Raw genomic sequence first — 55,106 nt, 5'->3', positions numbered from 1 at the left:
CGCGCCACAGGCCCTGGGCCTTGCAGTAGGCCTCCACCAGTTGCACTGTGGCTTCCGGGCGGCCGGACAGGCGCAGGTAGCCGAGGGTGATGGCGTCGACCGGGAAGAAGCCGCAGGTGGCGCCGTATTCCGGGGCCATATTGGCGATGGTGGCGCGGTCGGCCAGCGGTAGGTCGGCCAGGCCGTCGCCGTAGAATTCGACGAACTTGCCCACCACGCCCTTGCTGCGCAGCATCTGGGTGACGGTGAGCACTAGGTCGGTGGCGGTGATGCCTTCCTTGAGCCTGCCGCTGAGCTTGAAGCCGATCACCTCGGGGATCAGCATCGACACCGGCTGGCCGAGCATGGCCGCTTCCGCCTCGATGCCGCCGACGCCCCAGCCGAGCACGCCGAGGCCGTTGATCATGGTGGTGTGCGAGTCGGTGCCGACCAGGGTATCGGGGTAGGCGAGGGTGGCGCCGTCCTCCTCCTTGGTCCACACGGTGCGCGCCAGGTATTCCAGGTTGACCTGGTGGCAGATGCCGGTGCCTGGCGGCACCACGCTGAAGTTGGCGAAGGCGTGCTGGCCCCAGCGCAGGAAGGCGTAGCGCTCGCCGTTGCGCTGCATTTCCAGCTCGACGTTGTCGTGGAAGGCGCTGGAGGAGGCGTAGCGGTCGACCATCACCGAGTGGTCGATGACCAGGTCCACCGGCGACAGCGGGTTGATCCGCTGCGGGTCGCCGCCGGCCTTGGCCATGGCGTCGCGCATGGCGGCGAGGTCGACCACCGCCGGCACCCCGGTGAAGTCCTGCATCAAGACCCGCGCCGGGCGGAACTGGATCTCCCGCTCGGAGCCGCGCTTGTCCAGCCAGTCGGCCATGGCCTGCAGGTCGGCAGCGCTGACGGTGTGGCCGTCTTCGCAGCGCAGCAGGTTTTCCAGCAGCACCTTGAGCGACTTGGGCAGACGGTCGATGTTGCCGAGGCGCTGGGCCGCCTCGGGCAGGCTGAAGTAGTGGTAGGTGGCGTCGCCGATCTTCAGTTCGCGGCGGCAGTTCAGGCTGTCGAGGGAGGGCATTGCACTTCTCCTTGAGGCCCGTACGGTCGGGCCGTTTCTGATGACTGCAGAGCGTTCAAGCTAGTTGCCTATGAGCGGTCTGGCCAGCGTTCATTTGGGATTCGCTGCTGGCAATCTGCCTAGCACTGGACAGGAAGGTGGCGTCCGCGGTTCCCGCCTCGGGTATCATGCGCGGCCCAAGGAGAAGTCTCGATGAATACCCTGTTTTTCCATTGCCGCCCCGGTTTCGAAGGCGAGGTCTGCGCCGAGATCGCCGAGCTGGCCGCGCGTCTGGACGTGGCCGGCTACTCCAAGGCCAAGCCCGGCGGCGCCTGCGCCGAGTTCATCTGCAGCGAGGCCGGCGATAGCGCGCGGCTGATGCGCGGCGTGCGGTTCAACAGCCTGATCTTCCCGCGCCAGTGGGCGCGCGGCGCCTTCGTCAGCCTGCCGGAGAGCGAGCGCATCGGCGTGCTGCTCGAGGCTTTAGCCGACTACCCGCAGTGCGGCAGCCTGTGGCTGGAAGTGGTGGACACCAACGAGGGCAAGGAGCTGTCGACCTTCTGCAAGAAGTTCGAGGCGCCGCTGCGCAAGGCCCTGCGGGGGGCCGGCAAGCTGGTGGACGACGCCAGCGAGCCGCGTCTGCTGCTGACTTTCAAGAGCGGCCGCGAGGTGTTCGCCGGCATCGCCGAGGCGGACAACCAGGCGATGTGGCCGATGGGCATTCCGCGGCTGAAGTTCCCCCGCGAGGCGCCGAGCCGCTCGACGCTCAAGCTGGAGGAGGCCTGGCACCACTTCATCCCGCGCCAGCAGTGGGATCAGCGCCTGGCCCCGGGCATGACCGCGGTGGATCTGGGCGCGGCGCCCGGCGGCTGGACCTGGCAGCTGGTCAACCGGGAAATCCGCGTCACCGCCGTGGACAACGGGCCGATGGCCGAGAGCCTGATGTATTCGGGTTTCGTCGTGCACCAGCGTGCCGATGGTTTCCTGTTCCGCCCGCGCCATCCGGTGCACTGGATGGTCTGCGACATAGTCGAGAAGCCGGCGCGCACCGCTGCGCTGATCGAGACCTGGCTGGGCGAGGGGCTGTGCCGCGAGGCGGTGGTCAACCTCAAGCTGCCGATGAAGCAGCGCTACGCCGAGGTGCGCCGCCTGCTCGAGCGCATCGAGGCGGGCTTCGCCGCGCGCGGGGTGAAGGTGGCGCTGGCCTGCAAGCAGCTGTATCACGACCGCGAGGAAGTCACCTGCCATCTGCGCCGGCTGGGCAAGTAGCGGCGATATCCGGCGGGGCCTCGCAGGCTGCGCCGGGCGCACCAGGGGCAGCCGACGGGTGCGCATGACCCGGGCGACGCCGCGGCATCCATCACTCGGCTTCTGGGCGCTTTTCGGCCCCCGGCCCTTGCACCCTGATCCAGTAGCTCTGCTTGTGCCCGCGCGCCTCGAAGGTTCGCGCCAGCGCCTCGGCGGCGGCGCGGTCGAGGCCGTCGCGGACGACGAACTCGTTGCCGTTGTCGTCCAGGCGGACCAGGCACCAGAGTTGCGGCGGTTGGCGATCGGGCATGGGCGGGGCCTCGGCTGCTTCCCCACAGATTAGCCCGGCGCCGCAGCGTCGGGCTGGCATTCAACCGAGCCCGGGCAAACGCCCGGCCCGGGCTCCCGCTGCGCCCCGGGCTCCGCCCGGAACTGGCGTGCAGGCTGTCCCTAACCCGCCGGAGCGCAGGCACTGTGCCGTAGATGTCGGGCGGGCGCCGCCCATCCAAGGTTGTGCGGGCAAGGTGACCTGGAGGTCAGCTTTGCGCGACAATGCCCGCCTGCCAGTGGAGCCCCCTTATGTCCGATGCCCTGACCCTGTCCCACGACGATCTGCTCGATGCCAGCGGCTTGAACTGCCCCGAGCCGGTGATGATGCTGCACAACAAGGTGCGCGACCTGCAGCCCGGCGGCCTGCTCAAGGTGGTGGCCACCGACCCCTCGACCCGCCGCGACATTCCCAAGTTCTGCGTGTTCCTCGGCCACGAGCTGCTCGGCCAGGCCGAGGAGGACGGCACCTACCTGTACTGGATCCGCAAGAAGGCGGAATAGGCCGGAGGTCCGCAGACCGTCGCTACGCATCGCCCGGGACGCCGCTCCAGCCCGCTTGCCCCGGCGCCAGTCCGCAGCTGTTCAGCAGCGCCTGCCAGGCCTTGACGTGACGCGCGGTGGCGGCGCGGAAATCCATCCACAGCGAGTCCCGTTCGCCGGCCAGGCGCTCCAGATAGGTGCCTGTCGCCGGCGGTATGCCTTCGATGCCCCGCAACTGTCGCAGCGCCGCCTGCCATTGCTGGCCGCGCTGGTCGACGGCAGCCAGGTAGGGCTGCAGGCCGCCGGCGTAGAACTTGACGAAGATGTTCTGCAGGATGCGCCCGCGCGGCGTCGCCTGGCCCAGCGGGCACAGCGGCCGGCGTTGCTGGCGTTGTTCGAGCAGCTCGCTGGCGGCGTCGAGGCTGTGGCGCAGGCTGGCCAGGCTGGTGATCAGCTGGCCGCCCTGGTCGCTGGCGTAGAGCGCGAAGAACAGCGGCTCCAGCCGTTCGGCAGGCGGCGGCAGGCGCTGCGGCAGGCCGGCGCCGATGGCCGCCAGTTGCTCCAGGGCGTCCAGCGCGGCACCGTCCTCGGCGAAGGCGACGGGCAGCGCCTGGTCGGCGAAGCGCAGGTAGCGTTCGACCTCGCGGCTGCCGTTGAGGGCATTCCAGAACACCGCCGGCAGTTGGCCGCGCTTGTCGGCGGCCAGGCGCTGCAGGGTGGTCTTCAGGCCTGCGTCGTCCTGCAGGTGCGGCAGGCAGGCGTCGATGGCGCGCAGCAGGTCACCCTCGTAACCCAGGCGCTGGCTGGGCACCAGCTGCTTGCCCAGGCTGCTGTTGCGCTGGCTGATCAGCTGCTGCAGGTGCGGGCAGCGCCGCGCGTCGATCACCAGATCGAGCAGGCCGATACGCAGTTCGGGCAGCGCCAGCAGGCGTTCGCGTCGCGGCGGCAGGCGGTACTGGCTGGCGCTGCGGCTGTCGAAGGCGACGAAACCATCGCTCTCCAGCGCCCGATCCAGGCGCTGGAGGTAGTCGGCCTGCAGCGCCAGGCCGTTATCGGCCGGGCCGCAGGCGGCGAGCAGCAGTGGGCAGAGGAGCAGGGCGAGTCGCTTCATGCCGCCAGTGTATGGCCTCGGCGCGCCGGGTTCGACTCAGGCCGTCGCACGAATCCGTTTGCGCGCGCTGCGTGCCAGGCGCACCGCCAGCATCAGCGCGGCGCAGGTCAGGCCGACCACCAGGCCCTGCCACAGCCCGCTGGGGCCGCTGGGTTCGCCCAGCCAGTCGGAGAGCCCCAGCGCATAGCCCACCGGCAGGCCGATGCCCCAGTAGGCGAACAGCGTCAGCAGCATGGTGATGCGCGTGTCCTGATAGCCGCGCAGGGCGCCGGCGGCGGTGACTTGAATGGCGTCGGAGAACTGGAACAGCGCCGAATAGACGATCAGCGTCGCCGCCACCGCGATCACCGCCTTGTCTGGGGTGTAGATCTGCGCGATCTGCTCGCGCAGTAGGAGCATCAGGCTGGCCGACAGGCAGGCGTAGCCCAGCGCCGCGCCCATGCTCACCCCGGCGGCGAAGCGCGCCTCGCGCGGCTGGCCACGGCCCAGGGCCTGGCCGACCCGCACGGTGGCGGCCATGCCCAGCGAGTAGGGGATCATGAACACCATGGAGCTGAAGTTCAGGGCGATCTGGTGGCCGGCGACCACGGTGGCGCCAAGGCCGCCGATCAGCAGGGCGATCACCGCGAAGATGCTCGATTCGGCGAACACCGCCACGCCGATCGGCACGCCGATGGCCAGCAGGCGCTTGATCACCGCCCACTGCGGCCGCTCGAAGCGGGCGAACAGGGCACTGGGGCGGTAGTAGGGCGCCCACTTCACCCAGATCAGCATGCCGATCAGCATGAACCCCATCACCAGCGCCGTGGCCCAGCCGCAGCCGACGCCGCCCATGGCCGGCAGGCCGAACTTGCCGTAGATGAAGATGTAGTTGGCCGGGATGTTCAGCAGCAGGCCGAGGATGCCCAGCACCATGCTCGGCCGGGTGTGGCCGAGGCCGTCGCTGAAGCAGCGCAGCACGTGGTACAGCGCCACCGCCGGGAAACCGCAGGCCACCGCGCGCAGGTAGCCCATGGCCGGGGTGATCAGCGCCGGCTCGATGCCCATGTAGCGCAGGATGAACTCGGCGTTCCACAACAGTGCCGCGGCGCCGCCGCCGACCGCCAGGGCCAGCCACAGTGCCTGGCGCACCAGCGGGCCGATGGCCGCCTCCTCGCCGGCGCCGAAGCGCTGCGCCACCTTGGGCGTGGTGGCCAGGAGGATGCCGGTCATCAGCAGGAACACCGGCACCCAGATGGAGTTGCCCAACGCCACGGCGGCCAGGTCCCGCGGGCTGACCCGCCCGGCCATCAGGGTGTCGACGAAGCCCATGGCGGTGTGCGCCAGCTGGGCGATGATGATCGGCGTGGCCAGGACGAGTAGGCTGCGCAGTTCCGTGCGCACGCGCCCCAGGCGGTTCTCGGCAGACATGAGGGTTCTTCGGTTGGGCGGAAAACCGCGTAGTCTACGCCCTGACGCCTTGGTCAGGAAAGCGCGCCGTGCCGCTCTGCGCGGCGGCATGCGGGGCGACGCTGGCGCCGCGCTGGCATAGAATGGCGGCCTGATCCGCGGAGCCCGCCATGCATATAGTCGCCGACGAAAACATTCCCCTGCTCGACGAGTTCTTCGCCGCCTTCGGCAGCATCCGCCGGCTGCCCGGCCGGGCCATCGCGGCGGCCGATGTGCGCGACGCCGATCTCCTGCTGGTGCGCTCGGTGACCCGCGTCGACCGCGCGCTGCTGGAAGGCAGCCGCGTGCGTTTCGTCGGCACCTGCACCATCGGCACCGATCACCTGGATCTCGACTACTTCGCCGAGGCCGGCATCGCCTGGAGCAGCGCGCCGGGCTGCAACGCCCGCGGCGTGGTGGACTACGTGCTGGGCAGCGTGCTGACCCTGGCCGAGCGCGAAGGCGTCGACCCGGCCACGCGGGTCTATGGCGTGGTCGGGGCAGGGCAGGTCGGCGGGCGCCTGGTCGAGCTGCTGCGCGGCCTGGGCTGGCAGGTGTGGGTGTGCGACCCGCCGCGGCAGGCGGCCGAAGGCGGCGATTTCGTCGACCTCGAGCGGATAGTCGCCGAGTGCGAGGTGATCAGCCTGCATACGCCGCTGGACGCCGGCACCCGCTATCTGTTCGATGCCGCGCGTCTGGCGGCGCTCAAGCCCGGCGCCTGGCTGATCAACGCCAGCCGCGGCGCGGTGGTGGACAACGCCGCGCTGCGTCAGCTGCTGCCGCAGCGGCCGGATCTCAAGGCGGTGCTCGACGTCTGGGAAGGCGAGCCGCAGGCCGACGTCGAACTGGCCGCGCTGTGTCAGCTGGCCACCCCGCATATCGCCGGCTACAGCCTGGACGGCAAGCTGCGCGGCACGGCGCAGATCTACCAGGCCTGCTGCCGGGCCCTCGGCCTGCCCGAACAGGTGCGCCTGGCCGACTTGCTGCCGGCGCCCTGGCTGAGCGAGGTGGCGCTGGACGGCACTGCCGACCCGGCCTGGGCGCTGGCTGCCCTGTGCCGCGCGGTGTACGACCCGCGCCGCGACGATGCGGATTTCCGCCGCAGCCTTATCGGCGACGCCGAGGCGCGCCGCGCCGGCTTCGACCGTCTGCGCAAGCACTACCCGATGCGCCGCGAACTCGACGGCCTGCGCGTGCGCCTGCAGGGCGAGGCGCCCGAGCTGGCGGCGCTGGTACGGGCGTTGGGGGCTACCCTCGCATAGGGAACCGCAGGGCCGCCCGGGCCGCGCGCACCGATTGTCGAGGGCAAAGGCAGGTGGGGCCGCATGACGCACTATCCATGCGCCTTATCGTTGAGCAATTAAATTGCACGCAATCTAATTGCTCGCTATTTTGTTCGGCACATCCAGCCCACTTCAGGACGACTCCCATGAGCAACGCACTTTTCGATATCCCGGTCACCACCATCAAGGGCGAGCAGAAGACCCTCGCCGATTTCGGCGGCAAGGCCGTGCTGGTGGTCAACACCGCCAGCAAGTGCGGCTTTACCCCGCAGTACAAGGGCCTGGAAAGCATCTGGCAGCAGTACAAGGACAAGGGCCTGGTGGTGCTGGGCTTTCCCTGCAACCAGTTCGGCAAGCAGGAGCCGGGCGACGAGGGGGCGATTTCCGAGTTCTGCGAGCTGAACTTCGGCGTCAGCTTCCCGCTGTTCAAGAAGGTCGACGTCAATGGCGCCGATGCCCATCCGCTGTTCGTCCAGTTGAAGAAGCGCGCCCCCGGCCTGCTCGGCAGCCAGGGCATCAAGTGGAACTTCACCAAGTTCTTGATCGGCCAGGACGGTCAGGTGATCAAGCGCTTCGCCCCAACCACCAAGCCGGAGGAGCTCTCCAGCGAGATCGAAGCCCTGCTCAAATGACCGCTTTCGATAGCGCCCAACTGCAGCTGGACAACCAGCTGTGCTTCAAGCTCTACGCCGCCTCGCGTGCGGTGATCCGCGCCTACAAGCCGATGCTCGACGCGCTGGGCCTGACCTACCCGCAGTACCTGGCGATGCTGGTGCTCTGGGAATGGCAGGCGCAGACGCCCGAGCAGCCGACGCTGAAGGCCCTGGGTCAGCGCCTGCAGCTGGACTCCGGCACCCTCACGCCGCTGCTCAAGCGCCTGGAGCAGATGGGCCTGGTGCAACGCCGCCGCGCCGCCCACGACGAGCGCGAGGTGCACCTGGCCTTGAGTGAGGCGGGCAGGGCGTTGCAGGCGCGGGTGGCGCCGCTCAAGGCGCAGCTGCTGTGCCAGTTCGGCGGCGAGGAGCTGGCCGAGCTGGACGGCTTGCGTCAGCGCCTGGATCGCCTGCTGAGCCGGCTCGGCACCTAGGGTGCCGCGGGGCCGCCCAGGTCCTGCGCGCCAGCCGCAGCGCTCAACGCGTGACCGCGGCCGGCAGCCAGGTATCGAGCAGGGCGGCCAGCTCCTCGCGGCGGAAGGGCTTGGCCAGGTAGTCGCTCATGCCGGCGGCGCGGCAGCGTTCACGCTCGTCGGACAGCGCATTGGCGGTCAGTGCGACGATCGGCAGGTCCGGCCAGCGGCCGTTGCGGCGAATCCGCCGGCTGGCCTCATAGCCGTCCATCACCGGCATGTTGCAGTCCATCAGCACCAGGTCGACGGCCTCGCGCTCCAATAGGTCCAGGGCTTCGCCGCCATGCCCGGCGACCAGCACCTGGCAGCCCAGCTTGGCCAGCATGCCCTTGGCCACTAGCTGGTTGACCGGGTTGTCCTCCACCAGCAGCACCCGCGCCGAGCGCTCGCTCGGCGCCTGGGCGTGGGGTGTGCCGCCGGCGCTCGGCGCATCGCTGTGGAGGATATGGCGGAGCATCTGCAGCAGGCCGGCGCGCGCCAGCGGGCGGGCGATCTGCTGCAGCGGGGCGAGGCGCTGGGCTTGATCAAGGGGCAGGAAGTTGCCGTAGGCGGTGACCAGCAGCACCGGCGTGTTCAGCGTTGGTCGCAGGCCGAGCAGGCATTCCGGGCAGTCGCTGATCAGCAGGTCGGCGTCCACGCCGAGCAGGCTGGCGTCGGTGTCCAGGCGCCGGTAGTGCAGGCCCCAGGCCGGCAGCCACTGGCTGAGCACCTGGTGCAGGCCGCTACTGGCCGGGGTGAGGGCGACGATGCGGCCGTGCAGGGTCGGTTGCGCCGCCGCCTCGGCATGCGCCGGCAGCGGCAGCTCGGCGCAGAACTCGCTGCCGAAGCCTTCCTTCGATTGCAGGCCGAGGCTGCCGTGCATGGCCTCGCACAGGCGGCGGGTCAGCGCCAGGCCGAGGCCGGTACCGCCGTACTCGCGGGTGATGCCCACCTCGGCCTGGGCGAACGGCTGGAAGATGCGTGCCTGGGCGTCTTCGGCGATGCCAATGCCGGTGTCGCGCACGCGGATGCGCACGCCGTCCGCGCTGCGCGATACCTGCAGGTCGACGCGGCCGAAGCGGGTGAACTTCAGCGCATTGGACAAGAGGTTGCTGACGATCTGCCGCACCCGGGTCGGGTCGCCGACGACCTGGGCGGGCAGGTCGGGGGCGATCAGGCAGGTCAGCTCCACCGCGCCGGCGGCGTTCTGCGACAGCAGGCTGGCGGTTTCCTCGGCCAGCACGCCGAGGTCGAAGGGAATCTGCTCCAGCTCTAGCTGGCCGGCCTCGAACTTGGACAGGTCGAGGATGTCGTTGAGCAGCTCCACCAGTACCTTGCCGGAATCGTGGGCGATGCCCAGCTGCTGGCGTTGCTCGGCGCTGAGCGGGCCGTCCAGGGCCAGGGCGAGCATGCCCAGCAGGCCGTTGAGCGGGGTGCGGATCTCATGGCTCATGTTGGCGAGGAAGGCCGAGCGGGCCTGGGCCATGTTCAGCGCCGTGGTGCGCGCCACCTCCAGCTCGGCATTGGAGCGGCTGAGGCGGGCGTTGGTGGCCTTGAGTTCGGCGGTACGTGCCGAGACGATGTTTTCCAGCTCGGCCAGGTACTGGGTCAGGCGATCCTCGGCGTTGCGCCGCTGCTCGATTTCCTGGGCGATGCTCGACAGCTGGCGGTTGGTCACCTCGACCAGGGTGCCGATCTCGTCGCGTTCGTGGCCCTTGGGGCAGGGCACCGGGCGATGCTGCGGGTCCTGCGGGTTGCGCTCGCTGAGCGCGCGGATCACTCCCACCAGCGGCTTGGTCAGCATGAAGTAGAACAGCACCAGGAGGATCAGCGACAGCAGCAGGCTGCGGGCGAAGCCGGTCAGCAGGGTCAGCAGCGAGCGGCGCAGGAAGTGGCTGCCGAAGGCGTAGGTGTCCACCTCCAGGCGCAGCTCGCCGAGCGCTTCGTTGGGCGCGTGGGCGACGTAGAGCGGATCCTGGAACTGGCGCTGGGCGCCGAACAGGCTGTCGCTGAACACCCGGTAGCGGCTCTCGCTGCGCGGCCGGCTGACGCTGGCCAGCACCAGGCCGCTGTTGTCGATCAGTTCGGCGCGGGTCACCGCCGGCGAACGCAGCAGGCCGAGCACCAGTTCCTGGGCCAGTTCGGCGTCGATGTTGTAGGCGATACGGGCGGCGGGGTTGTGGCTGATTTCCAGCAGCGCGCGAATCTCGCGGTTGATGGAGGCCTCTTCGCTGGCATAATCGATCGCCACCTGGGTGACGCTGAGCAGCGTGCCGAGGATGAACGCCACCAGCACGGTCAGGCCGGCCTGTCGGAACGACAGGCGATGGGTGAGCGATATATCCATGGCGGCGGGCGTGGTCTCTGATCCGTGGCGCCTGCCAAGCATAGCCGATAGCGGCGCCGGACCGGCAGAGCCCGCAGCGTGCGGCCCTGCGCAAAAGGAGTAGAGCGTGGATTCCCGATTGCAGAGCTTTCTGGCGCGTGCCGAGCAGGTGCTGGCGCGCCTCGAACCCCTGTTGCCCGCAGTGCGGGCGGAACTGGACTGGAACCGGAGCCTGGCCGCGCGCTGGCAGCGCGACGGCCGCAGCGGTTTCCTGCAGCCCCTGGCGGTCAGCCTCGACCTCGGGCTGCACGACCTGCTCGGCATCGACGCCCAGCGCGAGCAGCTGGCGCGCAACACCCGCCAGTTCGTCGCCGGCCTGCCGGCCAACCACGCGCTGCTGTGGGGCGCGCGCGGCACCGGCAAGTCGTCGCTGGTGCGCGCGCTGCTGGCCGAGCACGCGGCGGCCGGTCTGCGCCTGATCGAGATCGAGCGCGATCACCTGGCCGACCTGCCGCGGGTGGTGGAGCAGCTGGCGCGCCTGCCGCAGCGTTTCGTGCTGTTCTGCGACGACCTCTCGTTCGAGGCCGGTGAGGGCGATTACCGGGTGCTCAAGAGCGTGCTCGACGGCTCGCTGGAGCGCGCGCCGGACAACGTGCTGCTGTACGCCACCTCCAACCGCCGGCACCTGATGCCGGAGAAGCAGAGCGACAACGAGAACTGGCAGATGGTCGACGGCGAGCTGCACCCCAACGAGGCGGTGGAGGACAAGATCGCCCTGTCCGACCGTTTCGGCCTGTGGCTGTCGTTCTACCCCTTCAGCCAGGAACACTACCTCGACGTGGTGCGCCACTGGGTCGAGGTGCAGGCGGCGTCGGCCGGCCTGCGCTGGCAATGGAGCGAGGCGCTGGAGAAGGCCGCGATCCGCTGGGCCCTGGGTCGCGGCAACCGCAACGGCCGCTGCGCCTTTCAATTCGCCCGGCATTGGGTCGGGCTGCAACTCTTGGAGCAAGACGCATGATCGACCTTTCCCAGGCCGGCTCCGGACTGGACGGCTACCCGCTGCTGGCGGCGCAGCTCGAGGCGCTGCTCGCCGGCGAGCGCGACTTCATCGCCAACGCCGCGCAGTTTTCCGCCTTTCTCTTCCACGAACTGGTCGACCTGAACTGGGCCGGGTTCTACCTGGCCCGGGGCGAGCAACTGGTGCTTGGCCCGTTCCAGGGCAAGGTGGCCTGCGTGCGCATTCCCTTCGGTCGTGGCGTGTGCGGTGCGGCGGCAGCGAGCCGGCAGACCCAGCGGGTAGAGGACGTACACGCCTTCGCCGGGCATATCGCCTGCGACAGCGCCTCCAATAGCGAACTGGTGGTGCCGCTGCTCAAGGACGGCCGGCTGATCGGCGTGCTGGATCTGGACAGTCCGCTGAGCGGGCGTTTCAGCGAGGTCGATCAGGCCGGCATCGAGGCGCTGGCGGCGATCTTTCTGGCGGCGAGCGATTGCTGAGTGCGGGTATTAGTGGTGCGCATGGCGCGCCCTACGGCTGCGCGCACCGGCAAACCGGCGATGCCCCGGATGCTCGCGATGTGCCTGGTGGGGCCGATCAACGCGCGCCGATCTTCTCCAGGGTGCGCAATTCGCGCGGCAGCAGCTGCTGCACCGAGGCGCGCGCCCTGATCCGTGCGTAGTGCGCCGCCAGGTGCGGCCAGCGCGCGGCATCCAGCATCTCGCCGCCGTGCTGCATATTGATCAGCTGGCAGGCGAGGGCGAGGTCGGCCATCGACAGGCGCTCGCCGACGAAGAACTCGGCCTTGCCCAGAACCCCTTCCAGGTAGTCGAAATGCCCCGGCAACCTGTCGTGCAGCGCGGCCTGCACCTTGGCCTCGTCGCAGGGCTGGCCCAGGCTGGGTTTCAGCGTGCGGTTGCGGAACACGCCGAAGGTGCACAGCGGGGCGAGTTCGTAGTCGGCGTACTTTTCCAGCCAGCGCACCTGGGCACGCTGCGCCGCGCCTTCGCCGTATAGAGCCAGGCGTTCGGGGTAACGCTCCTCCAGGTACTGGCAGATCACGCTGGAGTCGGCCAGGGTCAGCTCGCCATCGCGAAACGCCGGAATGCGCCCCAGCGGATTGAGCTCGCGGTACCAGTCGGGCTGGCCGAACGGGGTGACGACCTCCAGCTGGTAGTCCAGGCCCTTTTCCAGCAGGCACAGGCAGAGTTTGCGGACGAAGGGGGAGAGCGGCGCCCCGTAGACGGTCAGGCTCATCGAAACTCCTAGTCGTAGATATTCTTCTTCTTCCAGTCGTCGTCATCCAGGTTCTTCAGCCCTTCGGTCAGTTCGCTGGGTGCGTCCGCCAGGGGTTGCGCCTTGTCCAGCACCAGCGCATTGGCGCGCGCCAGCTGTTCTTCGAAATGCTTGAGTTGCGCCTGGTAGAGCCCCGGCTCCGGTTGTTTGCGTAGGTACTGTGCGCCGCGCTCGAAGGCCAGGCGCGCCTGGCCGGGCTGGTTCTGTTGCAGGGCCTGCTGGCCGAGGTTGCCGAAGAACTCGATATGCAGCTGCACCAGCATCTGGCGGATCTGCTTGAGCCAGTGCTTGCCTTCATTGGCCGGCAGCAGGCCGATCTGCGCCGAGCCGGTGATCAGGGCGTGCAGGTTTTCCAGCAGGAAACGCACATCCTTGGCCTTGGCTTCGTTGAGGATGGGTTGCGGGGCGTTGTTCACCGGGATCGACTCGCCCTGGACCACCATCGCCTTGAGTTCGTCGATGCGATCCTTGAGGCCGGCGTTACCCTTGTCCAGCGGCAGCAGGCGTTCGCTCAGTTGCAGTTGCAGGCGGCTGAGCAGCAGTTTCAGTGCTGCGCTCATCAACTGGCCGGGCATCTTTTCCGAGACGTCCAGGCAGCGGCGGATGCGGTCGTTGAGGTCGGCTTTCTGCCGGGCTTTTTCCAGCTTGCTGTTTTCGACCATGTGATTGACGTAGGCGATCACGATCAGCAGCGCGATGCCTCCGACTATCAGCAGGGTAATCACGAGTGGGGACACTGCTTGAACCTCTCGAGTGCTGGTTTTTCGCCCGAGTGTAGTGGCTTGGCTGCGAGGCTCCTAGTGCCACGTCAATTTATGACCTGAAGTCTTTGATTTTAAAAATTTTTTAGAGAGAGGTTGACGGCCTCCCAAAGCCTCCCTAGAATGCGCGCCACTTCCAGCGCAATGCTTGAAACAGAGCGAGGGAAGCCGGAAAAGCTGTTGTAGGCTCCGGGCTGCGTCCCCTTCGTCTAGTGGCCTAGGACACCGCCCTTTCACGGCGGTAACAGGGGTTCGAGTCCCCTAGGGGACGCCACTTTCCATTGGGAAGTGAGTTGTATATGCGGGAATAGCTCAGTTGGTAGAGCACGACCTTGCCAAGGTCGGGGTCGCGAGTTCGAGTCTCGTTTCCCGCTCCAGATTTTGAAGTGCCGCTCAGGCGGCGTTTCGCAAAGTTCCAAGGTCCCCTTCGTCTAGTGGCCTAGGACACCGCCCTTTCACGGCGGTAACAGGGGTTCGAGTCCCCTAGGGGACGCCATTTTCAGTACCAAGTTGTATTGCGGGAATAGCTCAGTTGGTAGAGCACGACCTTGCCAAGGTCGGGGTCGCGAGTTCGAGTCTCGTTTCCCGCTCCAAATAAACGAAAACGCCGCTCGATCGAGCGGCGTTTTCGTTTCTGTCGTTCTCCGTCTGTAAAAGGCCCGCCGGTCATGCCGTGCGGGCCTTTTGCGTTGTGCTGGGGGGTTAGTGCTTGGCGCCGTCGGTGGGCAGGGCCAGCAACTGTTTTTCCCGGTTCCAGTCGAACGGCTCGTCGTTCTGCTCGGCCTCGAAGCGGCGCTCGTCGAGGGCCTGGTACAGGGCGATTTCCTCGTCGGGCATGAAGTGCAGGCAGTCGCCGCCGAAGAACCACAGCAGGTCGCGCGGCACCAGGTGGGCGATCTGCGGGTAGCGGTGGAAGACCTGGCTGATCAGGTCCTGGCCCAGGTACTGGCTGGATACCGGGTCGCGCGGCAGCTCGGCGAGCAACTCGTCGTAGCGCTCGATGAACAGCGCGTGGCTGTCGTCCAGTACCTGCTCGGCTTCGCCCAGGGCGACCAGGATGCCGCGCAGGTGGTTGAGCAGGGCGAGGTGATGTTCGAGGTGGCTGGCCATGGTGCGATTCCTGTTGGGTAAAACGGGCGCAGGAGTATAGAGAGCCTGGCGCCCGCTGTCCCGTTTGGGCTTGGGCAACCGTGGGAGGCGCTTCAGCGGCGATGAAGCCTCTCCCACGGTTCGCCTGGCTTAGCGCACCTTGCCGCGGCCGAGTTTGAGTTCCTCCTTGGCGAAGTCGTCGACATCTATCACCCGCCGCCGTGCGGCCTCGGCGGCCTGCAGGCGTTCGCCCATCTCGCTGTCGAGCAGGCCGGTGGCGATGGCCGCCTCGATGGCGTCCTGGCCGGGGGCGGGCTGCAGGCTGCCGTCCTTGAGCGCCTGTTGCAGACGCTTGCGTGCATCGCGGCTGGCGTCGATCAGTTGCAGCGCATGTTGCAGGGCGCCGACCGCATCCTGCTCGGCCTGCGGCCGGTAGCAGCCATCCAGCAGCGCCTCCAGTGCCGGATCGCCGGCCGGGCGGCCGAGAATCGCGGCCACTTCGGCGTCCAGCGCATCGCTCGGGCCGCGATGACGGCGGCCGAGAGGGAACACCAGGGCCTTGAGCAGGCAGCCGAAGGCGCGATTGGGGAAGTTGGCCAGCAGCTCGGCCAGGGCCCGTTCGGCGTGGAACAGGTTTTCCTCCATGGCCCAGCGCACCAGCGGCTGCACGCTGTCCGGGTAGTCCAGGTCGTGGTAGCGCTTGAGTGCCGCCGAGCCCAGGTAGAGGTGGCTGAGCACATCACCCAGGCGCGCCGACAGGCGTTCGCGGCGCTTCAGCTCGCCGCCCAGCAGCATCATGCTGCTGTCGGCGCACAGGGCGAAGGACGCGGCCAGGCGATTCAATGCGCGGAAGTAGGGCTGGCTCAGGCTGTCGCCGGGGGCCTGGCCGAAGCGCCCCAGGCTCAGGCCGAGCAGCAGGCTGCTGGCGGCGTTGCCGACGGCGAAGCCGATATGGCGCAGCAGCAGGGCGTCGAACTCGGCCAGCGCCTGCTGCTTGTCGTCGCACCCGGCCAGGGCCATTTCCTTGAGCACGTAGGGATGGCTGCGGATGGCGCCCTGGCCGAAGATCATCAGGTTGCGCGAGAGGATGTTGGCGCCCTCCACGGTGATGGAGATCGGCGCGCCTTGCCAGGCGCGGCCCAGGTAGTTGCTCGGGCCCATGATGATGGCCTTGCCGCCGTGCAGGTCCATGGCATGGCTGACGCACTCGCGGCCGCGCTCGGTGAGGTGGTACTTGAGGATGGCCGAGAGCACCGAGGGCTTCTCGCCGAGGTCGACGGCATGGGCGGTGAGGATACGCGCGCTGTCCATCAGCCAGGTGTTGCCGCCGATGCGCGCCAGCGCCTCCTGAATGCCTTCGAAGGCGGCCAGCGGCACGCCGAACTGCTCGCGGATCTGGCTGTACTGGCCGCTGACCAGGCTGGCGAGCTTGGCGGCGCCGGTGCCGCCGGCGGGCAGGGAGATGGAGCGGCCCACCGACAGGCAGTTCATCAGCATCATCCAGCCCTTGCCCAGGTACTCCTGGCCGCCGATCAGGTAGTCGAGCGGGATGAACACGTCCTTGCCCGAGTTCGGCCCGTTCATAAAGGCAGCGCCCAGCGGCAGGTGGCGCCGGCCGATTTCCACGCCGGGGGTGTCGGTGGGCACCAGTGCCAGGCTGATGCCGAGGTCTTCCTCCTCGCCCAGCAGGTGCTCCGGGTCATAGGCCTTGAACGCCAGGCCGAGCAGGGTGGCCACCGGGGCCAGGGTGATGTAGCGCTTTTCCCAGTTCAGGCGCAGGCCGATGACTTCTTCGCCGTTCCACTGGCCCTTGCAGACGATGCCGGTGTCCGGCATGGCGCCGGCGTCAGAGCCGGCCAGCGGGCCGGTGAGGGCGAAGCAGGGGATGTCCTCGCCGCTGGCCAGGCGCGGCAGATAGTGCTGGCGTTGCGTGTCGGTGCCGTAGTGCAGCAGTAGCTCGGAGGGGCCCAGGGAGTTGGGCACCATCACCGTGGAGGCCAGGTCGCCGCAGCGGGTGGCCAGTTTCATCGCCACCTGCGAGTGGGCGTAGGCGGAGAAGCCCTTGCCGCCGTAGTCTTTGGGGATGATCAGGGCGAAGAAACCGTGCTGCTTGATGTGTTGCCAGGCCTTTTCCGGCAGGTCCAGCTGCTGGCCGACCTGCCAGTCGTTGACCAGGGCGCAGAGCTCCTCGGTGGGGCCGTCGAGAAAGGCCTGTTCCTCGTCCGTCAGTTGCGCCTTGGGGTAGGCCAGCAGCTTGTCCCAGTCCGGGCGGCCGCTGAACAGTTCGCCGTCCCACCACACGCTACCGGCCTCGATGGCGTCGCGCTCGGTATCCGACATCGGCGGCAGCACGCGTTGGAACCAGGCGAACAGCGGGCCGCTGAACAGCCGGCGACGCAGATCGACCAGCAGCACGAAGGCCGCCACGGCACCGGTGAGCGCCCACAGCAGCAGTTGCAGCCAGCCTGGCACCGGGCTCAGCAGCGCCATGGCCAGCAGGTAGGCGGCGGTGATGCCCAGTGCGGGCAGGGCGGCACTGCGGCTGTGGGCCAGGTAGGCCACTCCCAGTATCAGAACCAGTAACCAGATAACGAGCATGTGTGTTCCTCCATGAGTGACAGCGGACGACGCCACGAGCTTAGTCGCGAATTGGCGGCAAGGCGGGGCAGCTTGGCCGGATCGCCGTTTTTATGGCGCGATCGGCGCGCTTAGACTGGGGCAAACCCTTGGGAGCACGACCCATGCAGACCTACCTGCAACCCGGCCGCTTCATTGACAGTGACCACCCTGCGCTAATCGAGTTCGCCGAGCGTTGGCGCGGCGCCGGGCGCGATCCGCGCGACCAGGCCGTGGCGCTGTACCGCGCGGTGCGCGACCGGGTCCGCTACAACCCCTATGTGTTCAGCCGCGAGCCGCAGACGCTGAAGGCCAGCCACGCGCTGCTCGCCGGCGAGTCCTACTGCGTGCCCAAGGCCAACCTGCTGGCGGCATGCGCGCGGCATTGCGGTATCCCGGCGCGCATCGGCCTGGCCGACGTGCGCAATCACCTGTCGACGCCGCGCCTGCTGCAGTTGCTGCGCAGCGAGGTGTTCGCCATGCACGGCTACACCGAGCTGTTTCTCGACGGGCGCTGGGTCAAGGCCACGCCGGCCTTCAACGAGGCGCTGTGCCGGGTGTTCAAGGTGGCGCCGCTGGAGTTCGACGGTGTTCACGACAGCGTCTTCCATCCCTATAACGACAAGGGTGAGCGCTATATGGAGTACCTGGTCGATCACGGCCAGTTCGCCGACTTGCCCGAGCAGCTGTTCTTCGACCACCTGCAGCGCTGCTATCCGCATCTGTTCGCCGCCGATGCGGCATTCATGAGCGGCGACATGCAGGCCGAGGCGGCTGCTATCGACTGAATCGATAGTCAAGATCGCCAGGGCGGGCTTTTCTCCGCGCGTCGGCCTGGGTAGGGTGCAGGTCGGCATGCGCCGATGGCTGCAACAACCGGTTGCAAATTGTCGCCCCTACCCCCATCTATGCTGACTCCACCCTAGCGCGGGAAACCCCATTTTCATGAGCTCCGCCCTGACCATCCGCCAGTTGACCAAGACCTATGGCAACGGCTTCCAGGCTCTGCACGGCATCGACCTGGACGTCGCCGAAGGCGACTTCTTCGCCTTGCTCGGCCCCAACGGCGCCGGCAAGTCCACCACCATCGGCATCCTCTCCACCCTGGTGAACAAGAGCGGCGGCACGGTCGAGGTGTTCGGCCACGACCTCGACCGCGAGCCGTCGGCGCTCAAGCGCTGCCTGGGCGTGGTGCCGCAGGAATTCAACTTCAACCAGTTCGAGAAGGTGTTCGACATCGTCGTCACCCAGGCCGGCTACTACGGCATTCCGCGCAGCATCGCCAAGGCACGCGCCGAGCAGTACCTGACCCAGCTGGGCCTGTGGGACAAGCGCAACGTCGCTTCGCGCGAGCTGTCCGGTGGCATGAAGCGCCGCCTGATGATCGCCCGCGCGCTGGTGCACCAGCCGCGCCTGCTGATCCTCGACGAGCCCACCGCCGGGGTGGACATCGAGCTGCGCCGCTCGATGTGGAGCTTTCTCACCGAGCTGAACCAGCAGGGCATCACCATCATCCTCACCACCCACTACCTGGAGGAGGCCGAGCAGCTGTGCCGCCACATCGGCATCATCGACCACGGCCGCATCGTCGAACACAGCAGCATGAAGGACCTGCTGAAGAAGCTGCACGTCGAGACCTTCCTGCTCGACCTCAAGGACACCCACGCGGTGGCGCCGCAGCTGCAGGGCTACCCGGCGCGGCTGCTCGACGACCACACCCTGGAGGTGCAGGTGGAGAAGAGCCAGGGCCTCAATGCGCTGTTCCAGCAGCTGGCGCAGCAGCAGGTGGAGGTGCTCAGCCTGCGCAACAAGACCAATCGCCTGGAGGAGCTGTTCGTCTCCCTGGTGGAAAAGAACCTGGCCAAGGTGGCGCCATGAATACCCAGTACCTCAACAGCGAATTCGCCGCCAACCTGGTGGCCCTGCGCACCATCGTCCACCGCGAGGTGCGCCGTTTTCTGCGCATTTGGCCGCAGACCCTGCTGCCGCCGGCGATCACCATGGTTCTGTACTTCGTCATCTTCGGCAACCTGATCGGCCGGCAGATCGGCGACATGGGCGGCTTCAGCTATATGGAGTACATAGTGCCAGGGCTGATCATGATGTCGGTGATCACCAACAGCTACGGCAACGTGGTGTCGAGCTTCTTCGGCAGCAAGTTCCAGCGCAACGTCGAGGAGCTGCTGGTGTCGCCGGTGTCGCCGCACACCATCCTCGTCGGCTTCGTCGTCGGCGGCGTGCTGCGCGGCCTGGCGGTGGGCTTCATCGTCACCCTGCTGTCGCTGTTCTTCACCCACCTGCAGGTGCACCACCTGGGCGTGACGGTGCTGGTGGTGCTGCTGACCGCGACCATCTTCTCCCTGGGCGGCTTCGTCAACGCGGTGTTCGCGCGCAACTTCGACGACATCTCGATCATCCCCACCTTCGTCCTCACGCCTTTGACCTACTTGGGCGGGGTGTTCTATTCGATCACCCTGTTGCCGCCGTTCTGGCAGGCGGTGTCGATGGGCAACCCGATCCTGCATATGGTCAACGCCTTCCGCTACGGCATCCTCGGCGTGTCGGACATCCGCATCGGCGTGGCCATCGGTTTCATGCTGCTGGCCACCGCGGTGCTGTACACCCTGTGCATTCGCCTGTTGGTCAGCGGCCGCGGCATGCGTCAGTAAGGATTTCGCCAGAAGCGCTGGGCCGCGCCTGGCGAGGCCTCAGGCCGCCCAGGGATGGCAGGCCACAAAAACATAGGGAAATATCTTGCCCCGCTGTCATTGAGGGAGCAGAAGGTTAGACTCGGCTTATACATACAAGAGGGGTTGTATATGGCCGTGCTGCTGCGTTCCCTGCCACTGCTGTTGTCGGCGCTGCTGGCCGGTCAGGTGCTGGCCGCCGATGGACCGGTGGTGGAAGTGGTGCCGGTCAAGCAGATGGCGGTGCGCGACGAGCTGATCACCTTCGGCTCGCTGCGCTCCGACGAGTCGGTGATGATCCGCCCGGAAATCGAAGGGCGTCTGGCCGGCCTGCATTTTCGCGAGGGCCAGGCGGTGACCGCCGGCGACCTGCTGGTCAGCCTCGACGATGCCATCGCCCGCGCCGAACTGGCCCAGGCGCGCGCCAACCTCGACCTCGCCGAGAAGAACCACCAGCGCGCGCAGATGCTGTTCCAGCGCGGCGCCAGCAATGCCCAGGCCCTCGACGAGGCGCAGAGCCAGTTGCAGGCCGCCCGCGCCAGCCAGGCGCTGGCCCAGGCGCGGCTCGACAAGACCCAGATCAAGGCGCCCTACGACGGCGTGCTCGGCCTGCGCCAGGCCAGCGTCGGCGACTACCTCAGCGCCGGGCAGAACATCGTCAACCTGGAAGTGCTCGACCCGCTGAAGGTCGACTTCCGCATCCCGCAGAAGGCCGTGGCCCAGGTACGCCTGGGGCAGACGGTGGAAATCAGCCTGGACACCTATCCGGGCGAGCGCTTCCAGGGCGAGATCTTCGCCATCAACCCGCGTCTGGACGAAGTCGGCCGCAGCCAGGCGATCCGCGCCCATATCGGCAACGACGACCGCCGTCTGCGCCCCGGCCAGTTCGTCCGCGTCTCGGTGATCCTCGCCGAGCGCCCCGAGGCGCTGGTGATTCCGGAGGAGGCGGTGATGCCGGTGGGCGAGCAGCTGCTGGTCAACCTGGTGGTGGACGGCAGCGTCGAGCAGCGCGAAGTGCGCCTGGGCAAGCGTTTCGACGGCCTGGTGGAGGTGCGCGAAGGCCTCGCGGGCGACGAGACGGTGATCAGCGCCGGCTGGCAGAAGGTGCGCCCGGGCCTGGCGGTGCGCAGCAAGAGCGGGGAGCGCCAGCGGTGATCCTCTCCGATATCTGCATCCGCCGGCCGGTGTTCGCCACCGTGCTGTCGCTGATCGTGGTGCTGCTCGGGCTGATGGCCTACGACCGCCTCAGCGTGCGCGAATACCCCAATATCGACGTGCCCATCGTCACGGTGAACGTGATCTACCCCGGCGCCAGCCCGGAGATCATGGAATCGCAGGTGGCGCAGCCGATCGAGGACGTGCTGTCCGGCATCGAGGGACTGGATTTCGTCAGCTCCATCAGCCGCTCGGAAAATACCCAGATCACTGCCCAGTTCCGCCTCGGCAGCAATGCCGACGAGGCGGCCAACGACGTACGCGACCGTCTCGGCCGGGTCCGCGGGCTGCTGCCCGACGAGATCGACGAACCCATAGTGCAAAAGGTCGAGGCCGACGCCCAGCCGGTGATCTGGATTGCCACCTACAGCGACCGCTACAACGCCATGGAGATCACCGACGTGCTGGAGCGGGTGATCAAGGATCGCCTGCAGACCATTCCCGGCGTCGCCGAGGTGCAGATTCGCGGCGCGCGCACCTTCGCCATGCGCATCTGGCTCGACCCGGAGAAGCTCGCCGCGCACAACCTCACGGTGCAGGACGTGGAGGATGCCCTGCGCCGGCAGAACGTGGAGATTCCCGCCGGGCGCATCGAATCGCGCGCGCGCGAGTTCACTGTGCTGTCGGAAACCGACCTGAGCACGCCCGAGCAGTTCAATGCACTGATTCTCGACGATTCGCAGGGCTATCTGCTGCGCCTGGCCGACGTCGGCCATGCCGAGATCGGCCCGCGCGACGAGCGCAGCGTGGTGCGCTTCAACGGCCGCCCGGCGGTGTCCATGGGCATGATCAAGCAGGCCACGGCCAACCCGCTGGACATCTCCGACGGCCTCGAGGCGGCGCTGCCGGAAATCCGCGCGTTGCTGCCCGAGGGCATGCACATGACGGTGGCCAACGACAACTCGCTGTTCATCCGCGAGTCCATCGACAACGTCTTCATTACCATCTGGGAAGCGGTGGGGCTGGTGATCCTGATCATCTTCATCTTCCTCCGCTCGTTGCGTGCCACCCTGATTCCGCTGGTGACCATCCCGGTGTCGCTGATCGGCGCCTTCGCCCTGATGTCGCTGATGGGCTTTTCCATCAACACCCTGACCCTGTTGGCGATGGTGCTGGCCATCGGCCTGGTGGTGGACGACGCCATCGTCATGCTGGAGAACATCCACCGCCATATCGAGGCGGGGATGAAACCCATGCAGGCGGCCTTCACTGGCAGTCGCGAGATCGCCTTCGCGGTGATCGCCATGACCCTGACCCTGGCCGCGGTGTTCGCGCCGATCGGCTTCATGCAGGGCACCACGGGCAAACTGTTCACCGAGTTCGCCTGGACCCTGGCCGGCGCCGTGCTGGTGTCCGGTTTCGTCGCCCTGAGCCTGACGCCGATGATGTGCGCGGTGCTGCTCAAGCCGCACCAGGCCGGCGAGCGCCACAGCCGGCTGTACAATCTGATCGAACGCTTCCTCAACGCTGTCACCTACAGCTACAAGCACAGCCTGGATCGCGCCCTGCGCGCCTGGCCGCTGGTGCTCGGCGTGTTGCTGCTGGCCTTCCTGCTCTGCGCCTGGCTGTTCAACGGGCTGCGTTCGGAGCTGGCGCCGACCGAGGACACCGGCACCATAGTCGGGGTGTTCAACGGCCCGGACGGCGCCACCATCGACTACACCGCGCGCTACGCGCGGGAGGTGGAGGCGGCCTACGCGAGCATCGCGGAAACCAACCGCTACATGGTCATCGCCGGCTTTCCCACGGTGGCCCAGGGCATTTCCTTCATGAAACTGGAGGACTGGGCCGAGCGCAGCCGCAGCCAGTTCGAGATACGCAACGAGCTGCTGCCCAAGCTGCAGGATATCGCCGGCATGCGCGTGTTCCCGGTCAACCGCCCGCCGCTGGGGCAGAGCGCGCGCAACCAGCCGATCAACTTCGTCATTCGCTCGTCCATGGAGTACGCCGAGCTGCAGGGCTATGTCGAGCAACTGCTTGCGCGGGTGCGCGACTATCCGGGGCTGGAAAGCCTGGACAGCGATCTGAAACTCAACGCGCCGCAGCTTAAGGTGGCGGTCAATCGAGAGCAGGCGGTGGCGGTGGGCACCGATGTCGCCACCATCGGGCGCAGCCTGGAAAGCCTGTTCGGCAGCCGCCAGGTGACCCGCTTCAAGCAGAGCGGCGAGCAGTACGACGTGCTGGTGCAGCTGCAGGACATCGACCGCAGCAACCCGCAGGATCTCGACCGAGTCTACGTGCGCGACCGCGAGGGCGGCATGGTGCAGCTGTCCAACCTGATCTCGGTGCGCGAGACCGTGGCGCCGCGCGAACTCAACCACTTCAACCAGCTGCGTGCGGTGACCATCAGCGCCAACGTCGGTAGCGGCTACACCCTGGGCGAGGCGCTGGAGCATCTGGAGGCCGCCGCGCGCGAGGTGTTCCCGCCGGATACCCAGTACGACTACACCGGCACCTCGCGCGACTTCAAGGAATCCAGCGCCGGCATCGCGCTGATCTTCGCCCTGGCCCTGGCGTTCATCTTCCTGGTGCTGGCAGCGCAGTTCGAGAGCTTCAGCGATCCCCTGATCATCCTCTTCAGCGTGCCGCTGTCGATGGCCGGCGCCTTGCTGGCGCTGACCCTGTTCGGCGGTACCCTGAACATCTACTCGCAGATCGGCCTGGTGACCCTGATCGGCCTGATCACCAAGCACGGCATCCTCATCGTCGAGTTCGCCAACCACCTGCTGCGCGAGGGCAAGGAGCTGCGCGCCTCGGTGATCGAGGCGGCGGTGCAGCGCCTGCGGCCGATCCTGATGACCACCGGGGCCATGGTCCTCGGCTCGCTGCCGCTGGCCATCGCCACCGGCGCCGGCGCCGAGAGCCGCCAGCAGATCGGCCTGGTGATAGTCGGCGGGTTGCTGGTGGGCACCTTCTTCACCTTCTACGTGATCCCCACCCTGTACCTGCTGCTGCGCCGCTGGCAGCCGCTGCGGATGATCGACGAGCAGCCGGCTGTTTCCTAGCCCGGCTGCAATCCCAGTGCCTTTCCTGCCGGGCTGTTCGGGGCCGGATACCAGGCGTTAGGACGTTCTGGCGCCGCGGATCAGCGGCGCAGATAGGCGGCGAAGTCGATATCGCCGGCGGAAAGGATGGCCTGTACGCGGTTGTGCACGCCCAGCTTGCGCAGGATGGCCGAGACGTGGGCCTTGACCGTGGTTTCGGCGATATCCAGGCTGTAGGCGATCTGCTTGTTCGACTCGCCCTTGGTCATGCGTTCGAGCACCAAGAGCTGCTTGCGCGTTAGCGCCTGCAGCAGCTCCGGCGGGATGCTGTGATGATCGGTGTGGTGGCGGTGGCCGCCGCTCTTCTGCGCGCGGATGATGTCCGGTGGCAGGTAGACGTTGCCGTCGAGTATCTGCGCGATGGCCTCGGTCATCTGCGTCCGCGGCGAGGACTTGGTGATGAAACCCACCGCGCCGTAGGTGATGGCCTGCAGCACGATCTGCTTGTCCTGCTCGGCGGAGACGATCACCACCGGGATGGTCGGCGCCTCGTTGCGCAGGTTCATCAGCCCGCCCAGGCCGTGCATGCCGGGCATGTTCAGGTCGAGCAGGATCAGGTCGAGATCGTCGTGCGCCTGGGTCAGCTCCAGGGCGCTGTCCAGGTCGGCGGTCTCCATGATCTCGCTGCCGGGGAAGCCGTCGGCGATGACATTGTGGATGGCTTCGCGAAACAGCGGGTGGTCGTCGGCAATCAGAATCTTGTACATGGCCTTTCACCTCGTTGTTGTGATTATGGTGCGGCGTTGGGGGTGAGGAAAGCGCCGGGCAGCTCGGCCGGCTGGGCGGGCACCAGCGGCAGGCCGGCCTGCTCCCAGGCATCGATGCCGTCACGGTACCAGTACAGCTGGCGATAGCCCAGGTGGTAGGCGCGGCGCGTGGCGTTCCAGCTCAGCCAGCAGTCGGAGCGGCAGTAGAACACCAGCGGCCAGTCCGGGTCGCCCTGGCTGATATTGCGCAGGTGGGTTTCGAAGTAGCGCTGCCAGCGCGGCTCGAGCTGGCCGTCGCCGGTATTGGCCAGCCACAGGCTGCCGGGCAGGTTGGCGTGGGCCTCGTCCTCGATGAAGCGGCCGTTCAACCAGGTGCGGCGGTAGACGTCGATCAGGCGGGTGTGCGGCTGTTCGTGCAGCAGGCGTTGCAGGGCCGCGGTGTCGAGGGTGCGTGCGCCTTCCAGGGCGGCCGGGGTGGGGCTGCGGTACTGCGTCTGGCGGTAGCCGTCGGCGGCGAACAGGGCGACCTCGGCCAGCGTCACCGGGGCTAGCAGGCTGGTGCCGAGTAGCAGCCCCGCGTGCAGGGCAAGGCAGTGTTTCATGAGCGTGGGCCTCTGTTCTTTTTATGGGGGTATTAGAGGCCCGGACTGCTGCGTTGGAAATTCTACGATGGAGAGCAAAAGCAGTACCAAAGTAGTAAGAGTCGTAATGGCGAACGGCCAGAACTCCTCTCAACCGGCCTTGCGCAACGCCGCGTGCTGCGGGTTGAAGCTGGCCACGGCGAGCACGGCGAACAGCAGGGTCAGGCCGCTGCAGATCAGCAGCGCATCGAGGTGCAGGCGCAGGTACAGGGCGTTGCGCACCAGCTCCACGGCATGGGTGAAGGGGTTGAGCGCGCACAGCCAGTACAGCCACTCGCTGGATTCGCGCATCTTCCACAGCGGGTAGAGCGCGGACGACAGGAAGAACAACGGGAAGATCACGAAATTCATCACCCCGGCGAAGTTCTCCAGCTGGCGGATGCCGTTGGACAGCAGCAGGCCCAGGGCGCTGAGCAGCAGCGCCACCAGCAGCAGCGCCGGTAGCGCGGCGAGCAGGCCCCAGGCCGGCGGCTGCACGCCGTAGACCCAGGCGATGGCGAGGAAGGCATAGACCTGCAGCAGCGAGATCAGCGCCGTGGCCAGCAACTTGGCGGCGAGCAGGAAGGCGCGCGGCAGCGGGCTGGCGAGCAGCACGCGCATGCTGCCCATCTCGCGGTCGTAGACCATCGACAGCGAGCCCTGCATGCCGTTGAACAGCAAAATCATGCAGGCCAGGCCAGGCACGATGTAGGTGTCGTAGGTGATGTAGGTGTCGTAGGGTTCGATGATGGCGATGCCCAGCGCCGCGCGGAAGCCGGCGGCGAATACCAGTAGCCACAGCAACGGGCGCACCAGGGCGCTGAGAAAGCGCGAGCGCTGCAGGACGAAACGCAGCCATTCGCGCAGCACGATACCGCGCAGGCAGTGCCAGTAGGCGGTCATGGTCGAGCCTCCTCGGCTGGGTGTTCGCGGCTGAAGCCGCTCCTACGGGCCCGGATGTCCAGGTTGGGACGAAGTGCCTCGCGCACATGGCCGCGGCCTAGGGCTTCGTCGCCGGTCAGGCGGGCGAAGCTGATGGCCAGGTCACCGAACTCGGCGGCCTTGCCGCGGGCCACGCGCTCGCCGCGATGGAGGATCAGCAGCTCGTCGGCGGGCTCGATCTCGTCCAGCAGATGGGTGGTCCACAGCACGCTCAGGCCCTGCTCGCGGCACAGGTTGCGCACGTGGCGGCCGAGGGCCTGGCGGCTGGCCGGATCGAGCCCGGCGCTGGCCTCGTCGAGCAGCAGCAGGCGCGGCTGATGCAGCAGGGCGCGGGCGATCTCCACGCGGCGGCGATGGCCGCCGTTGAGCGTACGCACCTTGTCATGGCGGCGCTCGCTCAGCTCCTGGCGCTCGAGCTCCTCGTCGATGCGGGCGTTGGCCTGGCGCCTGGGCATGCCGTGCAGGGCGGCGTGGTAGGCGAGGTTCTGCTGCACCGAGAGGTCGAGATCCAGGGTGCTCTGCTGGAACACCACGCCGAGCTGGCGCAGCGCCTGGCGCGGTTCGCGGGCCAGGCTGTGGCCGAAGATGCGGATGTCGCCGCTCTGCAGGTCATACAGGCGGGTGAGCAGGGCGATCAGGGTGGACTTGCCGGCGCCGTTGGGGCCGAGCAGGGCGGCGAAGCGCCCGGCGGTGAGTTCGACATCCAGGCCGGCCAAGGCCTGGCGCGTCCCGTAGGCGAAGCTCACCCCGCTAACCTCGAGGGCGTTCATGGCGTCACCACCACGCCCCAGGGATAGCGGCCGACCTTGATCGACTTGCTCACCTTGAGCGCATCGACGTCGATCACCGACACATCGCCGCTGACCCCGTTGGTGGTCAGCAGGCGCTGCTGGTCCGGGGTAAAGGCCATATGCCAGACGCGCCGGCCCACCAGCAGGTAGTCGAGCACTTCGTAGCTCTTGGCATCCACCACCGCCACATGGTTGGCCGGGCCGAGGGCGACGAAGGCGTACTTGCCGTCATCGCTGAGCTTGACTCCCACCGGCTGCACCTTGTCCGGGTGCACGCCCTTGATCTCGAAGCGCAGCACCTTGAGGATCTCGCGCGAGTCGACGTCCATTACCGTGACCGTGCCGCCGATCTCGGCCGAGGCCCACAGGCGCTTGCCGTCCTGGTCGAACTCGACGTGGCGCGGGCGCTGGTCGACCAGGGTGTTGTCCACCAGTTGCTGGGTGGCGGTATCGATCCAGTGCAGCATGTTGGTGGTCTCGCTGGTGTTGACCGCCCACTTGCCGTCCGGGCTCACCGCCATGCCTTCGGGCTCCACGCCCACCTCGATCTGCGCCAGTACCTCGTCGCTCTGGGTGTCGACCACGGTGACCAGCGCATCGTCCTCGTTGGAGATGTACAGCCAGCGGTCGTTGTGGTGCAGGGCGAACTGCTCGGGGTCGGCGCCGGAGGGCAGCTCCTTGACGATCTGGCGCGTGGTCAGGTCCATCACCTGCACCCGGTCCGAATCGCTGGCGCAGATGTACAAGAGCTTGTTGTCGGAGGACAGCAGCAGGCCGCGCGGGCGCATGCCGACGGCCAGGGTGTCGGTGACCTCCAGCGTGTCCAGGTCGATCACGCTGATGCTGTCGTCCTTCTCGTTGGATACGTAGGCGGTGGCGGCCAGGGCCGTGTGGCAGCTCAGGCCGAGGGCGACGGCGCAGGCGAGAGGGGTAAGGCGCATGGGGGTGATCCTCTTGTTATGTCGGTTTTGCCGGTGCGCGCGGCGCACCCTACGGGGTCGTGTGACACGGACGCGGTAGGGTGCGCCGTGCGCACTATCAATTCGCGTTACCCGCCAGATCGCAGCTCACTTCCGGGCGGTCGTAGCCGAGGCTGTCCATTTCGTTGCTGGGGTGGAGGAAACCGTCCTGCGGCGAGGTGCTGACCAGGGCGCGCGGATGCACCAGCGGAATCGGCTGGCGCAGCTCGCCGTTCCACGGGCGGAAGCTCAGCTTGCGGCCCTTGAAACCGTCCAGCGGCAGTTGTTCGTTCAGCAGCAGGTGGCGGATGGCCTGCGGTTCGGCGGCGCGTAGCTTGGTGATGGCCGTGGCCAGGCTGCGCACGGCCATCCAGGCGGCGAAGTCGCGGTCGTTCATCCAGCGCCCGGCGAGTTCCTCGAAGCGCTTCTGCAGCTGCGCGGCACCGAAGGTTTCCACCGTCTTGTGCCAGGCGGTCGGGGTCAGACCCTGGCTGCCGGCTACCGGGCGCGGGTACCAGGTGTTGTAGGGCAGGTACTCGCCGAAGTCGCCGCGCTCGTCGGCCACCAGCACCACGTCGTACTCGGCGGCCTGGGTGAACAGCGGCATCTCCGCCTGGGCGCTGCGGCGCTGGTCGTTGTCGAAGCTCCAGGGTTTCTCGGCGACTATCTTGTGGCCGAAACGTTTGGCGGCGCGCTTTAGCGCCTCGGCATAGGCGATGTCGTCCTCGGTGCTGCCGGTCACCAGCAGCCAGCGCGTCCATTTGCGCACGGCGAGGAACTGCGCCAGGGCGTCGGCCAGCATGGCGCGGCTGGGCAGGGTGTGCAGCACGTTGCCCAGGCACTGCTGGCGACGCAGGCCGTCGTCGGCGCTGCCGGCGTTGAGCAGCAGGCTGTCGGGCAGGCGCTGGCTGAGCTGGCGCAGGGTCGCGGCGGGGGCGTTGATCACAAATAGGCGAATGCCGGCCTGGTGCTGCTGTTCGGCGGCGGCGAGCAGCTCGTCCACCTCCTCATGCTCGGCGCTCTCCAGGCTGTAGCCCTGCTTGAGAAAACGTCCGGTGCTGTTGCTGTCGGCAATCGCCAGTTCGGCGCCGCGGCTGCCGGCGTCCTCGGGTTCGGGGATGACATTGGACAGCAGCGGGCCGCGCGGTGGCAGGTGGGCCAGGTAGCCGATGCGCACCTGCAGCTCGCTGGCACAGGCGGCGCCGGCATAGAGTAGGGCGAGAACTAGCAGGGTGGACTGGCGAATCTGGCGCATGGGGCGGCTCCCGGTCGGATGGCCCCAGCATAGGAACAGCCCCCGCCTCGGGAAATATGCCCAAAGTACCAGCGGGGCCGTACCAAGGTAGTAAATCGCAACGGTCGTCCGCTCCCTAGCATGGTCACCAGGCCCATAACAACAACAGGTGAACCTCCATGCGCATCATCAAAGTCCTTACGCTGCCGCTGCTGCTGATCCTCAGCCTACTCGGCGTCGACAACCTGCAGGCCGCCGGCGACATGACCCGTCGCCCGGTCGCCTTGCCCGACCTGGTGTTGGGCAGCGAGGAAAGCGACTACGCCATGTCGCACAGCGAGTATCAGCTGCAGACCGGCCAGGCCTACCAGCTCAAGATCATCGCCAGCGGGCAGAAGGAATACGCCTTCCAGGCACCGGAGTTCGCCACCGCCATCTACCTGCGCAAGGTCGAGGCCGGCGGCGTGGAGATCAAGGCGGTGACCCTGACCGAGCTGGAATTCGAGGATGCCGGCGAGGCGGAGATCTTCTTCCTGCCGGTCAAGCCGGGCAAGTTCCGTTTCTACGCCAAGGGCCTGGAAGGCAAGGGCATGCTCGGTCATTTCGTGGTCAAGTAGATGAGCGCGCTCGGCCGCATCAACCTCGGCGTCAGCCTGCTGTTCGTGCTGGTGACCCTGATCGGCCTGGCGCTGCTGCTGCGCCAGGCCAGCCAGGACGTGCGCCGCGAACTGTTGGCCGCCGAAGCGGTGGTCGAATACCTGGGCGAGGTGGCTCGTACCCGACCCGCCAGCCTGCGCCCGGAGCTGACCGACAACCTGCGGCATATCCGTGTCAGCTGGCTGCAGCCGGGCGAGCAACCCAAGGTGCAGAGCGAGAGTGCCATCGAACACTGGATCGCCGAGCGCCTGCTGGGTTCATCGTCGCTGGTGGCCGACGTCTGGCCGCTGGACGATGGTCGCGAACTGAGCATCGTCCTCGATCCCTTTGACGAGATCGAGGAGATCCAGGATTCGCTGTTGCAGCTGCTGCTGCTCAGCGCTTTCGCCTTGGCCTTGAGCCTGCTGACCATCCGCTTCGCCGTGCGCCGCGGCCTGGGCGTGCTCGACGAGTTGCTGGCGGCCCTGAACCAGGTCGGCGCCGGCCGCTTCGACACCCGCCTGCAACACCACGGCCTGGCCGAGGCGCAGCGCCTGGCCGGGCACTTCAACGCCATGGCCACCACCCTGCAGCAGGTGCAGGCGGACAACGCCGAGCTGACCCAGGCGCTGCTGGAACTGCAGGAGCGCGAGCGCACGCGTCTCGGCCAGACCCTGCATGACGACCTGGGCCAGTACCTCAGCGGCATTCGTGCCCAGGCCTGCCTGCTCAAGGTCGTCGCCGACCGGCCGCAGCAGGTGCAGGACACCGCGCTCCAACTGGACCACAACTGCGAGCGCTTGCAACACGGCTTTCGCCGGCTGATCCGCGACCTCTATCCGGTGGTCCTGGAGCGCCTGGAGCTGGGCCCGGCCCTGCAGCAACTGGCCGCCGACTGGCAGCAGGCCCAGGGAATCCGCTGTCGCCTGCTACTGGGCGAGCGGCTGCCCAGCCTGCCGCTGGCCAGCAAGGGCCATCTCTATCGGCTGGTGCAGGAAGCGCTGACCAACGTGGCCCGCCATGCCGACGCCAGCGAGGTGCGCATTCGCCTGCAGCGACGCGGCCAGGGCTTGCGTCTGCTGGTGCGCGACAACGGTCGCGGTACGCAATTGCCGCTGCGCCCCGGCATCGGCCTGCGCTCGATGCGTGAGCGCAGCCGCAGCCTCGGCGGCGAACTGCGCCTGCATAGCCGACCACAGGCGGGCTGGGCGCTGTGCCTGAGCATTCCCCTGGAGGCGACGCGATGAAGATCCTGCTGGTGGACGACCATGCCGTGGTACGCCAGGGTTATGCCAGCCTGCTGCGCGCGCTGTTGCCGGAGGTGCAACTGCGCGAGGCCAGCGACGGCGAGCAGGCGCTGCAACGGGTGCAGGAGGAGATACCGCACCTGGTCATCATGGATATCGGCCTGCCCGGCATCAGCGGCCTGGAAACCACCCGCCGCCTGCGCCAGCGCCTGCCGCAACTGCGCGTGCTGTTCTTCAGCATGCACGACGAACTGCCCCTGGTACGCCAGGCGCTGGACGCCGGCGCCATCGGTTACCTGACCAAGAGCTCGTCACCGGAAGTGCTGGTGGAGGCGGTCAAGCGCACCGCCGCCGGCCACGCCTATATCGAACAACCCCTGGCCACCCTGCTGGCCTGCAACCCCGCCAGCGCAGGCGGCCTCGACCCTCGCCTGCGCGAACTGACCCAGCGCGAGTTCGAAATCTTCGTCATGCTCGCCCGCGGCCTGCCACCGAGGCAGATCGCCGAGAAGCTGTGCATCAGCGCCAAGACCCTGTCCAACTACCAGACCCTGGTGAAGAACAAACTGCAGATCGGCTCGCAGGCGGAACTGGTGCATCTGGCCATCGACAGTGGGGTGGTGCGGGTGGGATTGGAGAGTTCCTGACCTGCCGATGAGGCGCCAGGCTTCCGACTCAACTGGCAGCAGCTCGAACTTCAGGGTCGCGCCCTTCGATACTGCCGAGCTGACGACGGTTTCGGGCTAAAAGTTGATTGTTTTCCGTCTAACCGGGTCTCCTCGAACTCCCTATGATCCTCGCGCTTTGTACTATTCGAGTGAAATCATTCCCATGCGCAACCTGTTCTGCAAACTGGCTCTGCCAGTCTCCGTTCTGTTTTGCACCGCCGCCCAGGCGGATTCTTTCAAACTGACCAGCAGTGATATCGTCCAGGGCAAAGCCATGAGCAGCGCCCAGGAGTTTCAAGGGTTCGGCTGCACCGGCGGTAACCTGTCGCCGCAACTGGCCTGGAGCGGTGCGCCGGAAGGCACCGAGGCATTCGCGGTATTCGCCTACGACCCGGACGCGCCGACCGGCAGCGGCTGGTGGCATTGGCAACTGGTGAATATCCCCAAGGAAGTGACCGCCCTGGCCGCCGGCTCCGCGGCGCCGACCGGCAGTATCAGCATCAGGAACGATTACGGCGTCGCCGGGTTCGGTGGCGCTTGCCCGCCGGAAGGTCACGGCGTGCACCGCTACCAGTTCACCGTATTCGCACTGTCGAAAAAGCTGGAGCTGCCCGAAGATGCCTCGGGCGCACTGACCGGTTATATGGTGCGCGCCAACTCGCTCGCCTCCAGCACTATCGAGGCCTTGTACGAGCGCAAGTAAAACTGGAGCCGCGGACGTCGCTTGAGTAAGGCCGGCGAGGTATTCTCGCTGCGCTCGCGTCAGGTGACATTGCGTCAGATGGCCTGTGACCCGTCCCAAAGGACGGGCTCGTCGTTTCAGGTAGCCAGCATGATCAGTGGCGGGGCGCTTTTATGGCTGCGGGGGAGCAGATGCAGGGATTGATAGAGCTGGCGAGAGCGGTGCAGCGCGAGGATGGCGCACTGCCGTTTTCGCTGTATTCCTCCTACAAGGAGCAGCGCATCCTCAACGCGCCCGTCAGCAAACCGTTGCTGATCTTCGTGCTGGCCGGCATCAAGCAACTGGGGGCGACGGGGGAAATAGTCTGTCCGACCGGCAGTTTTCTCTTTCTCTCCAATGCCTCGGATATCGATATGCGAAATATTCCGGGTAAGGAGTACTTGGCCGTTCTGATCGAGTTCGAACTTAGCGATTTCGATTGCTTCAAGAACAAGCGAAGTGTCGAGACTCGCTACATTCAGGGCGGTATAGACGCCAGGTTGGCTAAAACCCTGATGCAATTTATCGAGTGGGCGCCCTATGCGCCTCGTGACTTGTGGCATTTGCGCAGGCAGGAGCTTTTGCAGCTGATCCACCTGTCCGGTTACGACCAGGTGAGTGGCATCGTCGGGCCCCCGAGTCTCAGTCACCAGTTGCACACTATCGTCAGCGACAATATTGCCTCTGCCTGGAGTGTCGGGCGGCTGGCGGAGCGGCTGGCGGTCAGCGAGTCGACCTTGCGTCGCCGACTGAAGGGCGAGGGCGCCAGCATCAAGTCGATCGTGAACAGGGCCAGGCTGGGGCAGGGGTTGTTCTTGCTGCAGACGACCATGGAGCCCATCGGCCGCATTGCCGAGCGCTGTGGCTACCAGTCGCAGTCGCGCTTCACCGATAGATTCAAGCAACAATTCGGCATCACGCCCTCCGAGCTCAGGAAAACGCGCGAGCCCGATTAGGGGGGCTGCCGGCGGCCGCAAGTCTCGCCCCGGATCAATCCCAGCCTTTTGGGCACTCCACGCACCCCGGCATATTGGCGCCCTGGAAATTGCCGAAGCGGGTGCGCGCACCGCTGAGGTTGGCATTCTCCAGGTTGGCGCCGCCCAGTTTCACTTCCTGCAGGTTGGCGTCCTGCAGGTGCGCGCCCTTGAGGTCGGCCTTGCTCAGCCAGGTCATTTCCAGATTGGCGGCCTGCAGTTGGACGTTGTGCAGCATGGCGCCGGACAGGCGGGCGAATTCCAGATCGGCGGCGCGCAGGTCGGCGCCTTCAAATTGCGCAGCCTGGGCAAACAGGCCCCAGCCGCGGATGGCCACCAGGCTGGCGGCGGACAGGTCGGCGCCGCGCAGGTTGCTCTGTTGCAGGCTGGCACGGGTCAGGTTGGCACCGCGTAGCTGGGCCTTTTCCAGCTGTGCCAGGTCGAGGTTGACGTGACGCAGGTCGGCGCCGGACAGGTCGGCGCCAGTGAGATTCATACGGCGCATGTCCAGGTTGCGCAGGTCGGCGCCGCGCAGGTTGGCGTTGGGGCACTGGCTGTCGGGTTCGATGCGGCAGCCGTTGATCTGCGGCACGCCATCGTTCTCGGCGCCGATGGCGTGGCTGCCGAGCACCAGCAGCAGGACCGGGATAAGCAGAGGCAGGTAGTTCATGGCGAGTCCTTGTAGGGTGCGCCGTGCGCACCACGGATAAACGCGGATGGCGAGATGGGAGCGCGAAAAGCTGGTGCGCATGGCGCACCCTACGGTGCGCCATGCGTTCAGCCCTTAGCGCTGGGCGCTGGCCTTGTCCCAGCTCGGCAGCTTGAACACCCAGAAGGAACCACCCTGGGCCACCGGCTTGGTCAGCTCGGCCATGTCGCCGCCCCACAGTGGCACGGCGCCGCCGTAGCCGGCGGTCACGCCGATGTACTGCTCGCCGTCCTGCTCCCAGGTGATGGGCGGGGAGATGATTCCGGTGCCGACCTGGAACTTCCAAAGCTCCTTGCCGTTCTTGGCGTCGAAGGCCTTGAAGTAGCCGTCGCCGGTGCCGGTGAACACCAGGTTGCCCTTGGTGGCCAGTACGCCGGCCCACAGCGGCAGGCGTTCCTTGTGTTCCCAGGCGACCTTGCCGGTGGTCGGGTTCATGGCGCGCAGGATGCCGACGTGGTCGTCGTACAGGCGCTTGATGCGAAAGCCCATGCCCAGATAGGCGGAGCCCTTCTTGTAGTGCGCTTCCTCGGCCCAGTAGTCCTCCTTCCAGTGGTTGGCCGGCACGTAGAACAGGCCGGTGTCCTGGCTGTAGGCCATGGGGTTCCAGTTCTTGCCGCCGAGGAAGGGCGGAGAAACCTCGACCACTTCACCCTTGCTTTCGCCGGCCTTCGGCTTCGGCGGACGCTGGCCTTCGACTTCCACCGGGCGACCGGTTTCCAGGTCGATATGGCTGGCCCAGGTGATCTTGTCGACGAAGGGGAAGGCGTTCTTCAGCTTGCCGTTGGCGCGGTCGACCACATAGAAGAAGCCGTTGCGGTCGGCGTGGGCGGTGGCCTTGGTGACCTTGCCGTCCTTGTCCTTGTAGTCGAACAGCACCAGCTCGTTGTTGCCGGAGAAGTCCCAAGCATCGTTCGGGGTGTGCTGGTAGAACCACTTCACTTCGCCGGTGGTGGGGTCGACGCCGACCTGGCCGGAGGTGTACAGGCTGTCGTAGTCCTTGGGATCGCCACCGTCGCTGGTACGCGCCCAGCCGTTCCACGGCGCCGGGTTGCCGGCGCCGATGATGATGGTGTTGGTCTCGGCATCGAAACTGGCGCTCTGCCACGGCGCGCCGCCGCCCTGGCTCCAGGCTTCCTTCTTGCCGGTGGGGGAGTTGGGATCGTCCGGCCAGCTCGGCGCCTTGACGTCGCCGGTCGGGGTGCTGTCCTTGCCGTTCAGGCGGCCCATATGGCCTTCGACGAACGGGCGCATCCAGACTTCCTCGCCGGTGTCCGGGTCGCGGGCGAACAGCTTGCCGACCACGCCGAACTCGTCGCCGGAGCTGCCGTGGATCAGCAGCACCTTGCCGCTCTTGCCGTCCTTCACGATGGTCGGCGCGCCGGTCATGGTGTAGCCGGCGGCGTGATCGCCGAACTTCTTGTTCCACACCACCTTGCCGGTGTCCTTGTTCAGCGCCACGACGCGGGCGTCGAGGGTGCCGAAGTAGATCTTGTCGCCATAGATGGCGGCGCCGCGGTTGACCACGTCGCAGCACGGGCGGATGTCGTCGGGCAGGCGGTGGCTGTAGGTCCACAGGCGCTTGCCGGTCTTGGCGTCGAGGGCGAAGACCCGCGAGTAGGAGCCGGTCACGTAGACCACTCCGTCGTGGATGATGGCCTGGGATTCCTGGCCGCGCTGCTTCTCGTCACCGAAGGAATAGCTCCAGGCCGGGGTCAGCTTGAACACGTTGTCGGCGTTGACCTGGGCCAGCGGGCTCCAGCGCTGGGCGTTGGTGCCCATGCCGTACTGCAGCACGTTGCTGGTGGTGCGGTGGTCGTTGGCAATGTCTTCCCAGGTGACCGGCTTGGCCAGCGTGCCCTGGCTCAGCGCGAGACCGCCGGCCAGCAGCAGGGCGAGCGTCAGCGGACGCGGGGGGCTGGGTAGTTTTGTTGTTGTCATGATTGTGCTTCCCGTTGAAGAAAGTGATCGCCGCAGTGGCATGCCGATGGTGGAACCCGGCCACCTTCGCGCCTACGGAAAAACTCCCGCCTTTGCCGGGAGGATTTCCCGACCGGCACATGACTTGGCCTTGCTGCCAAGGCATCACCAAAACCCCCACCCAAGCCCTACTACCAAGGGACTAGGACGCGACCACCAAAGCAGCATTCGGCGCCTGGCGCGGCCTTTCTAAGATGGCCCCACGAGCTCCGTACGAGCCGTCTTGCGTGCTTTCGATGAGGTCCTAGCCATGAACAAGAAACTCACTTCCACCCTGGCCCTGGTGCTGCTGGCCGCATCCACTCAGCTCTGGGCGCATGGCGACGTGGTGCCGCAGGCAGTCAACACCGATGGGCTGGAGCCGCTGGGCGAGGAATGGCTGGAGGAGAACCCCTACCGCGACAACCCGCGCGCCATCGAGATCGGCGCCTCGGCCTACAACCAGAACTGCGCCGCCTGTCACGGCCTGGAAGCCAAGTCCGGCGGTATCGCCCCGGATCTGCGCCTGCTCGAGCTGGGTGCCATGGGCGACGAGTGGTTCAAGGAGCGGGTGATCAACGGCGCGGTGCGCGATGGCCGCGTCTACATGCCGAAGATGGCCGACTTCCTCAGCCAGGAGGCGCTGTGGGCGGTGCGTACCTATCTGGAGAGCGTGCACGTCGAGGAATAAGAGCTTGATGATAAATCTACTGCGCTCGGCATCTCGCGCTTCGGCGGTGCTCGCAATGCTCATGTATTTCAATACACTCCGCTTGCTGTGCTCCGGCGAAACGCGACCTGCCTTCGCTCGCGACGATTTCTTCACAAGCTCTGAGCTCATGCGCCGGCTGATCCTGTTATGCGGCCTGCTGCTGTGCCTGGGCACGGCGCAGGCGCAGGTGCGCGACTTCGACCGTATCAACGAGTCCGGCGTGTTGCGGGTGGCGCTGTACCAGAACTTCCCGCCCTACAGCTTTGAACAGGACGGCCAGCCGCGCGGCATCGACTACGAGCTGGCCAAGGCGCTGGCCGACGGCCTGGGACTGAGGCTGCAACTGATCTGGGCGCCACCCGGCGAGAAGCTCGACGACGATCTGCGCGACTATATCTGGCGCGGCCGCGTCACCGCGCAGGGCGAGCTGGCCGACCTGATGCTGCGCGTGCCCTACGATCGCGAGTTCTCCTACAAGCGCAACGAGCTGGGCGAGCTGATCAACGAGCTGGTGGTGATGTTCGGCCCCTACCAGCGCGAGCGCTGGCAACTGGCCCATGACCGCCGCCGGCTGGCCGAGGTGCCGAGCATCGCCGTACTGCGCCTGCACCCGGTGGGGGTGGAGGTTGAGAGCGTGCCCTCGTTCTACCTCAGCTCGTTCAAGGGCGGCATGCTCGCCGGTCAGACCCACCACTACCCGACGCCGCAACTGGCCTTCACCGCCATGCGGGATGGCGAGGTGGATGCGGTGATGGCCTTGCGCGGTGAGGTCGAATGGCTGCTGCACGAGGCGCGTGACGCCAATCTGGCGCTGGCCGAGAACGCCTACCCGGACATGGGTCGGCAGATCTGGGAAATCGGCATGGCGGTGCACGAAACCAACCGCCAACTGGCCTACGCCTTGGAAGAACAGTTGGAAACCCTGATTCTCGACGGCTCGCTCCAGCGCCTGTATGCGCGTTACGGCCTGCGCTACGAGAAGCCGGAACAATACCAATAGCGGCCACAGCCGCAGCGGAGGTGGGCGATGGATTGGCGTAGCCTGGTGTTGCTGGCCCTGTTCGCCTGGGCCTGGGAAGCGCGGGCCGCCGCGCCCGATCCGATCAGCTCGGTGATGTGGGACTACCATCACCAGCGCCTGCTGAGCGGGGAGCCTTTCGTCTTCGACGACCAGATTCGCCTCGAGGTGCCGCCCTTCGCCGAGGACGCGCGCCAGGTGCCGATCCAGATCGACGCCAGCGCCTACCGCGGCAAGGTCAAGCGCATCCTGGCCTGGGCCGAGCTCAATCCCATCGCGCAGATCTTCGACTTCGCGCCGGGCGAGCTGCTGGAGCCGAGCCTGGCCATTCGCATTCGCGTCGAACAGGCCACGCCGATCCGCGCCGCGGTGCTCACCGACGACGGCGTCTGGCATATCGGCTCGGCGCGGGTGGATGCCGCCGGCGGCGGCTGCACGGCGCCCAGCGTGGTGCGTGCCGAAGCCGGTTGGGAGGAACGCCTGGGCCAGGTGCTGGGCAAGCGCTTCGTGCGTGGTGAGCACAGCCGCCTGCGTTTGCAGGTTTCCCACCCGATGGACAACGGCCTGGTCGGCGGCATCCCCGAGTTCTACATCGAACAGGCCGAACTGCGCGGCGAGGGCGGGCAGGTGCTGGGGCGCATCGAGCTGTTCCCGGCGGTCAGCGAGAATCCGACGCTGAGCTTCGACCTGCGCGGCGAGCAGCCTGCCGAGTTGTGGCTGCGCGATAACAACGGCAACGAATTCCAGGCCGCGTTCTAAGGCTGCGGCCGGTAGGGGGCGCTGTACGCACCAACCACGTCTAGGAGGCCTCCATGCGCTGGATGCTACTGCTGACCTGCCTGCTCGCCAGCTTGGCCCAGGCGCTCGACTACCACCTGCAACCACGGCAGATCGCCGATGGCGTCTGGCTGCTGGAAGGTAGCACCGACAACTTCGCCGTGGACAACGGTGGCAATATCGTCAACGTCGGCTTTATCGAAACCGCCGATGGCGTGCTGGTGATCGACACCGGACCCTCGCGCCGTTACGGCGAGGCACTGCGCCGGAGCATCGAGAGAGTCACCGGCAAGCCGGTCACGCGCGTGCTGCTGACCCACCATCACCCCGACCATGTACTGGGCAACCAGGCCTTCGCCGGCGTGCCCATCGCCGCGCTGCCTGAAACCGGCCGGTTGCTGGCCGAGCAGGGCGATGCCATGGCGGAGAACATGTACCGCCTGGTTGGGGATTGGATGCGCGGCACCGAGGTGGTGCTGCCCACCGAGCAGCTGCACGAAGGCACCCTGAAAATCGGCGGCCGGCGCCTGCAGTTGCTGGCGCTGCGCGGCCATACCGGCGCCGACCTGGCGATTCTCGACGAGCGCACGGGCGTGCTGTTCGCCGGCGACCTGCTGTTCTACCAGCGTGCGCTAACCACGCCGAACAGCCCCGGGTTGGAGGTTTGGCAGGCCGATCTGGATCGTCTCGAAGCCTTGCCCTGGAAACTGCTGGTGCCCGGTCACGGCCCCGTCGCCACGGACGCGGCGCCTTTTGTGCAGATGCGCGATTACCTCGCCTGGCTCGATGGCTTGCTGCGCCAGGGTGCCGAGCAGGGCGCCGAGATGAACGAGCTGATCCGCACGCCTATTCCCGAGCGCTTCACCCAGGTGAATCTAACGCGCTATGAGCTGATCCGCAGCGTCAGCCACCTGTATCCGCGCTACGAGCGCGACGCCCTGCAGCGGCTGGATCTGCAGCGGTAGGCGAAGCAGATGGCATCAGTCTTGCCTGGCTAAGGCATCAAACCAACAGGACTCGCTCCTGCAAGGCAATGGCGCCTGAATCCGCTGCGGCTCGTTCGCGGCGAATCAGGCGCTTTTTTTTGTTCCGGCTTGGAGTTTCGGCTGATGAATGGACTTAGCTATCCGGCACAGCTGCTGCTGCGCGCAATGGGTATCGGCGGCGTGTTGCGCCTGCAGGGGGGGCTGGTGTTGGCGGGGGGCGCGGCCATGCTCTGGTGGCCCGGCCTGGTGGCGGGGTTCTGGGGCCTGCTGGCCTATCTGGCGCTCGCCAGCCTGTGGTCCCTGGCCCGGGAGCTGGAGCGCCTGCAGCGGTTCTGCAGCGGCGCCCCGCCGCAAGGTCTGCAACAGGTCGCCGGGGCCGGCGAATGGTTGCTCTTGCCCGGCATAGGCGCGGGCCTGCAGCAGTGGTTGTTGCAGACGCAGCGCCAGCGCCAGCTGTTGCAGCAGCGGCTCGACGAGATTTCCCACTCGTCCCTGGAACTGGAGCGCAGCGCGGCCCTGGTGACGCGCAACGCCGAAGGGCAGAGCGACTCGGCGGCGGTCGCGGCGGCGGCGGTGGAGCAGCTGAACGTCAGCATCGTGCAGGTTGCCGCCCTGGCCGACGAATCGCGGCAGACCAGCGTGCTGGCCAGCGAACAGTTGACCAACAGCCTGGCCGAGCTCGCCACTTTGGTGCATCAGGTGACCGATATGGCGCAGCAGGCGCTGGCCACCAACGAACTGATCCTGCAGCTCAACAGTAACTCGCACAGCATCAGCGAGATGTCCGGAACCATTCGCGGTATCGCCGCGCAAACCAATCTGCTCGCGCTGAACGCCGCCATCGAGGCGGCGCGCGCCGGGGACAGCGGGCGCGGCTTTGCCGTGGTGGCCGATGAGGTGCGCCGCCTGGCCCAGCACAGCCAGGAGTCGGCGGCGGAGATTGGCCGCAACATCGAATCGGTGCAGCGGCGCATTCAGGAGGCCACGCAGCAAGTGGCGGATCTGGCCGCCATGGCCCACCGCAGCGCCGACCGCTCGGCGAGCGTGGGCGAGCTGCTCGGCGAGGTGCAGCAGCGCACCCGGCAATTGACCGAACAGGTGGATCAGGTGGCGGTGAGCACCGAGCAGCAGGGCCGGGCCGTGGCGGAGATCGCCGAGCTGGCTGACCGCGTGCGCCAGGGCAATGCCGATAACCTGCAGGCGGCCGATCAGGCTCGCCGGATCGCCCACCACCTGGCTCAGCTGACGGGGTAGGCAGCATGCATGCTTGGATCTTGCCCTTTCTCGCCAGCGTCGGCCTGGGCCTGCTACTCGGCCTGGCGTTCTTCGTCCTACACCGTCGCCTGCGCCGTCAGCGGCTGCAACTGCGGCAGGCGAACATCGCTCAGTTGGCCTTGTTGCGCGGCCTGATCGGCGCTTTTCAGCGCCATCGCGGCTTGAGCAACGGGGTGCTGTGCGGCGATCGCAGCCTGAGCCACGACCTGGCCGGCACGCGCCAGGAACTGGATCGACTGATCCGCGATGTCCAGGCGCTCGCCAGCAACCATGCCGATGCCTGGCACGGCCTGATCGATCACTGGTCGCGCCTGCGCGACGGTCACGGCGGCGATGCGGCGAACAACCTGCTGCAGCACCACCTGATCATTCGCAACAGCATCTTCCTGATGGAGGACGTGGCCAGCGAAATCGACCTCGGCGCCGGGCGCGCGGAGCTCGGCTATCTGCCCTGCATCTGGCGCGAGGTGGTGCAGGCCGCCGAGTGGGCCGGGCAGGCGCGCGCCCTGGGTACCGGTGTCGCCGCCGCGGGGCACAGCAGCGCCGAGCAGCGGGTGCGTATGCGCTTCCTTGCCCAGAAGATCGAGCTGCTCAGCGGCGCGGCCTTCGCCACCTTGCGGCGCCATTTGGCGCACTACCCACAGGACGATACCTGGCGCCTGGGCCAGTGCGAGCGAATGGTTGAGGACTTTCTGCGGTGCCTGGAGCAGGATCTGCTCGGCCGCGAGCAACCGGTGATCGCCGCCAAGCAGTATTTCCAGCACGCCACCCAGGCCATCGATGCGCTGCTGGGGCTGGTCGATACGGCCCTGGGCCAGCTTCAGGGCGGCGTTCAGAGCTCCTCGTCGTCGCGAATCAGCACGTAGTGCCGGCCATGCTCGGTCTCTTCATGGTCGTAGACGTAGTACATGACCACTTCGCCCAGGCTGGCCTGCACGGCCAGGTAGTCACCACTTTCCGCCATGAAGAATGCCTTGGTGGCGGGCTTGGCCAGGCACTCGATATGGGCAGTGACGAAGTGCTGCGGGTCTTCTTCGCCGAAGTAGTCTTCGCGCTGGTGCGCGTCCCACTCGGTCGGGGGCTCGAAGGCGCCGGTGAAGAGGACCTTGCAGTCGCCCAGATCCTGCTCTTCGGCATCCGGGTCCTGTTCATCGGGGCGATAGACAGTGCAGTCCAGCGCATCGGGGTGATCGAGGGTTTCCTGGCGAGGGTGGGGCACGGGCGTCTCCGGTCAATCCGTATGGGCGGCCAAGTGTCGGGCAAAGCCTCGGCCGCCGCAATCGGGATCACTGCAGGCTGAGGACTTCGCCCCTCTCCTGGATCCATTCGTCGTGGCTCGGCGCGGCCTGTTCGCCACTCATGCGGTGGATGATCTCGAAGTAATGCTGCTTGAACGGATCGCGCATGATCTGTTCGCGCTTGCGTACGCGCACGGCGTAGATGCTCTGCAGGTTCTGGTGGTCGAAACTGCGCCATTGCTGCTCGTCCTTGAGCAAGCGGTAGCGGTGGCCCTCGAGCGCGGCGATCAGCGTCTCGCTGTCGGTGCTGGCGCTGCGCCGCACGGCATCGGCCCACTGCTGCACGACGGTATAGGCCGAGGCCGCGGTACCGCCCGGGTATTCCTGATGCACTGCCAGGTAGCGCTCGACGAAGCGCTGGCCCTCTTCGCTGTTCTCCTGCTTCGGCACGTCCCAGGCCCAGGTCTCGGTGCCGATCACGTCTTCCATTACCTGGGGGCCGACCTGCTGCACCAGGCTCTTGGTCAGGTTCGGCACGATGATCTGCATGCGCTGCTTGAGGCCCATGTTCTGTGCCAGGCGCATGCTGCGTTGCAGGTTGTCGCCGAGCAGGGCCAGCACCAGCACGTCGGCGCCGCTGGCGGCGGCCTTGTCCAGGGCTGCGCGGTATTGCTCACGGCGCAGCGGGCCGCGGGGCAGGGCGCTGCGGCCGTGGCGGGCGCGGTCGCTGCTGCCGGTGGCCTGGCGCAGGGCCTGCTCGATGCTGCGCCCCCAGGCGTCGTCGATGACGATGTAGTGATAGCGCTGGCGCGGCAGATGCCAGGCCAGGTATTCGCCGAGCACCCGCGCGCTCATCCAGGCGCTGCCGGATTCGCGAAACAGATAGCGCTGGCCGGCCTGGCCGGTGACCTCGTTGGCGTAGCTCAGGGTGGCAAAGTACAGCAGGCCCAGCTCGCGGGCGCGCTTGCCGGCGGCCATGGCTTCCTCGCTGGTGGCGCCGCCGAAGACCATGCGCGCGCCCTGACGGGCGAACCGCTCGACGTTGGCGCTGGCCTGCGCGGCATCCGAATCGGTGTTTTCGCTGAGTAGCTCCAGGCGCTGGCCGAGCAGGCCGCCTTGCCGGTTGACGTCCTCCACCGCCAGCAGCGCGCCGCGGCGCAGCTCCAGGCCTTCGTCCTTGTAGTTGCCGGTGCGCGGATAGTTGAGGCCGATCGTCAGGCTTTCGCCCTGCGCCTGGCCCAGCAACCCGGCCAGCAGCAGTGCGAGCAGAACACGTCCCATGGACATTCTCCTTGTGGGTGGGGAGCTGCTTTTCTACGGGGTGCGCCGTCCGCTCGCCATGGGCTTTTGGTGGCGCCTGGCTGCTACTTGCGGCGGCCTGCTCGGGGCTGTCGGGCCGTGCGCCGCAGTGCAGGTATTGCTACCAAGGAAGGAGGAAAATCGGCTGGGGGTGCAATTGTTGGGTGGCCGGGGCGGGCGAAGAATTTGCGGCAGACCGGGAAATTTTCCCGGCAATAACAATGAACCCGCAGAGGTAGCCGCAATGAAACACACCGGTCTTCGCCAGCCCTTGATCCTCACCGCGCTGTGCGCGGCGATGCTGTTGCCGTCCGCCGCCGCGCTGGCGGTCACCGACGCCGAGATTCTCAAGGACGCCAGCACCACCGACGAGATCGTCACCAACGGCCTCGGCCTGCAGGGCCAGCGCTACAGCCCGCTGAGCATCCTCAACGAGCAGAACGTCAAGGAGCTGCGCCCGGTGTGGACCATGTCCTTCGGCGGCGAGAAGCAGCGCGGCCAGCAGGCGCAGCCGCTGATCAAGGACGGCGTGATGTACGTCACCGCCTCCTATTCGCGGGTGTTCGCCGTCGATGCACGCACCGGCCGCGAACTGTGGCAGTACGAGGCGCGCCTGCCGGACGATATCCGTCCCTGCTGCGACGTGATCAACCGCGGCGTCGCCCTGTACGACGACCTGGTGATCTTCGGCACCCTCGACGCCAAGCTGGTGGCACTGAACAAGGACACCGGCAAGGTGGTCTGGCGCAAGAGCGTGGCCGACCACAAGGCCGGTTACTCCATCACTGCGGCGCCGTTGGTGGTCAACGGCAAGCTGATCACCGGCGTGTCCGGCGGCGAGTTCGGCGTGGTCGGCAAGATCGAGGCCTATGACCCGAAGAACGGCGAGCTACTGTGGAGCCGCCCGACGGTGGAAGGCCACATGGGCTACGTCTACAAGGACGGCAAGGCCGTGGAGAACGGCATCAGCGGCGGCGAGGCCGGCAAGACCTGGCCGGGCGACCTGTGGAAGACCGGCGGCGCCGCGCCCTGGCTGGGCGGCTACTACGATGCCGACACCAATCTGCTGTTCTTCGGCACCGGCAACCCGGCGCCGTGGAACTCGCACCTGCGTCCCGGCGACAACCTCTATTCCTCCTCGCGCCTGGCGCTGAACCCGGACGACGGCAGCATCAAGTGGCACTTCCAGACCACCCCGCACGACGGCTGGGACTTCGACGGCGTCAACGAGCTGGTCTCCTTCGACTACCAGGAAGGCGGCAAGACCATCAAGGCCGCGGCCACCGCCGACCGTAACGGCTTCTTCTACGTGCTCGACCGCACCAACGGCAAGTTCATCCGCGGCTTCCCCTTCGTCGACAAGATCACCTGGGCCAAGGGCCTGGACAAGAATGGCCGGCCGATCTACGACGACAGCAACCGTCCGGGTTCGCCGAGCGCAGCGGAGAAGGGCAAGAGCGTGTTCGCCGCGCCGGCCTTCCTCGGCGCCAAGAACTGGATGCCCATGGCCTACAGCCAGGACACCGGCCTGTTCTACGTGCCGTCCAACGAGTGGGGCATGGACATCTGGAACGAGGACATCGCCTACAAGAAGGGCGCGGCCTACCTGGGTGCCGGCTTCACCATCAAGCCGCTGAACGAGGAGTACATCGGCGTGCTGCGCGCCATCGATCCGAAGACCGGCAAGGAAGTCTGGCGCCACAAGAACTACGCGCCGCTGTGGGGCGGGGTGCTGACCACCAAGGGCAACCTGGTGTTCACCGGCAACCCGGAAGGCTACCTGCAGGCGTTCAATGCCAAGACCGGCGAGAAGGTCTGGGAATTCCAGACCGGCTCGGGCGTGATCGGCTCGCCGGTGACCTGGGAAATGGACGGCGAGCAGTACGTCTCGGTGCTGTCCGGCTGGGGCGGCGCCGTACCGCTGTGGGGTGGCGAGGTGGCCAAGCGCGTCAAGCACCTGAACCAGGGCGGCATGCTCTGGACCTTCAAGTTGCCGAAGGAGCTGGTCGCCAAGCGCTGATCGCTTGAGGTGTCAGACGATGGCCGGACTCTGTCCGGCCATCGTCGTTTCCGGCGCCTGAAGCTGCGTCGGGAGAATTTCCGCCAGGCGCAGCGCAAGACCAGGCAGGCGGGTCTAGCCTTTAGCGTCCATAGCCTCTTATCTCGCTGCCAAAGGCGCGCAGCAGACCGCTCGCCGCTCTACTACCAAATGACGAGACGATCTGTGCCATGGGCGCATACCGAGGTTTCCGGGGGCTTCCTAAGATCGAACCATGACTCGCTTCCCCGATTGGCAGCGGGCTCCGACAACAAGAGAGGTCAGCATCATGATTTACGCGAAACCGGGTACTCCAGGCGCCGTCGTCACCCTCAAGCCGCGCTATGGCAACTACATCGGCGGCGAGTTCGTCGCCCCGCTCAGTGGCCAGTATTTCAGCAACACCAGCCCGGTCGACGCCTCGGTGATCGCCGAATTCCCCCGTTCCAATGCCGCCGACATCGAGCGCGCCCTGGACGCCGCCCATGCCGCCGCCGACGCCTGGGGCCGCACCAGCGTGCAGGAGCGCTCGCACATCCTGCTGAAGATCGCCGACCGCATCGAAGCCAACCTCGAGCTGCTGGCCGTGGCCGAGACCTGGGACAACGGCAAGGCCGTGCGCGAAACGCTGAATGCCGATGTGCCGCTGGCCGCCGACCACTTCCGCTACTTCGCCGGCTGCATCCGCGCCCAGGAAGGCAGCACCGCCGAGATCAACGACGGCACCGTGGCTTATCACTTCCACGAACCGCTGGGCGTGGTCGGGCAGATCATTCCGTGGAACTTCCCGCTGCTGATGGCCGCCTGGAAGCTGGCCCCGGCCCTGGCCGCCGGCAACGCCATCGTGCTCAAGCCCGCCGAACAGACCCCGCTGTCGATCACCCTGCTGATGGAAATCATCGGCGACCTGCTGCCGCCGGGCGTGCTCAACGTGGTCCAGGGCTTCGGCCGTGAGGCCGGCGAAGCCCTGGCTACCAGCAAACGCATCGCCAAGATCGCCTTCACCGGCTCCACCCCGGTGGGCTCGCACATCCTCAAGTGCGCCGCCGAGAACATCATCCCCTCCACCGTGGAGCTGGGCGGCAAATCGCCGAACATCTTCTTCGCCGACATCATGAACGCCGAGCCGGCCTTTATCGAGAAGGCCGCCGAAGGTCTGGTGCTGGGCTTCTTCAACCAGGGCGAAGTGTGCACCTGCCCGTCGCGGGCGCTGGTGCAGGAGTCGATCTACGACGCTTTCATGGCCGAGGTGATGAAGAAGGTCAAACAGATCAAGCGCGGCAACCCGCTGGACACCGAGACCATGGTCGGCGCCCAGGCCTCGCAGCAGCAGTTCGACAAGATTCTCAGCTACCTGGAGATCGCCCAGCAGGAAGGCGCCCAGGTGCTGACCGGCGGCGCGGCGGAGCAACTGGAAGGCGACCTGGCCAGCGGTTACTACATCCAGCCGACCCTGCTCAAGGGCACCAACCAGATGCGCGTGTTCCAGGAAGAGATCTTCGGCCCGGTGATCGGTGTGACCACCTTCAAGGACGAGGCCGAGGCCCTGGCCATTGCCAACGACACCGAATTCGGCCTCGGCGCCGGGGTGTGGAGCCGCGACATGAACGTCGCCTACCGCATGGGCCGGGCGATCAAGGCCGGCCGCGTGTGGACCAACTGCTACCACCTGTACCCGGCGCATGCCGCCTTCGGTGGCTACAAGAAGTCCGGCGTCGGCCGCGAGACCCACAAGATGATGCTCGACCACTACCAGCAGACCAAGAACCTGCTGGTGAGCTATGACATCAATCCGCTGGGTTTCTTCTGAGTTCTGATGCACCCATAAAGCGGTGCGCTCGCTCCGGCGCGCCGCCTCTTGCACGGCGAGCAACCCTACCCGGGTGGATCTGCGGGCAGCCATCAGCCTGAACGGCAGCAGACCCTTATCGCGACGCGGCTTCGGCCGCGTTTTTTATTGCCGATGCGCAGCTGTCCATAGGGTGCGCTTACCTACCAATGCCAGCCGAATCTCCTCCCAAAGTACCATTTGGCCGCTCGCTCCTCGGGGGCTTAATGGGGTTGCCGGAATGCCCCGGCTCAATAACAAGAGGACCGCACCATGTGGACTAAACCCGCCTACACCGACCTGCGCATTGGCTTCGAAGTGACCATGTACTTCGCCAACCGTTGATCGCCCTTGGCCCCGGTTCGCCCGGGGCATCCCAACCGGTAACGCCCCATGCATATCCAGGTTCTCGGTTCCGCCGCCGGCGGCGGTTTTCCCCAGTGGAACTGCAACTGCCGCAACTGCCGCGGCGTGCGCGCCGGTACCTTGCGCGCGCAGCCGCGTACCCAGTCGTCCATCGCCCTTTCCGATGACGGCGGCGAGTGGATCCTGTGCAACGCCTCGCCGGATATCCGCGCCCAGCTCGAAGCCTTCCCGGCCCTGCAGCCGGCGCGCCAGCTGCGCGACACGGCGATCGCCGGCATCGTCCTGCTCGACAGCCAGATCGACCATTGCACCGGCCTGTTGACCCTGCGCGAGGGCTGCCCGCACCAGGTTTGGTGCACCGAGATGGTCCATCAGGACCTGACCAGCGGCTTTCCGCTGTTCAACATGCTCAGCCACTGGAATGGAGGCCTGCAGCACCGGTTGATCGAACTGGATGCCGAACCCTTCAGCATTCCCGCCTGTCCGGGGCTGCGCCTCACCGCCATCGCCCTGCGCAGCAGCGCGCCGCCGTATTCGCCGCACCGCGGCAATCCGCACCCGGGCGACAACATCGGCCTGTTTATCGAGGACCGGCGCACGGGCGGGACCTTGTTCTACGCCCCCGGCCTGGGCCAGGTGGACGAGCCGCTGCTGGGCTGGATGCGCCGCGCCGATTGCCTGCTGGTGGACGGCACGCTGTGGCGCGACGACGAGATGCGCCAGTGCGAGGTGGGCGACAAGCTTGGCAGCGAGATGGGCCACCTGCCGCAGAGCGGCCTGGGCGGCATGCTCGAAGTGCTGGAGGGGCTGCCGGCGGCGCGCAAGATCCTGATCCATATCAACAACACCAACCCGATTCTCGACCTGGACTCGCCCGAGCGCGCCGAGCTGGACGCCCGCGGCATCGAGGTCGCGTTCGATGGGATGAGCATCCACCTGTAACGGGCCGATAACAAAAATCCGGAGAGCAGATGAGCCAGCCTGCCATGAGCCCTGCCGAATTCGAGCAGGCGCTGCGCGCCAAGGGCGCGCTGTACCACATTCACCATCCCTACCACCGGGTCATGTACGAAGGCCGGGCCAGCCGCGAGCAGATCCAGGGCTGGGTGGCCAACCGCTTCTACTATCAGGTCAATATTCCGCTCAAGGACGCGGCGATCATGGCCAACTGCCCGGACCGCGAAACCCGCCGCGAGTGGATCCAGCGCATCCTCGACCACGATGGGGCTCCGGGCGAGGAAGGCGGCATCGAAGCCTGGCTGCGCCTGGCCGAGTCGGTCGGCCTCGACCGCGAGCAGGTGCTGTCGCAGGAGCTGGTATTGCCCGGCGTGCGTTTCGCCGTCGACGCCTACGTCAACTTCGCTCGCCGCGCCAGCTGGCAGGAGGCGGCCAGCAGCTCGCTGACCGAGCTGTTCGCCCCGACCATCCACCAGTCGCGCCTGGATGCCTGGCCGCAGCACTATCCCTGGATCGATGCGGCCGGCTACGACTACTTCCGCAAGCGCCTGAGCCAGGCGCGGCGCGATGTCGAGCATGGCCTGCGCATCACCCTGGAGCACTACCGCACCTTTGATGCCCAGCAGCGCATGCTGAACATCCTGCAGTTCAAGCTCGACGTGCTGTGGAGCATGCTCGACGCCATGAGCATGGCCTACGAGCTGCAGCGCCCGCCGTACCACACGGTGACCACCGAGCGCGTCTGGCATCGGGGGATCGCGCTATGAAACCCGATGTGTCGGTGCGCATGACGCACCCTGCGGTTGAGTCTTGTGTAGGGTGCGCCGTGCGCACCAGTCAGGAGCCCGAACAATGACTGCTGCCATCCTGCCCAATATCCCCGCCATCCGTCGCGGCTTCCGCCTGCAGTTCGAGCCGGCCCAGGGCTGCCATGTGCTGCTCTACCCGGAAGGCATGATCAAGCTCAACGACAGCGCCGGCGAGATCCTCCAGCAGGTCGACGGCAAGCGCTCGGTGGCCGAGATCATCGACAGCCTGCACCAGCGCTTCCCCGACGTGCCCGGCATCGACGAAGACATCCTCGCCTTTATGGAGGTGGCCCATGCTCAGTTCTGGATCGAGCTTCGCTAAAGCAGGTCATGAACCAGGGCCGCCGCTCTGGCTGCTGGCCGAGCTGACCTATCGCTGCCCACTGCAGTGCCCCTACTGCTCCAACCCGCTGGACTTCGCCCAGCAGGGCGCCGAGCTCTCCACCGCCGAGTGGATCGAGGTGTTTCGCCAGGCCCGCGCGCTGGGCGCGGTGCAACTGGGCTTTTCCGGCGGCGAGCCGCTGGTGCGCCAGGACCTGGCCGAGCTGATCGCGGCGGCCCGTGGCCTGGGCTACTACACCAACCTGATCACCTCCGGCATTGGCCTGACCGAAGCACGCATCGCCGCGTTCGCCGAGGCTGGGCTGGACCATATCCAGATCAGCTTCCAGGCCGCTGACGAGGAGGTGAACAACCTGCTGGCCGGCTCGAAGAAGGCCTTCGCCCAGAAGCTGGCGATGGCCCGTGCGGTCAAGGCGCACGGCTACCCGATGGTGCTCAACTTCGTTACCCATCGGCACAATATTGACAATATCGAGCGCATCATCGAACTGTGCCTGGAGCTGGAGGCGGATTTCGTCGAGCTCGCCACCTGCCAGTTCTACGGCTGGGCCGAGCTCAACCGCGCCGGCTTGCTGCCGACCCGCGCGCAGCTCGAACGCGCCGAGCGCATCACCCACCAGTGGCGCGACAGGCTGGCGGCCGAGAACCACCCGTGCAAGCTGATCTTCGTCACCCCGGACTACTACGAGGAGCGGCCCAAGGCCTGCATGAACGGCTGGGGCAATCTGTTCCTCGACATCACCCCGGACGGCACGGCGCTGCCTTGCCACAGCGCGCGGCAGCTGCCGGTGCAGTTTCCCAATGTGCGCAAACACAGTCTGGATTACATTTGGCGCGAATCCTTCGGCTTCAATCGCTTCCGTGGCGACGACTGGATGCCCGAGCCCTGCCGCAGCTGCGACGAGAAGCACAAGGACTTCGGCGGCTGCCGCTGTCAGGCCTTCCTGCTCACCGGCGACGCCAGCAATGCCGACCCGGTGTGCAGCAAGTCGGCCCATCACGGCGTCATTCTCGCCGCCCGCCAGCAGGCCGACGAAGCGCCGCTGGGGCTGGAGACCCTGCAGTACCGCAACGAAAAGGCCTCGCGAATCATATGCAAGATCTAGGGTGCGCCAGGCGCACCGACCCCGACGATATCTGGAGCGCCGAACAGGCCGCAGCCGCCAGCGCCGACTTCGCCGAACTGCACGCCGCCCATGACGGCCTGCTGTGGGTGGCTTTCGATCCGCTGCAGGCCCGTTGCGGGTTGTTCTTCTGCCGCGATGACGCAGTTTGCGAGCTGACCCCGCCGGGGTTTTCCGTACGCAGCCGCGTCTACGAATACGGCGGCGGCGCCTGCTGTGCCACGGAGCAGGGCGTGGCCTTCGTCAACGAGCGTGATCAGCAGATCTACCATCTGCCAATGGCGGGTATTTCTGTAGGAACGGCTTTAGCCGCGAACCGCGATGAGCCAAAGGGCTTAGCGGCTAAAGCCGCTCCTACGGGCCTTGAGCCTCAGGCGCTGACTGCTAGCTCTCACTGCCGTTATGGCGACCTGGCCTTCGTGCCCGCCTGGCAGGCGCTGCTGGCGGTGGAGGAGAGTCATGAGCGCGGCGCGGTGCTGCATCGCCTGGTACGCATCGGCCTCGATGGCCAGCGCGAGGTGCTGGTCGAGGGCGCCGATTTCTACGCAGCGCCGGTGGCGGACTCCACTGGCCAGCGCCTGGCCTGGATCGAGTGGGATCGCCCGCACCAGCCCTGGGTCGCCACGCGCCTGTGCCAGCGCGAGTCGGGCCAGCCTACTCGGGTGCTGGCTGGGCAGGCGGGTGATCGTTCTCTGCAGCAGCCACGCTTCGATGCGCAGAACCGCTTGTGGGTGTTGAGCGACGAGGCGGGCTGGTGGCAGCCCGAGTGCGTCGATCACGGCCTAGAGCTGCAAGCCGCACCCTACGATCATGCGCCGGCGCCCTGGCAACTGGGTGGCCGCACCTATCTGCCGCTGGAGCATGGTGAGCTGCTGCTGACCCGTTTCGAGCAGGGTGTAGGCATTCTGATAGAGGGGCGCGGGGCCGCCCAGGTTGTGCGCACCAGCGATCTCAGCGGCAAACCAATCGGTGCGCACAGCGCACCCTACGCAGAGCGGCGGTTGGCCGAAGGGTTTACACGTTTCCGCAGCCTGGCTGCCGATAGCGAATATTTCTACTGCATCGCGGCCGCCCCGGATCGTCTGCCGGCGGTGCTTGCCATTTGCCGCAGCGATGGCGCGTTGCAGATACTGGCGGGCGGTGGGCAGCCGCTAGGTGAAGCACAGCTGTCACGGCCCCAGCCATTCAGCTGTGCGGTGGGCGAGGGCGAGCGCTGCCACGGTTTTTTCTATGCGCCCGTTGCCGCCGAAGCACGCCCACCGCTGCTGATCTTCCTGCACGGCGGCCCCACCTCGGCCTGCTATCCGGTATTCGATCCGCGCATCGCCTTCTGGACGCTGCGCGGCTACGCCGTGCTCGACCTCAACTATCGTGGCAGCAGCGGCTACGGTCGCGCCTACCGGCTGCGTCTGGCGGGGCAATGGGGGGCGCTGGAGGTCGAGGATATCCGCGCCGCCATCGACCAGTTGGCCAGTGACGGCGCTATCGATCCGGCGCAGGTGTTCGTCCGCGGTGCCAGCGCCGGCGGCTACAGCGCGCTGCGGGCGCTGGCCGAGCTACCCGGGCTGCGCGGCGGTGCCAGTCTCTACGGCGTCAGCGACCCGCTGGCGCTGCGCCGGGTCACCCACAAGTTCGAGGCGGATTATCTGGACTGGCTGATCGGCGATCCCGAACGGGATGCCGAGCGCTACCGGGCGCGCACACCGCTGCTGCAGGCCGAGCGCATCGCTGCGCCGCTGATCTTCTTTCAAGGCGGGCTGGACGCGGTGGTGGTACCGAGCCAGACCGAGGCCATGGTGGCGGCGCTGCGCCGGCGCGGTTTGCCGGTCGAGTATCACCTGTTCGCCGAAGAGCGGCACGGCTTTCGCCAGGCCGCCAATCTGGCCACGGCGCTGCGCGCCGAGCATGCCTTCTACCAGGCCCTGCGCTAGGCGTAGGTCGCATTGCATTGGCCGAGCAATGCAGTAGGCTGGAAGCCATTCGATAACAACAAGATCAGGCCGTTGCATGAGCCACGATTTGAGCCAACTGCGTAAATTCGTTTCCCCGGAGATCATCTTCGGCGCCGGCTCCCGGCACAACGTCGGCAACTACGCCAAGACCTTCGGCGCACGCAAGGTGCTGGTGGTGTCCGACCCCGGCGTGGTCGCGGCCGGCTGGGCCGGCGATATCGAGGCCAGCCTGCAGGCCCAGGGCATCGCCTATTGCCTGTACACCCAGGTCTCGCCCAACCCGCGGGTGGAAGAGGTGATGACCGGCGCCGAGCTGTATCGCAGCGAGGGCTGCAACGTGATAGTCGCAGTCGGCGGCGGCAGCCCGATGGACTGTGCCAAGGGCATCGGCATCGTCGTCGCTCACGGTCGCAGCATCCTCGAGTTCGAGGGCGTGGATACCATCCGCGTGCCCAGCCCGCCGCTGATCCTGATTCCGACCACCGCCGGCACCTCGGCCGATGTCTCGCAGTTCGTGATCATCTCCAACCAGCAGGAACGGATGAAGTTCTCCATCGTCAGCAAGGCGGTGGTGCCGGACGTGTCGTTGATCGACCCGGAAACCACCCTGAGCATGGATCCCTTCCTTAGCGCCTGTACCGGCATCGACGCCCTGGTGCACGCCATCGAGGCCTTCGTCTCCACGGGCCACGGCCCGCTCACCGACCCGCATGCGCTGGAGGCCATGCGCCTGATCAACGGCAACCTGGTGCAGATGATCGCCAACCCGGCGGACATCGCCCTGCGCGAGAAGATCATGCTCGGCAGCATGCAGGCCGGGCTGGCCTTCTCCAACGCCATCCTCGGAGCGGTGCATGCGATGAGCCACAGCCTCGGCGGTTTCCTCGACCTGCCGCATGGCCTGTGCAACGCGGTGCTGGTCGAGCACGTGGTGGCCTTCAACTACAGCGCGGCGCCGGAGCGTTTCAAGGTCATCGCCGAAACCCTCGGCATCGACTGTCGCGGGCTGAACCACGCGCAGATTCGCCAGCGCCTGGTCGAGCACCTGATCGCCTTAAAGCATTCCGTGGGCTTCCGCGAAACCCTCGGCTTGCATGGCGTCGGCAGCTCGGACATTCCGTTCCTTTCCAGCCATGCCATGGACGATCCGTGCATCCTTACCAACCCGCGCGAGTCGACCCAGCGCGACGTCGAGGTGGTCTATGGCGAGGCGCTCTGACGAGGCGCTAGCCGGGCTGCTGGGGCTCAGCAGCCAGTCTGCGCGCAAGAGCCACTACCCCGAGCTGCTGGCGCGCCTGGAGGAGCTGGAAACCGAGCGCAACCGCTACAAATGGCTGTTCGAGCACGCCGTGCACGGCATCTTCCAGGCCAGCCTGCAGCAGGGCGTGCTGGCGGCCAACCCGGCCATGGCACGCATGCTTGGTTACGACGATCCGCAGCAGGTGCTGTGGTCGCTGAACGACCTGGCGCGCCACCTGTTCGTCGGCGGTTTCGATGAGCTGGCGCGGATTCGCGAGCAGCTGGGCCGCGGCGCCGCCCTGGTCGGTTACGAGACCCAGTTGCGCCGGCGCGACGGCAGCGTCATCGACGTGTTGATGAACCTGCTGCTCAAGCCCGAAGGCGAGGGCCTGTTCGAGGGTTTCGTCGCCGACATCACCGAGCGCAAGCAGGCCCAGCAGCGCCTGCAACAACTCAACGACGAACTGGAGCGCCGGGTCGCTGCACGTACCTACGAGCTGCTCGAATCCAACCGCAACCTGCAACGGCAGATCGAAGAGCGCGAGCGCATCGAGCAGGCCCTGCGCGAGGCGCGCGACGCCGCCGAGGCGGCCAACCGCAGCAAGGACAAGTACCTGGCCGCCGCCAGCCACGACCTGCTGCAGCCGCTCAACGCCGCGCGACTGCTGATCTCCACCCTGCGTGAGCGCGAGCTGCCGAGCGCCGAGCTCAATCTGGTGGAACGCAGCCACCTGGCACTCGAAGGCGCCGAGGATCTGCTCACCGACCTGCTGGACATCTCCAAGCTGGACCAGGCGGCGATCAAGCCGGACCTCGACGTCTATCGCCTGGAGGAGCTGCTGGCGCCGCTGGCCTCGGAGTTCGACGGCGTCGCCGTGGCCCGCGGCCTGCGCCTGCGCGTGCGCATCGCCGACTGCGCGGTGCACACCGATT

The 55,106-nt window shown here is 66.9% G+C and carries 52 protein-coding genes and 4 tRNA genes (2 of these 56 only partly in view); 37 read left to right on the top strand and 19 right to left on the bottom strand.

Annotation, left to right across the window (positions count from 1 at the left end):
- On the bottom strand, positions 1-1,054 hold the beginning of the coding sequence (gene acnA, locus ACIGFL_RS07860; protein ID WP_397496775.1) for an aconitate hydratase AcnA. 1,688 nt of this gene lie to the left of the window's left edge; 1,054 of the gene's 2,742 nt are visible here — the first part of the coding sequence; its start codon is at positions 1,052-1,054; its stop codon lies off the left edge, out of view.
- Positions 1,055-1,246: 192 nt separating this feature from the next.
- Here acnA and rlmM point away from each other — a divergent pair, with 192 nt between their 5' ends.
- On the top strand, positions 1,247-2,302 hold the full coding sequence (gene rlmM, locus ACIGFL_RS07855) for a 23S rRNA (cytidine(2498)-2'-O)-methyltransferase RlmM (RefSeq protein ID WP_397496774.1): 1,056 nt from the start codon (positions 1,247-1,249) through the stop codon (positions 2,300-2,302).
- 91 nt (positions 2,303-2,393) lie between these two features.
- Here the strand turns inward: rlmM and ACIGFL_RS07850 are convergent, their stop codons facing one another.
- Positions 2,394-2,591 carry a hypothetical protein gene (locus ACIGFL_RS07850; RefSeq protein WP_397496773.1) on the bottom strand — a complete coding sequence of 66 codons (198 nt, stop codon included), beginning with the start codon at positions 2,589-2,591 and terminating at the stop codon, positions 2,394-2,396.
- Positions 2,592-2,872: 281 nt separating this feature from the next.
- Here ACIGFL_RS07850 and tusA point away from each other — a divergent pair, with 281 nt between their 5' ends.
- Positions 2,873-3,112 (top strand): sulfurtransferase TusA, encoded by a 240-nt coding sequence (tusA, locus tag ACIGFL_RS07845; RefSeq protein ID WP_031302689.1) that lies wholly within the window; start codon positions 2,873-2,875, stop codon positions 3,110-3,112.
- A gap of 22 nt (positions 3,113-3,134) precedes the next feature.
- Here tusA and ACIGFL_RS07840 read toward each other — a convergent pair whose 3' ends face one another.
- A complete protein-coding gene (locus ACIGFL_RS07840; protein WP_397496772.1) occupies positions 3,135-4,202 on the bottom strand; it encodes a DUF3080 domain-containing protein in 1,068 nt (355 codons plus the stop codon).
- 36 nt (positions 4,203-4,238) lie between these two features.
- A complete protein-coding gene (locus tag ACIGFL_RS07835; RefSeq protein ID WP_397496771.1) occupies positions 4,239-5,612 on the bottom strand; it encodes an MATE family efflux transporter in 1,374 nt (457 codons plus the stop codon).
- Positions 5,613-5,761: 149 nt separating this feature from the next.
- On the opposite strand from ACIGFL_RS07835, the gene pdxB reads away from it, so the two are divergent.
- The 3 genes from pdxB (at position 5,762) to ACIGFL_RS07820 (ending at position 8,000) form a co-directional block, all read left to right on the top strand.
- Positions 5,762-6,892, top strand: coding sequence for a 4-phosphoerythronate dehydrogenase PdxB (gene pdxB / locus ACIGFL_RS07830; protein WP_397496770.1), 1,131 nt, complete (start codon positions 5,762-5,764; stop codon positions 6,890-6,892).
- A gap of 167 nt (positions 6,893-7,059) precedes the next feature.
- The gene (locus ACIGFL_RS07825; protein ID WP_021444509.1) at positions 7,060-7,545 is read left to right on the top strand and encodes a glutathione peroxidase; all 486 of its coding nucleotides are present in this window, start codon (positions 7,060-7,062) and stop codon (positions 7,543-7,545) included.
- A complete protein-coding gene (locus tag ACIGFL_RS07820; protein WP_397496769.1) occupies positions 7,542-8,000 on the top strand; it encodes a MarR family winged helix-turn-helix transcriptional regulator in 459 nt (152 codons plus the stop codon). The genes ACIGFL_RS07825 and ACIGFL_RS07820 overlap by 4 nt, the downstream gene beginning before the upstream one ends.
- 43 nt (positions 8,001-8,043) lie before the next feature.
- Here the strand turns inward: ACIGFL_RS07820 and ACIGFL_RS07815 are convergent, their stop codons facing one another.
- Complete coding sequence (locus ACIGFL_RS07815) at positions 8,044-10,365, bottom strand: response regulator (protein WP_397496768.1); 2,322 nt, start codon at positions 10,363-10,365, stop codon at positions 8,044-8,046.
- A gap of 106 nt (positions 10,366-10,471) precedes the next feature.
- Between ACIGFL_RS07815 and ACIGFL_RS07810 the strand changes: the two genes are divergently transcribed.
- Together ACIGFL_RS07810 and ACIGFL_RS07805 are read left to right on the top strand one after the other, a co-directional pair.
- A complete protein-coding gene (locus ACIGFL_RS07810; protein ID WP_122107067.1) occupies positions 10,472-11,362 on the top strand; it encodes an ATP-binding protein in 891 nt (296 codons plus the stop codon).
- Positions 11,359-11,841 carry a GAF domain-containing protein gene (locus tag ACIGFL_RS07805; RefSeq protein WP_397496767.1) on the top strand — a complete coding sequence of 161 codons (483 nt, stop codon included), beginning with the start codon at positions 11,359-11,361 and terminating at the stop codon, positions 11,839-11,841. Before ACIGFL_RS07810 ends, ACIGFL_RS07805 begins: the two co-directional genes overlap by 4 nt.
- A 97-nt stretch (positions 11,842-11,938) precedes the next feature.
- Here ACIGFL_RS07805 and ACIGFL_RS07800 read toward each other — a convergent pair whose 3' ends face one another.
- On the bottom strand, positions 11,939-12,598 hold the full coding sequence (locus tag ACIGFL_RS07800) for a glutathione S-transferase family protein (protein ID WP_397496766.1): 660 nt from the start codon (positions 12,596-12,598) through the stop codon (positions 11,939-11,941).
- Between the two features lie 8 nt (positions 12,599-12,606).
- Positions 12,607-13,374, bottom strand: coding sequence for a hypothetical protein (locus ACIGFL_RS07795; protein ID WP_397496765.1), 768 nt, complete (start codon positions 13,372-13,374; stop codon positions 12,607-12,609).
- A gap of 222 nt (positions 13,375-13,596) precedes the next feature.
- On the opposite strand from ACIGFL_RS07795, the gene ACIGFL_RS07790 reads away from it, so the two are divergent.
- The 4 genes from ACIGFL_RS07790 to ACIGFL_RS07775 all read left to right on the top strand — a co-directional run bounded on the left by ACIGFL_RS07790 (position 13,597) and on the right by ACIGFL_RS07775 (position 13,991).
- Positions 13,597-13,672: transfer RNA gene (locus ACIGFL_RS07790), tRNA-Glu, on the top strand.
- Between the two features lie 27 nt (positions 13,673-13,699).
- Positions 13,700-13,775: transfer RNA gene (locus tag ACIGFL_RS07785), tRNA-Gly, on the top strand.
- Positions 13,776-13,818: 43 nt separating this feature from the next.
- A tRNA-Glu gene (locus ACIGFL_RS07780) sits at positions 13,819-13,894 on the top strand.
- A gap of 21 nt (positions 13,895-13,915) precedes the next feature.
- Positions 13,916-13,991, top strand: a tRNA-Gly gene (locus ACIGFL_RS07775).
- A gap of 109 nt (positions 13,992-14,100) precedes the next feature.
- Here the strand turns inward: ACIGFL_RS07775 and ACIGFL_RS07770 are convergent.
- Together ACIGFL_RS07770 and ACIGFL_RS07765 are read right to left on the bottom strand one after the other, a co-directional pair.
- Positions 14,101-14,508 carry a PA2817 family protein gene (locus ACIGFL_RS07770; RefSeq protein WP_397496764.1) on the bottom strand — a complete coding sequence of 136 codons (408 nt, stop codon included), beginning with the start codon at positions 14,506-14,508 and terminating at the stop codon, positions 14,101-14,103.
- A 129-nt stretch (positions 14,509-14,637) separates the two neighbouring features.
- Complete coding sequence (locus ACIGFL_RS07765) at positions 14,638-17,085, bottom strand: acyl-CoA dehydrogenase (RefSeq protein WP_397496763.1); 2,448 nt, start codon at positions 17,083-17,085, stop codon at positions 14,638-14,640.
- 143 nt (positions 17,086-17,228) lie between these two features.
- On the opposite strand from ACIGFL_RS07765, the gene ACIGFL_RS07760 reads away from it, so the two are divergent.
- The 5 genes from ACIGFL_RS07760 (at position 17,229) to ACIGFL_RS07740 (ending at position 24,010) form a co-directional block, all read left to right on the top strand.
- Complete coding sequence (locus ACIGFL_RS07760) at positions 17,229-17,891, top strand: transglutaminase family protein (protein ID WP_397496762.1); 663 nt, start codon at positions 17,229-17,231, stop codon at positions 17,889-17,891.
- 157 nt (positions 17,892-18,048) lie between these two features.
- The gene (locus tag ACIGFL_RS07755; RefSeq protein ID WP_122107062.1) at positions 18,049-18,981 is read left to right on the top strand and encodes an ABC transporter ATP-binding protein; all 933 of its coding nucleotides are present in this window, start codon (positions 18,049-18,051) and stop codon (positions 18,979-18,981) included.
- Positions 18,978-19,772: an ABC transporter permease gene (locus ACIGFL_RS07750; RefSeq protein WP_021442092.1), complete on the top strand. Its 795-nt coding sequence runs from the start codon at positions 18,978-18,980 to the stop codon at positions 19,770-19,772. The genes ACIGFL_RS07755 and ACIGFL_RS07750 overlap by 4 nt, the downstream gene beginning before the upstream one ends.
- 150 nt (positions 19,773-19,922) lie before the next feature.
- Complete coding sequence (locus ACIGFL_RS07745; RefSeq protein WP_397496761.1) at positions 19,923-20,945, top strand: efflux RND transporter periplasmic adaptor subunit; 1,023 nt, start codon at positions 19,923-19,925, stop codon at positions 20,943-20,945.
- On the top strand, positions 20,942-24,010 hold the full coding sequence (locus ACIGFL_RS07740) for an efflux RND transporter permease subunit (RefSeq protein ID WP_397496760.1): 3,069 nt from the start codon (positions 20,942-20,944) through the stop codon (positions 24,008-24,010). Before ACIGFL_RS07745 ends, ACIGFL_RS07740 begins: the two co-directional genes overlap by 4 nt.
- A gap of 80 nt (positions 24,011-24,090) precedes the next feature.
- On the opposite strand, the gene ACIGFL_RS07735 is transcribed toward ACIGFL_RS07740, so the two are convergent.
- The 6 genes from ACIGFL_RS07735 to ACIGFL_RS07710 all read right to left on the bottom strand — a co-directional run bounded on the left by ACIGFL_RS07735 (position 24,091) and on the right by ACIGFL_RS07710 (position 29,323).
- On the bottom strand, positions 24,091-24,756 hold the full coding sequence (locus ACIGFL_RS07735) for a response regulator (RefSeq protein WP_397496759.1): 666 nt from the start codon (positions 24,754-24,756) through the stop codon (positions 24,091-24,093).
- A gap of 23 nt (positions 24,757-24,779) precedes the next feature.
- Positions 24,780-25,358: a PQQ-dependent catabolism-associated CXXCW motif protein gene (locus ACIGFL_RS07730; protein ID WP_397496758.1), complete on the bottom strand. Its 579-nt coding sequence runs from the start codon at positions 25,356-25,358 to the stop codon at positions 24,780-24,782.
- A gap of 129 nt (positions 25,359-25,487) precedes the next feature.
- Positions 25,488-26,279: an ABC transporter permease gene (locus ACIGFL_RS07725; protein WP_397496757.1), complete on the bottom strand. Its 792-nt coding sequence runs from the start codon at positions 26,277-26,279 to the stop codon at positions 25,488-25,490.
- Positions 26,276-27,088 carry an ABC transporter ATP-binding protein gene (locus ACIGFL_RS07720; protein ID WP_397496756.1) on the bottom strand — a complete coding sequence of 271 codons (813 nt, stop codon included), beginning with the start codon at positions 27,086-27,088 and terminating at the stop codon, positions 26,276-26,278. Before ACIGFL_RS07720 ends, ACIGFL_RS07725 begins: the two co-directional genes overlap by 4 nt.
- Positions 27,085-28,050 (bottom strand): YVTN family beta-propeller repeat protein, encoded by a 966-nt coding sequence (locus ACIGFL_RS07715; protein WP_397496755.1) that lies wholly within the window; start codon positions 28,048-28,050, stop codon positions 27,085-27,087. Before ACIGFL_RS07715 ends, ACIGFL_RS07720 begins: the two co-directional genes overlap by 4 nt.
- Positions 28,051-28,147: 97 nt before the next feature.
- Complete coding sequence (locus ACIGFL_RS07710) at positions 28,148-29,323, bottom strand: ABC transporter substrate-binding protein (RefSeq protein ID WP_397496754.1); 1,176 nt, start codon at positions 29,321-29,323, stop codon at positions 28,148-28,150.
- A gap of 158 nt (positions 29,324-29,481) precedes the next feature.
- On the opposite strand from ACIGFL_RS07710, the gene ACIGFL_RS07705 reads away from it, so the two are divergent.
- From ACIGFL_RS07705 to ACIGFL_RS07685, 5 genes are all read left to right on the top strand, one after another.
- Complete coding sequence (locus ACIGFL_RS07705) at positions 29,482-29,919, top strand: copper-binding protein (protein WP_397496753.1); 438 nt, start codon at positions 29,482-29,484, stop codon at positions 29,917-29,919.
- Positions 29,920-31,185, top strand: coding sequence for a HAMP domain-containing sensor histidine kinase (locus tag ACIGFL_RS07700; RefSeq protein ID WP_397496752.1), 1,266 nt, complete (start codon positions 29,920-29,922; stop codon positions 31,183-31,185).
- Positions 31,182-31,832: a response regulator gene (locus ACIGFL_RS07695; protein ID WP_397496751.1), complete on the top strand. Its 651-nt coding sequence runs from the start codon at positions 31,182-31,184 to the stop codon at positions 31,830-31,832. Before ACIGFL_RS07700 ends, ACIGFL_RS07695 begins: the two co-directional genes overlap by 4 nt.
- A gap of 184 nt (positions 31,833-32,016) precedes the next feature.
- The gene (locus tag ACIGFL_RS07690; RefSeq protein ID WP_397496750.1) at positions 32,017-32,556 is read left to right on the top strand and encodes a YbhB/YbcL family Raf kinase inhibitor-like protein; all 540 of its coding nucleotides are present in this window, start codon (positions 32,017-32,019) and stop codon (positions 32,554-32,556) included.
- Positions 32,557-32,708: 152 nt separating this feature from the next.
- Complete coding sequence (locus ACIGFL_RS07685) at positions 32,709-33,530, top strand: helix-turn-helix transcriptional regulator (protein ID WP_397496749.1); 822 nt, start codon at positions 32,709-32,711, stop codon at positions 33,528-33,530.
- Between the two features lie 34 nt (positions 33,531-33,564).
- Here ACIGFL_RS07685 and ACIGFL_RS07680 read toward each other — a convergent pair whose 3' ends face one another.
- Together ACIGFL_RS07680 and exaA are read right to left on the bottom strand one after the other, a co-directional pair.
- On the bottom strand, positions 33,565-34,218 hold the full coding sequence (locus tag ACIGFL_RS07680; protein WP_397496748.1) for a pentapeptide repeat-containing protein: 654 nt from the start codon (positions 34,216-34,218) through the stop codon (positions 33,565-33,567).
- Positions 34,219-34,332: 114 nt separating this feature from the next.
- Positions 34,333-36,195, bottom strand: a complete 1,863-nt coding sequence (gene exaA, locus ACIGFL_RS07675) for a quinoprotein ethanol dehydrogenase (protein WP_397496747.1) — start codon at positions 36,193-36,195, stop codon at positions 34,333-34,335.
- A 289-nt stretch (positions 36,196-36,484) separates the two neighbouring features.
- Between exaA and pedF the strand changes: the two genes are divergently transcribed.
- The 6 genes from pedF (at position 36,485) to ACIGFL_RS07645 (ending at position 41,847) form a co-directional block, all read left to right on the top strand.
- The gene (gene pedF / locus ACIGFL_RS07670) at positions 36,485-36,904 is read left to right on the top strand and encodes a cytochrome c-550 PedF (RefSeq protein ID WP_397496746.1); all 420 of its coding nucleotides are present in this window, start codon (positions 36,485-36,487) and stop codon (positions 36,902-36,904) included.
- 148 nt (positions 36,905-37,052) lie between these two features.
- Positions 37,053-37,925 carry a substrate-binding periplasmic protein gene (locus ACIGFL_RS07665; protein ID WP_397496745.1) on the top strand — a complete coding sequence of 291 codons (873 nt, stop codon included), beginning with the start codon at positions 37,053-37,055 and terminating at the stop codon, positions 37,923-37,925.
- Between the two features lie 27 nt (positions 37,926-37,952).
- Positions 37,953-38,702, top strand: a complete 750-nt coding sequence (locus ACIGFL_RS07660) for a quinoprotein dehydrogenase-associated SoxYZ-like carrier (protein WP_397496744.1) — start codon at positions 37,953-37,955, stop codon at positions 38,700-38,702.
- A 53-nt stretch (positions 38,703-38,755) separates the two neighbouring features.
- Positions 38,756-39,685 carry a quinoprotein relay system zinc metallohydrolase 1 gene (locus tag ACIGFL_RS07655; RefSeq protein WP_397496743.1) on the top strand — a complete coding sequence of 310 codons (930 nt, stop codon included), beginning with the start codon at positions 38,756-38,758 and terminating at the stop codon, positions 39,683-39,685.
- A gap of 144 nt (positions 39,686-39,829) precedes the next feature.
- Entirely contained in the window at positions 39,830-40,960 is a 1,131-nt protein-coding gene (locus tag ACIGFL_RS07650) for a methyl-accepting chemotaxis protein (protein WP_397496742.1), read from the top strand.
- A 5-nt stretch (positions 40,961-40,965) separates the two neighbouring features.
- Positions 40,966-41,847, top strand: a complete 882-nt coding sequence (locus tag ACIGFL_RS07645) for a nitrate- and nitrite sensing domain-containing protein (protein WP_397496741.1) — start codon at positions 40,966-40,968, stop codon at positions 41,845-41,847.
- On the opposite strand, the gene ACIGFL_RS07640 is transcribed toward ACIGFL_RS07645, so the two are convergent.
- Positions 41,814-42,200 (bottom strand): hypothetical protein, encoded by a 387-nt coding sequence (locus ACIGFL_RS07640; protein WP_397496740.1) that lies wholly within the window; start codon positions 42,198-42,200, stop codon positions 41,814-41,816. The genes ACIGFL_RS07645 and ACIGFL_RS07640 overlap by 34 nt on opposite strands.
- A gap of 67 nt (positions 42,201-42,267) precedes the next feature.
- Complete coding sequence (locus ACIGFL_RS07635) at positions 42,268-43,500, bottom strand: ABC transporter substrate-binding protein (RefSeq protein ID WP_397496739.1); 1,233 nt, start codon at positions 43,498-43,500, stop codon at positions 42,268-42,270.
- A gap of 262 nt (positions 43,501-43,762) precedes the next feature.
- Between ACIGFL_RS07635 and ACIGFL_RS07630 the strand changes: the two genes are divergently transcribed.
- The 10 genes from ACIGFL_RS07630 to ACIGFL_RS07585 all read left to right on the top strand — a co-directional run.
- Positions 43,763-45,538 (top strand): methanol/ethanol family PQQ-dependent dehydrogenase, encoded by a 1,776-nt coding sequence (locus ACIGFL_RS07630; protein ID WP_397496738.1) that lies wholly within the window; start codon positions 43,763-43,765, stop codon positions 45,536-45,538.
- A gap of 307 nt (positions 45,539-45,845) precedes the next feature.
- Entirely contained in the window at positions 45,846-47,366 is a 1,521-nt protein-coding gene (locus ACIGFL_RS07625; RefSeq protein ID WP_397496737.1) for an aldehyde dehydrogenase family protein, read from the top strand.
- Positions 47,367-47,657: 291 nt separating this feature from the next.
- Positions 47,658-47,729: a pyrroloquinoline quinone precursor peptide PqqA gene (gene pqqA / locus ACIGFL_RS07620; RefSeq protein WP_003243383.1), complete on the top strand. Its 72-nt coding sequence runs from the start codon at positions 47,658-47,660 to the stop codon at positions 47,727-47,729.
- A gap of 48 nt (positions 47,730-47,777) precedes the next feature.
- Positions 47,778-48,692, top strand: coding sequence for a pyrroloquinoline quinone biosynthesis protein PqqB (pqqB, locus tag ACIGFL_RS07615; RefSeq protein ID WP_397496736.1), 915 nt, complete (start codon positions 47,778-47,780; stop codon positions 48,690-48,692).
- A 29-nt stretch (positions 48,693-48,721) separates the two neighbouring features.
- Positions 48,722-49,474 (top strand): pyrroloquinoline-quinone synthase PqqC, encoded by a 753-nt coding sequence (gene pqqC, locus ACIGFL_RS07610; protein ID WP_397496735.1) that lies wholly within the window; start codon positions 48,722-48,724, stop codon positions 49,472-49,474.
- Positions 49,475-49,559: 85 nt separating this feature from the next.
- The gene (pqqD, locus tag ACIGFL_RS07605) at positions 49,560-49,838 is read left to right on the top strand and encodes a pyrroloquinoline quinone biosynthesis peptide chaperone PqqD (protein WP_021446380.1); all 279 of its coding nucleotides are present in this window, start codon (positions 49,560-49,562) and stop codon (positions 49,836-49,838) included.
- Positions 49,810-50,964, top strand: coding sequence for a pyrroloquinoline quinone biosynthesis protein PqqE (gene pqqE / locus ACIGFL_RS07600; protein WP_397496734.1), 1,155 nt, complete (start codon positions 49,810-49,812; stop codon positions 50,962-50,964). Before pqqD ends, pqqE begins: the two co-directional genes overlap by 29 nt.
- Positions 50,952-52,913: an alpha/beta hydrolase family protein gene (locus ACIGFL_RS07595; RefSeq protein ID WP_397496733.1), complete on the top strand. Its 1,962-nt coding sequence runs from the start codon at positions 50,952-50,954 to the stop codon at positions 52,911-52,913. Before pqqE ends, ACIGFL_RS07595 begins: the two co-directional genes overlap by 13 nt.
- Positions 52,914-52,989: 76 nt before the next feature.
- A complete protein-coding gene (ercA, locus tag ACIGFL_RS07590; RefSeq protein ID WP_397496732.1) occupies positions 52,990-54,153 on the top strand; it encodes an alcohol dehydrogenase-like regulatory protein ErcA in 1,164 nt (387 codons plus the stop codon).
- A protein-coding gene (locus tag ACIGFL_RS07585; RefSeq protein WP_397496731.1) for a NahK/ErcS family hybrid sensor histidine kinase/response regulator crosses the window boundary here: on the top strand, positions 54,137-55,106 show its 5' portion. 755 nt of this gene lie beyond the right edge of the window; only the first 970 of its 1,725 coding nucleotides appear in the window; it begins with the start codon at positions 54,137-54,139; its stop codon lies beyond the right edge, outside the window. The genes ercA and ACIGFL_RS07585 overlap by 17 nt, the downstream gene beginning before the upstream one ends.

Source organism: Pseudomonas sp. NPDC077649 (assembly GCF_044542855.1).
Lineage (GTDB): Bacteria > Pseudomonadota > Gammaproteobacteria > Pseudomonadales > Pseudomonadaceae > Aquipseudomonas.
Note: the sequence above shows the minus strand (reverse complement) of the source record. Positions and strands in the feature narration are given on the sequence as shown.

Excerpts from the sequence above, each read along its gene's own strand:
- ACIGFL_RS07700 (WP_397496752.1), top strand. The coding sequence starts at position 29,920 with ATGAGCGCGCTCGGCCGCATCAACCTCGGCGTCAGCCTGCTGTTCGTG.
- ACIGFL_RS07725 (WP_397496757.1), bottom strand. The coding sequence starts at position 26,279 with ATGACCGCCTACTGGCACTGCCTGCGCGGTATCGTGCTGCGCGAATGG.
- ACIGFL_RS07705 (WP_397496753.1), top strand. The coding sequence starts at position 29,482 with ATGCGCATCATCAAAGTCCTTACGCTGCCGCTGCTGCTGATCCTCAGC.
- pqqE (WP_397496734.1), top strand. The coding sequence starts at position 49,810 with ATGCTCAGTTCTGGATCGAGCTTCGCTAAAGCAGGTCATGAACCAGGG.
- ACIGFL_RS07760 (WP_397496762.1), top strand. The coding sequence starts at position 17,229 with ATGCAGACCTACCTGCAACCCGGCCGCTTCATTGACAGTGACCACCCT.
- ACIGFL_RS07650 (WP_397496742.1), top strand. The coding sequence starts at position 39,830 with ATGAATGGACTTAGCTATCCGGCACAGCTGCTGCTGCGCGCAATGGGT.
- ACIGFL_RS07835 (WP_397496771.1), bottom strand. The coding sequence starts at position 5,612 with ATGTCTGCCGAGAACCGCCTGGGGCGCGTGCGCACGGAACTGCGCAGC.
- ACIGFL_RS07770 (WP_397496764.1), bottom strand. The coding sequence starts at position 14,508 with ATGGCCAGCCACCTCGAACATCACCTCGCCCTGCTCAACCACCTGCGC.
- ACIGFL_RS07710 (WP_397496754.1), bottom strand. The coding sequence starts at position 29,323 with ATGCGCCAGATTCGCCAGTCCACCCTGCTAGTTCTCGCCCTACTCTAT.
- ACIGFL_RS07665 (WP_397496745.1), top strand. The coding sequence starts at position 37,053 with ATGCGCCGGCTGATCCTGTTATGCGGCCTGCTGCTGTGCCTGGGCACG.
- ACIGFL_RS07715 (WP_397496755.1), bottom strand. The coding sequence starts at position 28,050 with ATGCGCCTTACCCCTCTCGCCTGCGCCGTCGCCCTCGGCCTGAGCTGC.
- ACIGFL_RS07750 (WP_021442092.1), top strand. The coding sequence starts at position 18,978 with ATGAATACCCAGTACCTCAACAGCGAATTCGCCGCCAACCTGGTGGCC.
- ACIGFL_RS07680 (WP_397496748.1), bottom strand. The coding sequence starts at position 34,218 with ATGAACTACCTGCCTCTGCTTATCCCGGTCCTGCTGCTGGTGCTCGGC.
- ACIGFL_RS07645 (WP_397496741.1), top strand. The coding sequence starts at position 40,966 with ATGCATGCTTGGATCTTGCCCTTTCTCGCCAGCGTCGGCCTGGGCCTG.
- ACIGFL_RS07820 (WP_397496769.1), top strand. The coding sequence starts at position 7,542 with ATGACCGCTTTCGATAGCGCCCAACTGCAGCTGGACAACCAGCTGTGC.
- exaA (WP_397496747.1), bottom strand. The coding sequence starts at position 36,195 with ATGACAACAACAAAACTACCCAGCCCCCCGCGTCCGCTGACGCTCGCC.
- ACIGFL_RS07595 (WP_397496733.1), top strand. The coding sequence starts at position 50,952 with ATGCAAGATCTAGGGTGCGCCAGGCGCACCGACCCCGACGATATCTGG.
- ACIGFL_RS07660 (WP_397496744.1), top strand. The coding sequence starts at position 37,953 with ATGGATTGGCGTAGCCTGGTGTTGCTGGCCCTGTTCGCCTGGGCCTGG.
- ACIGFL_RS07840 (WP_397496772.1), bottom strand. The coding sequence starts at position 4,202 with ATGAAGCGACTCGCCCTGCTCCTCTGCCCACTGCTGCTCGCCGCCTGC.
- ACIGFL_RS07765 (WP_397496763.1), bottom strand. The coding sequence starts at position 17,085 with ATGCTCGTTATCTGGTTACTGGTTCTGATACTGGGAGTGGCCTACCTG.
- ACIGFL_RS07695 (WP_397496751.1), top strand. The coding sequence starts at position 31,182 with ATGAAGATCCTGCTGGTGGACGACCATGCCGTGGTACGCCAGGGTTAT.
- ACIGFL_RS07730 (WP_397496758.1), bottom strand. The coding sequence starts at position 25,358 with ATGAAACACTGCCTTGCCCTGCACGCGGGGCTGCTACTCGGCACCAGC.
- ACIGFL_RS07815 (WP_397496768.1), bottom strand. The coding sequence starts at position 10,365 with ATGGATATATCGCTCACCCATCGCCTGTCGTTCCGACAGGCCGGCCTG.
- ACIGFL_RS07720 (WP_397496756.1), bottom strand. The coding sequence starts at position 27,088 with ATGAACGCCCTCGAGGTTAGCGGGGTGAGCTTCGCCTACGGGACGCGC.
- ACIGFL_RS07685 (WP_397496749.1), top strand. The coding sequence starts at position 32,709 with ATGGCTGCGGGGGAGCAGATGCAGGGATTGATAGAGCTGGCGAGAGCG.
- pqqC (WP_397496735.1), top strand. The coding sequence starts at position 48,722 with ATGAGCCAGCCTGCCATGAGCCCTGCCGAATTCGAGCAGGCGCTGCGC.
- pqqB (WP_397496736.1), top strand. The coding sequence starts at position 47,778 with ATGCATATCCAGGTTCTCGGTTCCGCCGCCGGCGGCGGTTTTCCCCAG.
- ACIGFL_RS07850 (WP_397496773.1), bottom strand. The coding sequence starts at position 2,591 with ATGCCCGATCGCCAACCGCCGCAACTCTGGTGCCTGGTCCGCCTGGAC.
- ACIGFL_RS07755 (WP_122107062.1), top strand. The coding sequence starts at position 18,049 with ATGAGCTCCGCCCTGACCATCCGCCAGTTGACCAAGACCTATGGCAAC.
- ACIGFL_RS07690 (WP_397496750.1), top strand. The coding sequence starts at position 32,017 with ATGCGCAACCTGTTCTGCAAACTGGCTCTGCCAGTCTCCGTTCTGTTT.
- ACIGFL_RS07625 (WP_397496737.1), top strand. The coding sequence starts at position 45,846 with ATGATTTACGCGAAACCGGGTACTCCAGGCGCCGTCGTCACCCTCAAG.
- rlmM (WP_397496774.1), top strand. The coding sequence starts at position 1,247 with ATGAATACCCTGTTTTTCCATTGCCGCCCCGGTTTCGAAGGCGAGGTC.
- ACIGFL_RS07655 (WP_397496743.1), top strand. The coding sequence starts at position 38,756 with ATGCGCTGGATGCTACTGCTGACCTGCCTGCTCGCCAGCTTGGCCCAG.
- pdxB (WP_397496770.1), top strand. The coding sequence starts at position 5,762 with ATGCATATAGTCGCCGACGAAAACATTCCCCTGCTCGACGAGTTCTTC.
- ACIGFL_RS07800 (WP_397496766.1), bottom strand. The coding sequence starts at position 12,598 with ATGAGCCTGACCGTCTACGGGGCGCCGCTCTCCCCCTTCGTCCGCAAA.
- ACIGFL_RS07805 (WP_397496767.1), top strand. The coding sequence starts at position 11,359 with ATGATCGACCTTTCCCAGGCCGGCTCCGGACTGGACGGCTACCCGCTG.
- ercA (WP_397496732.1), top strand. The coding sequence starts at position 52,990 with ATGAGCCACGATTTGAGCCAACTGCGTAAATTCGTTTCCCCGGAGATC.
- ACIGFL_RS07635 (WP_397496739.1), bottom strand. The coding sequence starts at position 43,500 with ATGGGACGTGTTCTGCTCGCACTGCTGCTGGCCGGGTTGCTGGGCCAG.
- pedF (WP_397496746.1), top strand. The coding sequence starts at position 36,485 with ATGAACAAGAAACTCACTTCCACCCTGGCCCTGGTGCTGCTGGCCGCA.
- pqqD (WP_021446380.1), top strand. The coding sequence starts at position 49,560 with ATGACTGCTGCCATCCTGCCCAATATCCCCGCCATCCGTCGCGGCTTC.
- ACIGFL_RS07630 (WP_397496738.1), top strand. The coding sequence starts at position 43,763 with ATGAAACACACCGGTCTTCGCCAGCCCTTGATCCTCACCGCGCTGTGC.
- ACIGFL_RS07825 (WP_021444509.1), top strand. The coding sequence starts at position 7,060 with ATGAGCAACGCACTTTTCGATATCCCGGTCACCACCATCAAGGGCGAG.
- ACIGFL_RS07745 (WP_397496761.1), top strand. The coding sequence starts at position 19,923 with ATGGCCGTGCTGCTGCGTTCCCTGCCACTGCTGTTGTCGGCGCTGCTG.
- ACIGFL_RS07735 (WP_397496759.1), bottom strand. The coding sequence starts at position 24,756 with ATGTACAAGATTCTGATTGCCGACGACCACCCGCTGTTTCGCGAAGCC.